This is a genomic window from Mesorhizobium tamadayense (genome assembly GCF_003863365.1).
Taxonomy (GTDB): domain Bacteria; phylum Pseudomonadota; class Alphaproteobacteria; order Rhizobiales; family Rhizobiaceae; genus Mesorhizobium; species Mesorhizobium tamadayense.
On the sequence record NZ_RQXT01000003.1, the window covers coordinates 1 to 57671 of the forward strand.

General features: G+C 64.4%; 52 protein-coding genes, 1 other RNA gene and 1 pseudogene. 42 read left to right on the top strand and 12 right to left on the bottom strand.

Annotation, left to right across the window (positions count from 1 at the left end; genetic code table 11):
- Positions 1–57: 57 nt before the first annotated feature.
- The 3 genes from EH240_RS03215 to EH240_RS03225 are packed head-to-tail and all read right to left on the bottom strand — an operon-like array spanning position 58 to position 1788.
- A complete protein-coding gene (locus EH240_RS03215) occupies positions 58–360 on the bottom strand; it encodes a Dabb family protein (RefSeq protein WP_124995979.1) in 303 nt (100 codons plus the stop codon).
- Between the two features lie 14 nt (positions 361–374).
- Positions 375–1316, bottom strand: a complete 942-nt coding sequence (gene nudC / locus EH240_RS03220) for an NAD(+) diphosphatase (protein ID WP_124995980.1) — start codon at positions 1314–1316, stop codon at positions 375–377.
- Positions 1317–1368: 52 nt separating this feature from the next.
- Positions 1369–1788: an HIT domain-containing protein gene (locus EH240_RS03225; protein WP_124995981.1), complete on the bottom strand. Its 420-nt coding sequence runs from the start codon at positions 1786–1788 to the stop codon at positions 1369–1371.
- A 181-nt stretch (positions 1789–1969) separates the two neighbouring features.
- Here EH240_RS03225 and ffs point away from each other — a divergent pair.
- The 11 genes from ffs to EH240_RS03280 all read left to right on the top strand — a co-directional run bounded on the left by ffs (position 1970) and on the right by EH240_RS03280 (position 13319).
- Positions 1970–2066: signal recognition particle sRNA small type (ffs, locus tag EH240_RS03230), an RNA gene on the top strand.
- 106 nt (positions 2067–2172) lie between these two features.
- Positions 2173–3984, top strand: coding sequence for a DNA polymerase III subunit gamma/tau (locus EH240_RS03235; protein ID WP_124995982.1), 1812 nt, complete (start codon positions 2173–2175; stop codon positions 3982–3984).
- Between the two features lie 22 nt (positions 3985–4006).
- Positions 4007–4330 (top strand): YbaB/EbfC family nucleoid-associated protein, encoded by a 324-nt coding sequence (locus tag EH240_RS03240; protein ID WP_124995983.1) that lies wholly within the window; start codon positions 4007–4009, stop codon positions 4328–4330.
- A gap of 216 nt (positions 4331–4546) precedes the next feature.
- Positions 4547–5533 (top strand): cell wall hydrolase, encoded by a 987-nt coding sequence (locus EH240_RS03245; protein WP_124995984.1) that lies wholly within the window; start codon positions 4547–4549, stop codon positions 5531–5533.
- A 195-nt stretch (positions 5534–5728) separates the two neighbouring features.
- The gene (gene recR / locus EH240_RS03250) at positions 5729–6334 is read left to right on the top strand and encodes a recombination mediator RecR (protein WP_124995985.1); all 606 of its coding nucleotides are present in this window, start codon (positions 5729–5731) and stop codon (positions 6332–6334) included.
- 193 nt (positions 6335–6527) lie between these two features.
- Positions 6528–7805 carry a lytic murein transglycosylase gene (locus EH240_RS03255; RefSeq protein ID WP_124996201.1) on the top strand — a complete coding sequence of 426 codons (1278 nt, stop codon included), beginning with the start codon at positions 6528–6530 and terminating at the stop codon, positions 7803–7805.
- A gap of 315 nt (positions 7806–8120) precedes the next feature.
- Positions 8121–9704 (top strand): ABC transporter substrate-binding protein, encoded by a 1584-nt coding sequence (locus EH240_RS03260; RefSeq protein ID WP_245435813.1) that lies wholly within the window; start codon positions 8121–8123, stop codon positions 9702–9704.
- Positions 9705–9722: 18 nt separating this feature from the next.
- Positions 9723–10790 (top strand): ABC transporter permease, encoded by a 1068-nt coding sequence (locus EH240_RS03265; protein ID WP_124995987.1) that lies wholly within the window; start codon positions 9723–9725, stop codon positions 10788–10790.
- On the top strand, positions 10787–11707 hold the full coding sequence (locus EH240_RS03270) for an ABC transporter permease (protein ID WP_124995988.1): 921 nt from the start codon (positions 10787–10789) through the stop codon (positions 11705–11707). Before EH240_RS03265 ends, EH240_RS03270 begins: the two co-directional genes overlap by 4 nt.
- A gap of 26 nt (positions 11708–11733) precedes the next feature.
- A complete protein-coding gene (locus EH240_RS03275; RefSeq protein ID WP_124995989.1) occupies positions 11734–12576 on the top strand; it encodes an ABC transporter ATP-binding protein in 843 nt (280 codons plus the stop codon).
- Complete coding sequence (locus tag EH240_RS03280) at positions 12573–13319, top strand: ABC transporter ATP-binding protein (RefSeq protein ID WP_124995990.1); 747 nt, start codon at positions 12573–12575, stop codon at positions 13317–13319. Before EH240_RS03275 ends, EH240_RS03280 begins: the two co-directional genes overlap by 4 nt.
- A gap of 87 nt (positions 13320–13406) precedes the next feature.
- Here the strand turns inward: EH240_RS03280 and EH240_RS03285 are convergent, their stop codons facing one another.
- From EH240_RS03285 to EH240_RS03295, 3 genes are read right to left on the bottom strand one after another with little or no spacing between them, the layout of a single operon-like run.
- Positions 13407–16502, bottom strand: coding sequence for an efflux RND transporter permease subunit (locus EH240_RS03285; protein WP_124995991.1), 3096 nt, complete (start codon positions 16500–16502; stop codon positions 13407–13409).
- The gene (locus EH240_RS03290; protein ID WP_124995992.1) at positions 16499–17590 is read right to left on the bottom strand and encodes an efflux RND transporter periplasmic adaptor subunit; all 1092 of its coding nucleotides are present in this window, start codon (positions 17588–17590) and stop codon (positions 16499–16501) included. Before EH240_RS03290 ends, EH240_RS03285 begins: the two co-directional genes overlap by 4 nt.
- On the bottom strand, positions 17587–18651 hold the full coding sequence (locus EH240_RS03295; RefSeq protein ID WP_245435814.1) for an efflux RND transporter periplasmic adaptor subunit: 1065 nt from the start codon (positions 18649–18651) through the stop codon (positions 17587–17589). The genes EH240_RS03290 and EH240_RS03295 overlap by 4 nt, the downstream gene beginning before the upstream one ends.
- 423 nt (positions 18652–19074) lie before the next feature.
- Here EH240_RS03295 and EH240_RS03300 point away from each other — a divergent pair, with 423 nt between their 5' ends.
- Entirely contained in the window at positions 19075–20352 is a 1278-nt protein-coding gene (locus EH240_RS03300) for a 4-aminobutyrate--2-oxoglutarate transaminase (RefSeq protein WP_124995994.1), read from the top strand.
- 117 nt (positions 20353–20469) lie between these two features.
- Here EH240_RS03300 and EH240_RS03305 read toward each other — a convergent pair whose 3' ends face one another.
- Positions 20470–21723 (bottom strand): NAD(P)/FAD-dependent oxidoreductase, encoded by a 1254-nt coding sequence (locus EH240_RS03305; protein WP_124995995.1) that lies wholly within the window; start codon positions 21721–21723, stop codon positions 20470–20472.
- A 427-nt stretch (positions 21724–22150) separates the two neighbouring features.
- Here EH240_RS03305 and EH240_RS03310 point away from each other — a divergent pair, with 427 nt between their 5' ends.
- From EH240_RS03310 to trmB, 18 genes and pseudogenes are all read left to right on the top strand, one after another.
- Positions 22151–23452, top strand: a complete 1302-nt coding sequence (locus EH240_RS03310) for an imelysin family protein (RefSeq protein WP_206075216.1) — start codon at positions 22151–22153, stop codon at positions 23450–23452.
- A gap of 59 nt (positions 23453–23511) precedes the next feature.
- Positions 23512–23823, top strand: a complete 312-nt coding sequence (locus tag EH240_RS03315; protein WP_124995996.1) for a (2Fe-2S)-binding protein — start codon at positions 23512–23514, stop codon at positions 23821–23823.
- Positions 23789–24274 (top strand): bacterioferritin, encoded by a 486-nt coding sequence (gene bfr, locus EH240_RS03320; RefSeq protein WP_124995997.1) that lies wholly within the window; start codon positions 23789–23791, stop codon positions 24272–24274. Before EH240_RS03315 ends, bfr begins: the two co-directional genes overlap by 35 nt.
- A 12-nt stretch (positions 24275–24286) precedes the next feature.
- Positions 24287–25894, top strand: coding sequence for a di-heme oxidoreductase family protein (locus EH240_RS03325; RefSeq protein ID WP_124995998.1), 1608 nt, complete (start codon positions 24287–24289; stop codon positions 25892–25894).
- A complete protein-coding gene (locus tag EH240_RS03330; RefSeq protein WP_124995999.1) occupies positions 25894–26973 on the top strand; it encodes an imelysin family protein in 1080 nt (359 codons plus the stop codon). Before EH240_RS03325 ends, EH240_RS03330 begins: the two co-directional genes overlap by 1 nt.
- A 4-nt stretch (positions 26974–26977) precedes the next feature.
- Positions 26978–28084, top strand: coding sequence for a DUF1513 domain-containing protein (locus EH240_RS03335; RefSeq protein ID WP_124996000.1), 1107 nt, complete (start codon positions 26978–26980; stop codon positions 28082–28084).
- A gap of 150 nt (positions 28085–28234) precedes the next feature.
- Positions 28235–28903, top strand: a pseudogene (gene tsaB, locus EH240_RS03340) (tRNA (adenosine(37)-N6)-threonylcarbamoyltransferase complex dimerization subunit type 1 TsaB); the annotation flags it as partial.
- 104 nt (positions 28904–29007) lie between these two features.
- On the top strand, positions 29008–29502 hold the full coding sequence (rimI, locus tag EH240_RS03345; RefSeq protein ID WP_124996002.1) for a ribosomal protein S18-alanine N-acetyltransferase: 495 nt from the start codon (positions 29008–29010) through the stop codon (positions 29500–29502).
- A 27-nt stretch (positions 29503–29529) separates the two neighbouring features.
- Entirely contained in the window at positions 29530–30330 is an 801-nt protein-coding gene (olsA, locus tag EH240_RS03350; protein WP_124996003.1) for a lyso-ornithine lipid O-acyltransferase, read from the top strand.
- Positions 30331–30535: 205 nt separating this feature from the next.
- Complete coding sequence (gene miaB / locus EH240_RS03355; protein ID WP_342634070.1) at positions 30536–31930, top strand: tRNA (N6-isopentenyl adenosine(37)-C2)-methylthiotransferase MiaB; 1395 nt, start codon at positions 30536–30538, stop codon at positions 31928–31930.
- Between the two features lie 83 nt (positions 31931–32013).
- The gene (locus tag EH240_RS03360) at positions 32014–33006 is read left to right on the top strand and encodes a PhoH family protein (RefSeq protein ID WP_245435825.1); all 993 of its coding nucleotides are present in this window, start codon (positions 32014–32016) and stop codon (positions 33004–33006) included.
- Between the two features lie 9 nt (positions 33007–33015).
- Entirely contained in the window at positions 33016–33513 is a 498-nt protein-coding gene (gene ybeY, locus EH240_RS03365; RefSeq protein WP_124996006.1) for an rRNA maturation RNase YbeY, read from the top strand.
- A 27-nt stretch (positions 33514–33540) separates the two neighbouring features.
- The gene (locus EH240_RS03370) at positions 33541–34617 is read left to right on the top strand and encodes a hemolysin family protein (protein ID WP_124996007.1); all 1077 of its coding nucleotides are present in this window, start codon (positions 33541–33543) and stop codon (positions 34615–34617) included.
- A 10-nt stretch (positions 34618–34627) separates the two neighbouring features.
- Entirely contained in the window at positions 34628–35098 is a 471-nt protein-coding gene (locus EH240_RS03375) for a VOC family protein (protein ID WP_124996008.1), read from the top strand.
- A 95-nt stretch (positions 35099–35193) separates the two neighbouring features.
- Positions 35194–36783, top strand: a complete 1590-nt coding sequence (gene lnt, locus EH240_RS03380; RefSeq protein ID WP_124996009.1) for an apolipoprotein N-acyltransferase — start codon at positions 35194–35196, stop codon at positions 36781–36783.
- Between the two features lie 139 nt (positions 36784–36922).
- Positions 36923–37345: a helix-turn-helix domain-containing protein gene (locus EH240_RS03385; RefSeq protein WP_124996010.1), complete on the top strand. Its 423-nt coding sequence runs from the start codon at positions 36923–36925 to the stop codon at positions 37343–37345.
- 166 nt (positions 37346–37511) lie between these two features.
- Positions 37512–38789 (top strand): methionine adenosyltransferase, encoded by a 1278-nt coding sequence (metK, locus tag EH240_RS03390; protein WP_124996011.1) that lies wholly within the window; start codon positions 37512–37514, stop codon positions 38787–38789.
- A gap of 20 nt (positions 38790–38809) precedes the next feature.
- Positions 38810–39511, top strand: a complete 702-nt coding sequence (gene trmB / locus EH240_RS03395; protein ID WP_124996012.1) for a tRNA (guanine(46)-N(7))-methyltransferase TrmB — start codon at positions 38810–38812, stop codon at positions 39509–39511.
- 48 nt (positions 39512–39559) lie between these two features.
- On the opposite strand, the gene EH240_RS37800 is transcribed toward trmB, so the two are convergent.
- Positions 39560–39721, bottom strand: coding sequence for a hypothetical protein (locus tag EH240_RS37800; RefSeq protein ID WP_167483904.1), 162 nt, complete (start codon positions 39719–39721; stop codon positions 39560–39562).
- A 208-nt stretch (positions 39722–39929) separates the two neighbouring features.
- On the opposite strand from EH240_RS37800, the gene EH240_RS03400 reads away from it, so the two are divergent.
- The 12 genes from EH240_RS03400 to EH240_RS03455 all read left to right on the top strand — a co-directional run bounded on the left by EH240_RS03400 (position 39930) and on the right by EH240_RS03455 (position 52977).
- On the top strand, positions 39930–40175 hold the full coding sequence (locus EH240_RS03400; RefSeq protein WP_124996013.1) for a CopG family ribbon-helix-helix protein: 246 nt from the start codon (positions 39930–39932) through the stop codon (positions 40173–40175).
- Complete coding sequence (locus tag EH240_RS03405) at positions 40172–40453, top strand: type II toxin-antitoxin system RelE/ParE family toxin (protein ID WP_124996014.1); 282 nt, start codon at positions 40172–40174, stop codon at positions 40451–40453. The genes EH240_RS03400 and EH240_RS03405 overlap by 4 nt, the downstream gene beginning before the upstream one ends.
- Before the next feature lie 187 nt (positions 40454–40640).
- A complete protein-coding gene (gene rimP, locus EH240_RS03410) occupies positions 40641–41273 on the top strand; it encodes a ribosome maturation factor RimP (RefSeq protein ID WP_124996015.1) in 633 nt (210 codons plus the stop codon).
- A gap of 46 nt (positions 41274–41319) precedes the next feature.
- The gene (gene nusA, locus EH240_RS03415; protein ID WP_124996016.1) at positions 41320–42918 is read left to right on the top strand and encodes a transcription termination factor NusA; all 1599 of its coding nucleotides are present in this window, start codon (positions 41320–41322) and stop codon (positions 42916–42918) included.
- A 32-nt stretch (positions 42919–42950) separates the two neighbouring features.
- Complete coding sequence (locus tag EH240_RS03420) at positions 42951–43601, top strand: RNA-binding protein (protein ID WP_124996017.1); 651 nt, start codon at positions 42951–42953, stop codon at positions 43599–43601.
- Positions 43598–46168: a translation initiation factor IF-2 gene (gene infB, locus EH240_RS03425; protein WP_124996018.1), complete on the top strand. Its 2571-nt coding sequence runs from the start codon at positions 43598–43600 to the stop codon at positions 46166–46168. Before EH240_RS03420 ends, infB begins: the two co-directional genes overlap by 4 nt.
- Positions 46169–46291: 123 nt before the next feature.
- Positions 46292–46735: a 30S ribosome-binding factor RbfA gene (gene rbfA, locus EH240_RS03430; protein WP_124996019.1), complete on the top strand. Its 444-nt coding sequence runs from the start codon at positions 46292–46294 to the stop codon at positions 46733–46735.
- Positions 46736–47695 (top strand): tRNA pseudouridine(55) synthase TruB, encoded by a 960-nt coding sequence (truB, locus tag EH240_RS03435; protein WP_124996020.1) that lies wholly within the window; start codon positions 46736–46738, stop codon positions 47693–47695.
- 111 nt (positions 47696–47806) lie between these two features.
- Positions 47807–48901, top strand: coding sequence for a magnesium/cobalt transporter CorA (gene corA, locus EH240_RS03440; RefSeq protein ID WP_124996021.1), 1095 nt, complete (start codon positions 47807–47809; stop codon positions 48899–48901).
- 189 nt (positions 48902–49090) lie between these two features.
- Positions 49091–49360 carry a 30S ribosomal protein S15 gene (gene rpsO, locus EH240_RS03445; protein WP_095765958.1) on the top strand — a complete coding sequence of 90 codons (270 nt, stop codon included), beginning with the start codon at positions 49091–49093 and terminating at the stop codon, positions 49358–49360.
- Positions 49361–49745: 385 nt separating this feature from the next.
- Entirely contained in the window at positions 49746–51893 is a 2148-nt protein-coding gene (gene pnp / locus EH240_RS03450; RefSeq protein ID WP_124996022.1) for a polyribonucleotide nucleotidyltransferase, read from the top strand.
- Between the two features lie 73 nt (positions 51894–51966).
- Positions 51967–52977, top strand: coding sequence for a class I SAM-dependent methyltransferase (locus tag EH240_RS03455; RefSeq protein ID WP_124996023.1), 1011 nt, complete (start codon positions 51967–51969; stop codon positions 52975–52977).
- A 174-nt stretch (positions 52978–53151) separates the two neighbouring features.
- Here the strand turns inward: EH240_RS03455 and EH240_RS03460 are convergent, their stop codons facing one another.
- The 4 genes from EH240_RS03460 to fabA form a co-directional block, all read right to left on the bottom strand.
- Positions 53152–54705 carry a putative bifunctional diguanylate cyclase/phosphodiesterase gene (locus EH240_RS03460; protein ID WP_124996024.1) on the bottom strand — a complete coding sequence of 518 codons (1554 nt, stop codon included), beginning with the start codon at positions 54703–54705 and terminating at the stop codon, positions 53152–53154.
- Between the two features lie 204 nt (positions 54706–54909).
- A complete protein-coding gene (fabI, locus tag EH240_RS03465; RefSeq protein WP_124996025.1) occupies positions 54910–55722 on the bottom strand; it encodes an enoyl-ACP reductase FabI in 813 nt (270 codons plus the stop codon).
- Positions 55723–55735: 13 nt separating this feature from the next.
- Positions 55736–56956 carry a beta-ketoacyl-ACP synthase I gene (gene fabB / locus EH240_RS03470; RefSeq protein ID WP_124996026.1) on the bottom strand — a complete coding sequence of 407 codons (1221 nt, stop codon included), beginning with the start codon at positions 56954–56956 and terminating at the stop codon, positions 55736–55738.
- Between the two features lie 127 nt (positions 56957–57083).
- On the bottom strand, positions 57084–57599 hold the full coding sequence (fabA, locus tag EH240_RS03475) for a 3-hydroxyacyl-[acyl-carrier-protein] dehydratase FabA (protein ID WP_124996027.1): 516 nt from the start codon (positions 57597–57599) through the stop codon (positions 57084–57086).
- Between the last annotated feature and the right edge of the window lie 72 nt (positions 57600–57671).

Sequence of the window (57671 nt, forward strand, 5' to 3'; positions counted from 1 at the left end):
AGCACGGAAGCCTGCGCCAACCTCGGACGTTGGCCAGTCGTCGTGATCCTCCTATTCTCAACCCCAGCCCAGCGGCACGTAGTCGATCTCCATAAATCCCTCGACCTCCGGCACCCAGCGGTCGCGCACGAAGGCGACGTGGTCGGGGTGCTCGTTGTACCTGGTGTAGGCGGCCTGGTCGGCGAACTCCATCGAGAAGCCGAATTGGTAGTCGTTCTTGGGGCTCACCTGCCGCAGTTGCTCGAAATGGGTGACGCCCTTGATCCCGGTGAGGATCTTCTTGGCATCGTGGAGGAACCGCTTCGCCTCCAGCGAATGCGGCGGATGCTTCAGCGTGAACACGACGGTATGGCGGATCATTTCGGCTCCTGCTCCTATTCGCTGTCGACCCAGGCGCGGATGAGGTGGTGGGCGATCGCCCCTTTCGGCGGCGTGATCAGATCCCCGGGGTGGGTTCTCTCCAGCATCGAGCGCACCTCGTCGCGGAAAAACCAGCGGCAGTCCTCAAGCTCGTTGAGGTCGGCCTGGATATCCTCGTTGAGCGGCTCGCCGAAGCAGCCGATCATCAGCGAATAGGGGAACGGCCAGGGCTGGCTGGCGTGGTAGACGACGCGGCCGAGCCGGATCCCGGCCTCCTCCAGCGTCTCGCGGCGCACGGCCGCCTCGATCGTCTCGCCGGGCTCGATGAAGCCGGCAAGCGCCGAATACATGCCCGGCCCGAAATGCCGGCCGCGTCCGAGCAGGCATTTCTCGCGCGTCGCCGTCAGCATGATCGCCACCGGGTCGGTGCGCGGGAAATGGTCGGTGCCGCAAGCCGGGCAATGGCGCCTGTAGCCGCCGGCGCGCATTTCCGAAGGGCTGCCGCATTTGCTGCAGAAGGCATGGCTGGCATGCCAGGCGAGCAGCGCCGCGCCTTGCGCCAGCGCGCCGGCCGCCGCCTCGTCGATCAGCCCCTGCATGTAGACCGAGCGATAATCGATCGCCTTGACCGTCTCGGGGAGCTTTTCCGGCTCGATACCGGCGGGCACGGCAAGCACCGGACCGTTCTCGGAAAAGCCGAGCAGCACGCCGCGGTCGAGCGAAACCTCGAAGGGTTGGCTTTCCGCCGCCTCGAACCATGGGTCGAACTTGCCGCCGTTGAGCTTCAGATAAAGCCTGCCGGCATGCATCAGCATCAGCCGCGCCGATCGCTCGGCAAATGCCTTCTCGACCGCGTCGTCGGCGCGGTTCTCCGATTGCCGGTCGATCTTGTTGCCGGCGAAGCCGACGAACTGGCTGGGCTCGCGCAAGGGCGCGTCAAACAGGCGGAAGCTCATGGGGACTCAGGGTTGGGGGACTCGGCAAACCGCGGAATGGACACTGGTCGGCTTATAGCGCTGCCTTGATCGTTTGGGCAAACCGGCGCATGTCGGAGCGCTCATACGGCTCGCGCATGCCGTGTCCCCAGACCGGCCCGGGCCAGCCGGGGTCGCCCTCGGAACGGGCGACGACATGGACATGCAGCTGGCGCACAATGTTGCCGAGCGCGCCGGTATTGATCTTTGTGCAGCCGGTCACCCTCTTCAGCGCCTGCGCCACCATGTTGGTCTCGAAGGTCAGCATCGCCTGGTCGAGTGGTGTCAGGTCGTGCAGTTCCTCGATCCCGGGCCGTTGCGGCACCAGGACCAGCCACGGCCAGCGGCGGTCGTTCATCAGCCTGAGCTCGCACAGGCCGAGCCACAAGAGCTGCTCACTGTCCGCCTCCAATCGGGCGTCCAGCGTGAAACCGGCCTTGAGGCCAGGCAGCATGGGCGTTTCCTTCGCTTTTGTATTTTTTTCCAAGCCGGAAACGCTAGTGCGGCGGCAAGATGGCTGCAAGGCGAATCATTGGCCGCTACTGCGGATTTGAAGGTGTTCTCTGCTGTATGCCGTGGCTGGTCATTCACCTGCGCCCTTGCATTTCGCCGCTGAATTGCCGATATGGAGCGCGGGAGGTTGGTGGTGGACGATCCACTCGCCAACCGGGTCAGGTCCGGAAGGAAGCAGCCCTAACGAGCCCGGAACGGGTCATTGTTCCAGCCTCCCACCTCTTCGCCTTTCTCCCGCGACATTGACGGCGCCAAGCCGTGCGGGTGAGACTATGCGCAGGAATCGGCCGCCTTCCGTCGCGGTCCTTGGAGCTTTTGACGGCGAATGAGCGAAGCCGAGAATTCGGGGTCTGAAAGTCTGGTGACAGGCAAAGCCGGCGCCTATCGCGTGCTGGCGCGCAAATATCGTCCCTCGAATTTCTCCGAGCTGATCGGCCAGGAGCCGATGGTCCGCACGCTGACCAACGCCTTCGCCACCGGCCGCATCGCCCAGGCCTGGATGCTGACCGGCGTGCGTGGTGTCGGCAAGACGACGACGGCGCGCATCCTGGCACGGGCACTCAACTACAAGACCGCGACCGTCGACCAGCCCTCGGTCGATCTGTCCATCCCCGGCGAGCATTGCCAGGCGATCATGGAAGGCCGTCATGTCGATGTCATCGAGATGGACGCCGCCTCCCACACCGGCATCGACGACATCAGGGACATCATCGACCGCGTCCGCTACGCGCCGGTCTCGGCCCGCTACAAGGTCTACATCATCGATGAAGTGCACATGCTTTCCACCCAGGCCTTCAACGGCCTGTTGAAGACGCTGGAAGAGCCGCCGCCGCACGTCAAATTCATCTTCGCCACTACCGAGATCCGCAAGGTGCCGATCACGGTTCTGTCGCGCTGCCAGCGCTTCGATCTGAGGCGCATCGACGCCGGCGCTCTGGTCGCGCATCTTTCCTCGATCGCCGCCAAGGAAGGCATTTCCGTCGATGACGAGGCGCTGGCGATGATCGCCCGCGCCGCTGAGGGCTCGGCGCGCGATTCGCTCTCCATCCTCGACCAGGCGATCGCCCATGGCAGCGGCATCGTCAGCGGCGAGGCTGTGCGCGCCATGCTCGGGCTCGCCGACCGCGCCCGCATCATCGACCTGTTCGAGCACATCATGAAGGGCGACGTGGCGGCGGCTTTGGCGGAATTCCGGGCGCAGTACGATACCGGCGCCGACCCCGCCGCAGTGCTCACGGATATTGCCGAATTCAACCACCTCGTCACCCGGCTGCGTTTCGTGCCGGCCGCGGCCGACGACGCTTCGCTATCCGAGGACGAGCGAAGGCGCGGCGCCGAATTCGCGAGCACGCTGTCGGTGCGTGTGCTGTCGCGGACTTGGCAGATGCTCTTGAAAGGCATTCCGGAGGTGCAGTCCTCCAACCGTCCGGTGAGTGCTGCCGAGATGGTGCTGATCCGCCTCGCCCACGCTGCCGACCTGCCGACGCTGGACGAAGCGCTGAAATCGCTGGAAGGCGCCGCGCCGGTGCCGAATGGCGCGCCGCGCGCCAACGGAGCGCCGGCTGGCAATGGCGGCGGCGCAACTGCTGTGGCGCAGGCGCGGGTGCCGGGCTCCACCGGCGGCGCGCAGACGATGCGGCTGGTCGAGGCTCAGCCCATGCCCGCCGCCTTCGTTCCGGCACCCGAGCCGGTCGTCGAAACGCCCGCCGTTCCGGTGAAGTCGCTGGCCGACATCGCCGCCCTTGCCGACGCCAATCGCGACATCGCCTTCAAGGTGCTCGTGAAGCGCTGCGTGCGGTTGGTGCGCATTGAGCCCGGCCGCATCGACGTCAGCCTGACCGACGATGCGCCGAAGATGCTGCTCAACGACCTGACCGCCAAGTTGCGCGCCTGGACCGGCCGCAACTGGCTGGTCTCGCTGTCGAAGGAGGAGGGCGGCCAGACGCTGGCCGAACTGGAGACGACGAAGCGCGAGAACGCCTTCTCCGACGCCAAGAGCGACCCGACGGTCGCCGCCATCCTCGCCCGCTTCCCCGGCGCCAAGATCATCGATGTTCGCATTCCGGACGCGCCGGAGGCGGACGAAGCCGAGGCCGACCTGCCGGTCGAGCCAGCCGCCGACGACGAAGAGATTTGAAGAAACAAAAAGGACGTTTGCTATGAAGGATCTTCTCGGTCTGATGGGCAAGGCGAAAGAAATGCAGGCCAAGTTCCAGGCCATGCAGGACGAGATCGCCATGCTGGAAGCCACCGGGCAGGCGGGTGGCGGCCTGGTCAGCGTGACGCTGACCGGCAAGTTCGAAATGAAGGCGCTGAAGATCGATCCCTCGCTGCTCAAGGACGACGAGGTCGAGATCCTCGAAGACCTGCTTTTGGCCGCTCACAATGACGCCAAAAATAAGGTCGAGCAGATCATGCAGGAAAAGACCAAGGCGTTGACGGCGGGTCTGCCTATCCCGCCCGGAATGAAATTGCCGTTCTGAGGCGGCTGCCGCCAGTTAATTGATTATGAACGAAAATTGAGCTTGGGCCGCAATATTAATCATTTGCCGGCGTTGTTCACGGGCTCATTTCGCGGCATTCATAAAGTTTTACCCAAGTCGAGAGTTTGCTAACCATCTAGCCATCTTTTTGCCTGAAAGAGTCTCATTCTTGCCACATCTCGGGGCGGGCTGGCATCTGGAAATGAGGCTTTTTTATTGATCGCGACGCGATGGAAGACGCCGCTGCTGCTCATCGGCATCGCCGCTTCCCCCTTGTTCCTGGCCGGCTGCAGCCAGACCGCTTCACACGGCATGTCGGTGGCGAGCCTGACCGACGCCATCACGCCGAGCTTTCTCAGTTCGCGTTCCTACACGATGAAGGACAAGGAGTGCCTGCAAAGGGCGATGTTCTTCGAGTCCAACCGGTCGAGCCGCGACGGCATGATCGCCGTCGGCACGGTGGTGATGAACCGGCTGCGCTCGGGCCAGCATGGCAGCACCATCTGCGAGGTCGTCGGCGAGAGGGGACAGTTCGCTCCCGGCGTGCTGACGCGGCCCATGAATTCGAAGGCGCTGCCCGATGTCGAGGAGGCCGCCGAGGCGGTGCTTAAGGGCGAGCGCAAGGCCAAGCTCAAGAACACGATGTATTTCCACACCGCCGGTCTGCGCTTCCCTTACAATAACATGCACTACACGATGGTGGCCGGCGGCAACGCCTTCTATGAGAAGCGCGGCCGCAACTGGCAGCCGCTGCCGGACGAGCCGACGGTCGCCGTGGCCTCGGCCGAGCCGCGGCAACAGCAGCGCGACTCCGCGCCTGTGCTTGTTGCCTCCGCAGAGCCGGTGGTGAAGACCATTGTGCATCCGGATCCGGCCAAGCAGGCCGCTATGACAGCGGCCGCGGCGTCGTCACTTCCGGCCAAGACCACGGCTGTCCCCGCCCAGCAGACCTACATGACGGCCTCCGCCGAGCCGGCGCAGAAATCCGGCCGCGTCACGGTGAAGCCGACGCTGGTGGCGATGCAGGAGCCGATGGAGGAGCCTGACGCCTCCCGCTTCGGCGGCACCTTGAAGGGCCGGTATGTCACCTCTGTTCCAAGCGCGCCGCAGGAAGCGACGATGGGCTTCCAGTCGACGCCTGAGAACACCGACGCCATCGGCGCGCTGATCGTCAGCCAGAACCGGCCACTCGAAGCCTACTGAGCGAACCTGCAATTCATGGTCCGCCGTGGCAGCATGGCGGATCATTCCCGGCCGCGGATGTTCCAAAGCGCTCTGAAAAATCCTGAATCATTTCACCGTTTCACGGAAGCGGCGAACTGATCCCTTTTCGTTTTGACGCAATTCCGGACGGAAAACCGTTTCGCACTTTTCCTGGAATTGCTCTAGATCAGAGCGATGTCGAAGCGAATCGCCGGTCCAGAGATCGAACGCCTGATCCAGCTCCTGGCCAAGGTGCCGGGGCTCGGGCCGCGCTCGGCACGGCGCGCCGCCCTCCACCTCATCAAGAAAAAGGAGCAGTTGCTCGAGCCGCTCGCCGCCGCCATGGGCGAGGCGCTCGACAAGGTGCGCATCTGCTCCACCTGCGGCAATGTCGACACCTCCGACCCTTGCATGATCTGCGCCGATCCGCGCCGCGATGCCGGCACGCTGATCGTCGTCGAGGACGTCTCCGACCTCTGGGCCCTGGAACGCGCCGCCGCCATGAACGTGCGCTATCACGTGCTCGGCGGCACGCTGTCGCCGCTCGACGGCATCGGCCCGGAGCAGCTCAACATCCGCTCGCTGGTCGATCGCGTCGCAGGCGGCGAGGTGAAGGAGGTGATCCTCGCCGTCAACGCCACCGTCGAGGGCCAGACCACGGCGCATTATCTGACCGACCAGCTCTCGGGCTTCGAGGTCAAGGTGACAAGGCTCGCGCATGGCGTCCCGGTCGGCGGCGAACTCGATTACCTCGACGAGGGGACGCTCGCCGCGGCGCTGCGTTCGAGGACGGTGTTTTGACCAAGGCGGTGGGGAGGGGGCTATGAGGCGCGATTTTCCTCGAACGATAGCACTCCGTCCCACCCCCCTTTGTCCTGCCGGACATCTCCCCCACAAGGGGGGAGATCGGGTGTCGCGTGGGCTTTCGCCAATCGCCAGCGTTGCAGGAAGAGCGCCGGCGACCGAACTGCCAATCTCCCTCCTTGCGGGGGAGATGTCCGGCAGGACAGAGGGGGGTGCGAAGGAACGCAAACTTCGAACGTTGGCTGTGCTTTCCCTCTTGGCAGCCTTCGTCATTTTCCTCCTCAGCCTTCCCGCCCGCGCCGCGCCCATCGACGACCAGTTCCAGGCCTGGCTGCAAACCGACCTTTGGCCTGAGGCCAAGGCGAAGGGCATCTCCAGGAAAACCTTCGACGCCGCCTTCATCGGCGTGAAGCCGAACCTGAAATTGCCGGACCTCGTCATGCCCGGCGAGAAACCGACGACACCTGAGAAGCAGCATCAGGCCGAGTTCGGCCCGCCGGCCAACTATTTCGCCGAGAAGATCATTCGCGCCGTCACCGCCGGCGGGCGGACGCGCGAGAGCGCCAACGCCAGGGTGCTCGGGCTGATCGAGAAGCGCTACGGCGTGCCTGGCGAGATCGTGCTAGCGATCTGGGGCCGCGAGACCGGCTTCGGCGCGGCCAAGATGCCTTACGACGCCTTCGAGGTGCTGGGCACCAAGGCGTTCATGTCGACGAAAAAGGATTTCTTCCGCACCGAGGTGCTGGCGGCACTCGAAATCGTCGAGCGTAGGCTGGCGCCGGTCAATGCGATGAAATCGTCCTGGGCCGGCGCGCTCGGACAGCCGCAATTCATGCCGACATCCTTCCTCAAGCATGCTGTGGATTTCGACGGCGACGGCAGGCCCGACATCTGGAATTCGACACCGGACGTGCTCGCCTCGATCGCCAACTATCTCGTCCATCATGGCTGGGTGAGGGGGCGCGGCTGGGGCTTCGAGGTGACAGTGCCGGCGAAGGTCTCCTGCTCGCTCGAAGGTCCCGACCAGGGCAAGAAAATCGCCGATTGGGCGGCGATGGGCATTGCGCGCGCCGGCGGCAAGCCGTTCCCGGCTGGCGAGCTGAAGGCCGAGGGTTTTCTGCTGATGCCCGCCGGGCGCAGCGGTCCGGCCTTCATCGTCACGCCGAACTTTTATGTGCTGAAGGAATACAACACCAGCGATCTCTATGCGCTGTTCATCGGCCATGCCGCCGACCGCATCGCCCGGGGCGACGCCGGCTTCGCCGGCGCCTGGGGCCCGGTCGGCGATTTCCACCGGTCCGATATCGCCGCCCTGCAGCGGGCGCTGGAGGCGACGGGCTATGATGTCGGCAGCGCCGACGGCCTGCCCGGTTTCAAGACGCGCCGCTCGATCGGCTCCTGGCAGGCGAAGAACGGCAAGCCCGCGACCTGTTTCCCTGACGCCTCGCTGGTTGCGCAGCTGAAGTAGCGGCTACTTCTAAGGGTCGAAAGTTTAGCAGATTTTTCCTGATTGGAGGCTTCGATTAGCCGGCGCACGGTCGACTCGTGGCAGCCCATTCTGGCCCAATAAGCTGTTTCGTAAAATGTCCGTTGCCGGCAGGGAAGCCGCCGAAAAGGGTGTTGACCAACTGGACAAAAACCACGACGTTAAGTGGTCCAAGCCGCCGTCGGCTTCGAGAAGAATAATGCGGCCCTGAGCCGGGAACTCAGGTCAACAAAACAGGGAACGATCAATATGATGCTGGAAAAGTTTGCTCTCCGTGGCTTGCTCGCGGGTGTGGCGATGTCTGCGCTGCTGACAGTGCCGGCCTTCGCCGTCACGCCCGCCGACACGCTGGTCGAAGGCTTTGCCATCGACGACATCATCTCGATGGATCCGGGCGAGGCGTTCGAGCTGTCGACAGCGGAAGTCACCGGCAACACCTATGACCTTCTCGTGCGCCTCGACCTCAGCGATACTTCCAAGGTCAAGGGTGACCTTGCCGAGAGCTGGAGCGTTTCCGACGATGGCCTGACCTACACCTTCAAGCTCAAGCCCGGCATCAAGTTCGCCTCCGGCAATCCGATCACCGCCGCCGACGTCGCCTATTCCTTCGAGCGCGCGATCAAGCTCGACAAGAGCCCGGCCTTCATCATCGGTCAGTTCGGCATCAGCGGCGACAACGTCACCGAAAAGGCGAAGGCCGTCGACGACACCACCTTCCAGTTCGTCGTCGACAAGCCCTATGCGCCGAGCTTCGTGCTCAACTGCCTGTCGGCAACGGTCGCTTCGGTGGTCGATGCCAAGCTGGTCAAGGAACACGTCGCGGCCGCTACCCCCAGCGCCGACTACAAATGGGACAACGATTTCGGCAACGCCTGGCTGAAGACCGGCTATGCCGGCTCCGGCCAGTACAAGCTGCGCGAATGGCGGGCCAACGAGGCCGTCGTTTTGGAGCGCAACGACAATTACAATGGCGAGAAGGCCAAGCTCGCCCGCGTCATCTACCGCAACATGAAGGAAAGCTCGGCGCAGCGCCTGGCGCTGGAGGCCGGCGACATCGACGTCGCCCGCAACCTCGAGCCGAACGACCTCGACGCCATCGCCAAGAATGCCGACCTCACCACCACCAGCGCGCCGAAGGGCACGGTCTACTACATCAGCCTCAACCAGAAGAACCCGAACCTCGCCAAGCCGGAAGTGCGCCAGGCCTTCAAATACCTGGTCGACTATGACGCGATGAGCTCGACCATCCTCAAGGGCATCGGCGAGATCCATCAGTCCTTCCTGCCCAAGGGCGACCTCGGCGCCATCGACGACAACCCGTTCAAGCTCGACGTCGCCAAGGCCAAGGAGCTGCTGACCAAGGCCGGCCTGCCGGACGGCTTCAGCGTCACCATGGACGTGCGCACCGGCCAGCCCACCACCGGCATGGCGGAATCGATCCAGCAGACGCTCGGCCAGGCCGGCATCAAGCTGGAGATCATCCCCGGCGACGGCAAGCAGACGCTGACCAAGTACCGTGCCCGCAACCACGACATCTATATCGGCAACTGGGGCCAGGATTATTTCGATCCCAACTCCAATGCCCAGACCTTTGCTTCAAACCCGGACAATTCCGATGCCGGCAAGTCGCACACGCTCGCCTGGCGCAATTCGTGGGACATTCCGGACCTGACCAAGGAAACCGAGGCGGCGCTGTTGGAGAAGGATTCGGCCAAGCGCGCCGACATGTACAAGGACCTGCAGAAGAAGATCCTCGACACCAGCCCCTTCGTCATCATCCATCAGCAGCTCGAAGTGGCCGGGCTGCGCAAGAACCTCAAGGGCTTTGCGCTTGGCCCGAGTTTCGACACCAACTTCGTCGGGTCGGTCTCAAAGGAATAGCGTTTTCGGACGCGCCGCGTGAGCGTAGCTGAAAACAAGGTGGCGGCCGGGCGCGGCAGCGCCCGCGCCGTCGCCATTCTATCGTCGCTTGGTCGCTTCCTGGTCATCGCGGTGACGACCTATCTCGGTCTTCTCGCGGTCACCTTCTTCATCGGCCGCGTCATTCCGATCGACCCGGTGCTGGCCGTGCTCGGCGACCGGGCCCCGATCGCCGTCGTCGAGCGCACGCGCCGCGAGATGGGCCTCGATCTGCCCTGGATCGAGCAGTTCTACATCTATGTGAAAAGCGCCCTCAGCGGCGATTTCGGCACCTCGGTGCTGACCACCAATCCGGTGATGTCCGACATCCGCCGCGTCTTCCCGGCGACCATCGAGCTGGCGACGCTGGGCACCATCATTGGCGCCGTCATCGGCGTGCCGCTCGGCGTGCTCGCCGCGGTCAGGCGCGGCAGCTTCATCGACCAGATCGCGCGCATCATCGGCCTGGTCGGCTATTCCGTGCCGATCTTCTGGCTTGGGCTTCTCGGGCTCGTGCTGTTTTATGCCAAGCTGCAATGGGTCGCTTTCCCGGCGCGGCTCGACGTCGTCTACGAATACACCTTTACGCCGATCACCGGCTTCTACCTGCTCGATGCGGCCATGCAGGGGCAATGGGACGTCTTCTACGACGCTTACCGCCACATCATCCTGCCGGCTTCGCTGCTCGGCTATTTCGCGCTTGCTTATATAGGCCGCATGACGCGCTCCTTCATGCTGAACGAGATGGCGCAGGAATACATCGTCGCCGCGCGCGCCAAGGGCCTGTCGGAAATGCGCATTATCTGGGGCCACGCTCTGCGCAACGCCGCGGTGCCGATGGTGACGGTGATAGCGCTTTCTTATGCCAGCCTGCTCGAAGGCTCGGTGCTGACCGAGACCGTCTTCTCCTGGCCGGGCATCGGGCTTTACATCACCAATTCGCTGCAGAATGCCGACATGAACGCGGTGCTCGGCGGCACCATCGTCATCGGCTCGGTCTTCATCGCCATCAACCTTCTGTCCGACCTGCTCTATCGGCTTCTCGATCCAAGGACCAAGGCCGGATGAGCGTGGAAACCATTCAATCCCGGCGTGAGTGGCTGCTCAGTGATCGGCCGGCCTCGCGCATGCAGGCAAGGCTCGGCCGCTCCTATGTCGCCTGGCGACGCTTCACAGCCAACCGGCTGGCCTTCGTCGGTTTGCTCATCATCCTCGCGCTGGTGGTGGTTGCCGCCCTTGCCGGCGTGCTGGCCCCCTATTCGGCGACCGTGGGCGACCTGAAGAATGCCCGCTTGCTGGCGCCGAGCGCCGCGCACTGGTTCGGCACCGACGACCTCGGCCGCGATATCTATTCGCGCATCGTCTACGGCTCGCGCTGGACGCTCTATGTCGTCATCCTGGTCGCCATCATCGCCGCTCCCATCGGCCTCCTGGTCGGCACCGTCGCCGGCTATGCCGGCGGCTGGACTGATGCGATCCTGATGCGCGTCACCGACATCTTCCTCGCCTTCCCCAAATTGGTGCTGGCGCTGGCCTTCGTCGCGGCGCTCGGCCCCGGCATCGAGAACGCGGTGCTGGCGATCGCCATCACCTCATGGCCGCCTTACGCGCGCATCTCCCGCGCCGAGACGCTGACGGTGCGCAATTCCGACTACATCAAGGCGGTGCAATTGATGGGCGCCTCGCCCTTCCGTATCGTGCTGCGCCACATCATGCCGCTCTGCATCTCCTCGCTGATCATCCGGGTGACGCTCGACATGGCCGGCATCATCCTCACCGCCGCCGGCCTCGGCTTCCTCGGCCTCGGCGCGCAGCCGCCGCTGCCCGAATGGGGCACGATGATCGCGTCGGGCCGCCGCTTCATCCTCGATCAATGGTGGGTGGCGGGCGCGCCGGGCTTCGCTATCCTGATCGTGAGCCTCGGCTTCAACCTGCTCGGCGACGGCCTGCGCGACGCGCTCGATCCCCGCAGCGGCGACCAATGAGCGGCGACCCCAATGAGCGGCGACCAATGAACGACGATAAAGCTCTTCTTGAAGTCGAAGATCTGCACGTCACCTTCGCGACCCGCACCGGCCTCGTGCAGGCGGTGCGCGGCGTTTCCTTCTCGCTCGGCCGCGAGCGCCTCGGCATCGTCGGCGAGAGCGGCTCCGGCAAGTCGCAGACCGGCCGCGCCATCATGGGGGTGACGCTGCCGCAGGCGAAGGTATCGGCCAAAAAGCTCGCCTTCGACGGCATCGACCTGCTTTCCGTATCGCCCAGCCAGCGCCGGGCGCTGCGGGGCAATCGCATCGCCATGATCCTGCAGGATCCGAAATATTCGCTCGACCCAGTGATGACCATCGGCCGCCAGATCGTCGAGACGCTGCGCACGCATGAGAAGGTCTCCAAGGCCGAAGCGCGCGAGCGGGCGCTGGATATGCTTCGGGCGGTGCAGATCCGCGACCCCGCGCGCGTCTTCGACCTCCATCCGCACGAGGTCTCGGGCGGCATGGGCCAGCGCGCCATGATCGCCATGATGCTGATCGCCGGGCCTGAACTGATGATCGCCGACGAGCCGACCTCGGCGCTCGATGTCACCGTGCAGCTCGACGTGCTCAACATCCTCGATAGGCTGGTGGCTGAGCGCGGCATGGGCCTGATCTTCATCTCGCACGATTTGCGCCTGGTCTCGTCCTTCTGCGACCGTGTCGTCGTCATGTATGCCGGCAAGGTTGTCGAGCAGCTCAAGGCATCCGAGCTGCGCGACGCCCGGCATCCCTATACGCGCGGCCTGCTCAACTGCATGCCGAAGATCGGTTTCGAGCGGCATCCGCTGCCGGTGCTCGACCGCAAGCCGGAGTGGGCGGCGTGACGGCGGCGCTTTCCGTCGAAGGGCTGGAGGTGGTCTTCGACCGCTTTCGCGCGCTGAAGGGCGTCAGCCTCGAAGTGAGGGAAGGCGAGTCTTACGGGCTGGTCGGCGAGAGCGGCTCGGGAAAGTCGACGCTGCTGAGGGCAATCACCGGTCTGGCGCCGGCCTCGTCCGGCACCATCACGGTCAACGGCAAGGTGCTCGGCAAAACCCGCGAAAAGGCGTTCTACCGTGAGGTGCAGATGGTGTTCCAAGACCCCTACGGGTCGCTGCATCCGCGCCAGACAGTCGACCGGCTGCTGCAGGAGCCTTTAGCCATCCACGGCATTGCCGACGGCGAGAAGCGCATCGAGCGTGCGCTGGACGAGGTCGGTCTCGGCAAGGGCTTCCGCTTCCGCTATGCGCACCAGCTTTCCGGCGGCCAGCGCCAGCGCGTGGCGATTGCCCGCGCGCTCATCCTCGAACCATCGATCCTTTTGCTCGACGAGCCGACCTCGGCGCTCGATGCTTCCGTGCAGGCGGAGGTACTGAACCTTCTGGAGGAGGTACGACGGCGGCGCAAACTCACCTTCCTCATGGTAAGCCACGACCTCGCCATCATCACCCATATGTGCGAGCGGCTGATGGTGATGCAGAACGGCGAGGTGGTCGAGACGCTGACCGCGAGCCAGCTGATCGGCCATCGGGTGAGCGAGGATTATACGCGAAATCTCCTCAGGGCCTCCGAGGGGTTTGTGCGGGTGTAGGATGGCGGGTCCGTAGAGCCAGCTTTCTATGCCGCGTTCTGTCGCGCCAGCATTTAAAGTTTTGCATTGGAGGAACGCACGGCCGCCTCAGGCCGCACCGCCCTCCGCCACCGCCTCGCTGTGCGCACCCTCCACCTCCTGCTTCGGCTCTTTGATCCGGAACCACGCTACATAAAGCGCCGGCAGGAAGAGCAGCGTGATCGCCGTGCCGGCGATGATGCCGCCCATCATGGCATAGGCCATCGGGCCCCAGAACACTTCGCGCGCGATCGGGATTAGCGCGAGACTTGCGGCCGCCGCAGTCAGCGCGATCGGCCGCATGCGGTGCTCGGTCGCCTCGATCACCGCCGCCCAGTGGTTCCTGCCTTCGGCGACCAGATCCTCGATCTGCACGATCAGGATGACCGAGTTGCGGATCAGGATGCCGATCAGCGCCAGCACTCCGAGGATGGCGACGAAGCCGAGTGGCGCGCCGCTCGGCACAAGTGCCGCCACCACGCCGATCAGCCCGAGCGGCGCCACCGCAACCACCAGGAACAGCCGCTGGAAGCTCTGCAACTGCACCATCAGGATGGTCGCCATGATGAACAGCATCAAGGGCACCACGGCCGCGATCGGTCCCTGGCTGTTTGCGCTTTCTTCGACCGAGCCCGCCGTTTCGACCGAGTAGCCCGGCGGCAGCTTGGCGATGAAGGCATCGACCGATGGCTTGAGCTCGTTGACCACGGTCGCCGGAAGCACGTCCCCGACCAGCCCGGCCCGCACGGTGATGGTCGGCGTGCGGTTGCGCCGCCACACCGCCGGCTGCTCCAGGTCGTAGCGGAAGTTGGCGACCGCCGCGAGCGGGATGGCCTCTCCGGTTCCGGTCGGCAATTGCATGTTCTGCAGCGTCTCGATCGAGCCGCGCTCGGCCTCGCGCGAGCGCGCCACGACATTGATCAGATAGGTGGCGTCGCGCACCTGGGTGATGGTCGAGCCGCCCACCGTGCTGTTCAGGGCGCTGGCGATGTCGGAGGAGGTGATGCCGAGCTGGCGCGCCTTGTCCTGCAGCACGTCGACCCTGAGCACCCGTTGCGGCTCGTTCCAGTCGAAAGTCGGCGCCGCAGCCTTCGGATTGGCCGAAACCAGACCGGCGAATTGCTGCGCCAGCTCGCGCACTGTCTGGATGTCCGGTCCGCCGACGCGGTACTGCACCGGCCGTCCGACCGGCGGCCCGAGTTCGAGCGGCTTGACGAAGGCATCGGTGCCGACGAACTCCGCACGCAGCAACTTTTCCAGCGCCGGCTTCACCCGGTTGCGCGCCTCGATGCTCCTGGTGACGATGACGGTCTGGCCGAAATACGGGTTGCCCGGCTGAACGTCATAGGCAAGCACGAAGCGCACCGCGCCCTGGCCGATATAGGACGAGAAATGGTCGATGTCTGGATTGCCGACCAGCGCCCGCTGCTCGAAGCGCTCCATCTGGTCGCGCGTCTCGGCGATCGACGAGTTCTGCGGCAGGTTCCAGTCGACGACCAGCTCCGGTCGGTCGGAGGGCGGGAAGAACTGCTGCTGCACCAGGCCGAAGCCGGCGATGGAGGCCGCGAACAGAAGCACGGTCGCTATGATGGTCAGCCAATGGCGGCGCACCGATAAGACGAGGATGCGCCTGAACAGCGAGGTGAAGCGGCCAGGCTGGTCGTGGTGCTTTGCCTTCATCGTCGCCGGTAGGATTGTCACGCCGAGCAGCGGCGCGAAGAGCACCGCCACGATCCATGACACCAAGAGCGACACGGCGATGACGACGAACAGCGTGAAGGTGTATTCGCCGGCGGCGCTCGAGTTGAGACCGATCGGGATGAAGCCGGCGACCGTCACCAGCGTGCCGGTCAGCATCGGGAAGGCGGTGGAGGTGTAGACATAGGTCGCCGCCTTGCGGAGATTGTCGCCAACCTCCAGCCGCGCCACCATCATCTCCACCGCGATCATCGCGTCGTCGACCAACAGGCCGAGCGCAATGATCAGCGCGCCGAGCGAAATACGCTGCAGCGAGATGCCGAGATAGGCCATGACCGTGAAGGTGATGGCTAAAACCAGCGGGATCGACAGCGCCACGACAAAGCCGGCGCGCAGGCCGAGGCTGATGAAGGATACCGCCAGCACGATCGCCACCGCCTCGAACAGCGCCTGCGTGAAGCCAGAGACGGCCTCTTCCACGATGACCGGCTGGTCCGCGACCAGATGGACGCCGACGCCGACCGGCAGGTCGGCCAACACCTTGTCCATCTCCCTGTGCAGCGCCTCGCCGAATTCGAGCAGGTTCGCGTTGGGCTTCATGCCGATGGCGAGCCCGATAGCATCCTGGCCGTTGAAGCGGAACAGCGCCGTCGGCGGGTCGACATAGCCGCGCTTGATCGTCGCCACGTCGCTCAGCCGGAAGAAGCGGTCGTTGACGCGCAGGTTGATGGCGCGCAGGCTTTCCTCGGAGGTGAACTGGCCGCCGACGCGCACGCTGATCCGCTCCGGCCCGGACTGGATGACGCCCGACGGCGTGATCGCGTTCTGCGCCTGCAGGCTGGCGACGATTTGCTGCTGGTTGAGGCCGAGCGCCGCGGTCTGGCGGGTCGAGAATTCGAGATAGATAGCCTCGTCCTGGGCGCCGACAAGGTCCACCTTGCCGGCATTCGGCACGGTCAGGATCTTGGTCCGCACATCCTCGACATAGTCGCGCAGCTGGCGCGGCGTCAGCCCGTCGGCGGTGAAGGCGTAGATGTTGCCATAGACGTCGCCGAAGCGGTCGTTGAAGAACGGCCCGAGAACGCCCTGCGGGAACTGCGACCAGATGTCGTCGACCATGTTGCGCACCTGCAGCCAGGTCGGGACGACGTCGCGCGCCTTGGTGGTCGGCTTCAGGTTGACGAAGATGACCGTCTTGCCGGCGGTGGTGACGGATTTGGTGTAGTCGAGGCTGTCGAGCTCTTCGAGCTTCTTCTCGATGCGGTCGGTAACCTGGCGCACAGTCTCGTTGACCGAGGCACCCGGCCAACTGGCCTGGATGACCATCGTCTTGATGGTGAAGGCGGGATCTTCCTCGCGGCCCAGGTTGAGGTAGGAGAAGACGCCGGCCACCACGAAGACCAGCATGAAATACCAGACCAACGAACGGTGGCCGAGCGCCCAGTCGGAAAGGTTGAAGCCCTTCATGAGGCCCCTCCCTCGGGCACCTTGACCTTCTGGCCTTCGCTCAGGCTGTGGACTCCGGCGGTGACCACCCGCATGCCCGCCTCGAGGCCCGACGCTACCGTGAAGCTGCCGCCGCTCCTGGAAGCGATCTTGACCTCGCGCTCGCTCACGCTCGAGGTCTGCGGATCGACGATCCATACCTTTTCGGCACCGTTTTTCTCCAACAGCGCCGACAAAGGCAGTTCGATCGTCGGCGCCACTTTCGTCATGCGCGTCGCCGTGATCGTCGAGCCCAGCCGGAACGCCGACGGTGGATCGACGAGCGTCAGCCGCACGCGGCGGGTGCGGGTCGAGCCCTCGGCCTGCGGCGCGATCTCGCGCAGCTTGGCCTCGGTCGTGACGGTGGGCAGCGACTGCAGGATGATCTGGAACGGCGTGCCGACGGCAAGATCGCCGGTCAGCCGGTCGGGGATGTCGACCACCGCCTCGCGCGGATCCGTGCGCGCCACGGTGACGACGGTCTGCCCGGGCGAAACGGTCTGGCCGACCTCGGCGCCGACGGCCGTGACGACGCCGTCGAAGTCGGAAAACAATCTGGCATAGCCGAGCTGCTCTTGCGATTTGGCAAGTGCGGCGGCGGCCCGTTCGACACCGGCCGCCGCTGCTTGCCTGGCCTGCTGCGCCGCATCGAGGACGGCCTGCGAGGTGTTGGCGGCGGCGAGCAGCTGGCGCTGGCGTTCCTCGCTCGCGGAGGCATTGGCAAATTGCGCCTGGGCATTGGAGAGTTCCGCCTTCGCCGCCTGCACGGCAAGCTCAAGCGCCGTCGGGTCGAGCGCGGCGATCGTTATTCCCCTGCTGACGACGTCGCCGACCTCGACGTCGCGGGAGACAACCCGGCCAAGCAGGCGGAAGGCGAGCTCGGCGCTGAATTGCGGCTCGACCGAGCCGGCGAAGCCGAAGGTGTCATTGGTGCGCGGCTCGACTACTACCGACAGCACCGGCCGGATGATCTCGGGCGCCTTCTCTTCCGATTGCGAGCAGGCGGCGAGCGACGAAAGCACAAGCAGGACAATGATAAGCAGGACAGGGGTGCGCGGCAGCCGGCTCACTCTCCCGCCCCCGCTATCTCGACGGTCTGTCCGGGGCTCAGCGATTGCACGCCGGCTGTAACGACGCTTTGCCCTTCCGCCAGCCCCTTCTCGATGACGACCACGCCAGAACCGAAGGCCAGCACCTCAACCGGCGTCATCGCCACCACCTTGGTCCCTTGATCGACAACCCAGACCGCCGGCTTGCCGTCGCTCGAGGTCAACGCCTGCCAGGGCAGCAGGACGGCCTTTACCGGCCTGGCGCTGGCCGAGCCGATCACGGCCGCACCCAGCGGCATGCCGGAGGGGGTGTCGGGAATGGCGACCTTGACCCGGATCGATCCCGAGGCCGGGTCAACCGCCGGCGAGATTTCGCGCACCTTGCCGATCGCCTTGACCTGTGGGTCGGACTGCAGCGTGATCGTGACCGGCGGCGGCGCCGGCATCTGGGCAACCAGCGTTTCGTGGACGTTGAAGACCGCATCGCGATCGCCGTCCTCAGCGACGGTGAAGACGGTCTGCGCCGCCTGCACGACCTGGCCGGCCTCGACCTGGCGCGCGGTGATCACGCCGGCGGCGCCCGCCTTGAGCTCGGTATGAGAAAGGTTCTCCTTGGCGTTGGCGAGCGCGCTTTGCGCGGCGTCAACGCTGCCCTGCGCCACTTTCAGCGTCTGATCGGCGCTGTCGAAATCGCGGCGCGTCGTATAGCCTTGCGAGAGCAGCGTCTTCTGCCGCTCGAAAGCTGCCTTGGCCTGGGTGAGCTGCGCCTGCGCCGCGTCGAGATCGGCCTGCGCCGAGCGCAGGTCGGATTCCTGCTCCTGCGGATCGATGCGGGCAAGCACGGCGCCCCGGTCGACATGCTGGCCGACCTCGACGAGCCTCTCCGCGACGCGACCGCCGACACGGAACGACAGATTGTTGAGCGTATGAGCCGCTATCACGCCGGTCAGCGAGGTTCGCGGCGCGTAGTCCGCCAGGGCCACGGTCTGCGTCGTCACCATGATGGGCAGCCTCTTTTCCGCTGCCTGCTGCTTCTGGCAGCCGGCAGCCGAAAGCGCGGTGGCGGCGCAGATGAGCAGCAAAAAAATGGATGGACGAGACGAAAGGCGGGGCGGTGATGGCGGCAAGGCGGACAGTGTCGCGTTCCTGCTCATAGTTCCCTCGGTTCCGCGCAAACCATTCCTGACGGCGGCACGTCGCGGATAAAACGAGGATAATCGATCGCCGGGAAAAGGAAACCATTTCCGCAGCTTCATCGCCGGTCCGGCTGAGATCGGCCGGCGAGTCTGGCAGGCCCAATCGACCGCCTGCGGTGCCGACTTGAGGAAATCCTGAAATAAGGCCAGAAGAGGTTTCTAAAGCGCGTCGCGCTGAAACGGATTCAGGCGACGCGCTTTAGGTCTTTGTTTTTATGCATGTCGTTTTCGCAAAACCGCTGCGCACTTTTGCGCGACATGCATTAGCGGCACCAAGAAAGGACGGGCGCCTGCCCGATGAGGGACGAGATGAAGAATTCAGCCATTTCCGAACGCAAGAACCAGTCGATATCGCGCGGCGTCGGCATGACCACGCAGATCTATGCCGATCGCGCCGAAAATTCGGAAATCTGGGACGTCGAGGGCCGCCGTTATATCGACTTCTCGTCGGGCATCGCCGTGGTCAACACCGGCCACCGCCATCCGAAGGTGATCGAGGCGGTCAAGGCGCAGCTCGACCGCTTCACCCACACCTGCCACCAGGTCGTGCCCTATGAGAGCTATGTGCGGCTGGCCGAGCGGCTGAACGGCATGCTGCCAGGCAAGTTCGACAAGAAGACGGTCTTCGTCACCACCGGCGCGGAGGCGGTGGAGAATGCGATAAAAATCGCCCGCAACGCCACCGGCCGCCAGGCGGTCATCGCCTTTTCCGGCGGCTTCCACGGGCGCACGTTCATGGGCATGACGCTGACCGGCAAGGTCGTGCCTTACAAGGTCGGCTTCGGCGCCATGCCGGCCGACGTCTTCCATGCGCCGTTCCCGGTCGCGCTGCACGGCGTCTCGGTTGCGGATTCGCTTGCCGCGCTCGACAAGCTGTTCAAGGCCGATGTCGATCCGGGCCGCGTGGCCGCCATCATCGTCGAGCCGGTGCAGGGCGAGGGAGGCTTCTACGAGGCGCCGCGCGATTTCATGACCGCCCTGCGCAAGATCTGCGACCAGCACGGCATCTTGCTCATCGCCGACGAGGTGCAGACCGGCTTTGCCCGCACCGGCAAGATGTTTGCCATGGACCATTATGACGTGGCGCCTGATCTCACCACCATGGCCAAGAGCCTGGCCGGTGGCTTCCCATTGTCGGCCGTCACTGGCCGCGCCGAGATCATGGACGCGCCCGGCCCCGGCGGGCTCGGCGGTACTTATGGCGGCAGCCCGATCGGCGTCGCTGCAGCGCACGCCGTGCTCGACGTCATCGAGGAGGAAAAGCTCTGCGACCGTGCCAACGCGCTCGGCGCTAGGCTCAAGCAGCGGCTGCAATCGATCCGCGAGGACGTGCCGGAGATCGTCGACATTCGCGGCCCCGGCTTCATGAACGCCGTCGAGTTCAACGACATGAAGAAAAGCCTGCCGTCGGCCGAATTCGCCAATGCGGTGAGGCTCAAGGCGCTCGACAAGGGCCTTATCCTGCTCACCTGCGGCGTCTACGGCAACGTCATCCGCTTCCTGTCGCCGATCACCATCCAGGACGGCGTCATGAACGAGGCGTTGGACATTCTGGAGAGTTCCATCCGCGAGGTCCGGGCGGCGTGAGCCAACCCTACCTCCCCCTTGTGGGGAGGTCGGACCGAGGGTCCGGATGGGGGTCGGCGCCGTCCCCGCCCCGCTGCTTCGCAGCGACCCTCCCCACAAGGGGGAGGGTAGGCGCGTCTAACCCGTCGCCCTCGCGGGCTCGTCCTGGCTGAAGGCAGCAAGCGCCGCCTTCAGCGCATCCGGCCCCGCCGCAACGGTTTGCGGCGACGGCGAAAAACCTGCGCCGAGCATCTTGCGGCCAAGCATGTGGTCGCCGGGACGGTTGACGGATTCGATGCCGAGCAGCCGGTGCCCGGCATAGTGGTAGATCGAGAATTTGTTCTCGGCCGGCTCGCCCAGCACGACATGGCTGTCGCCGCCCTGTGTGAGACCGACCATCTGCAGTTTCATATCGCCGATATCCGACCAGAACCATGGGACGGCGGAGAAGGGTTCGGCATGGCCGAGGACGGTGCGCGCGGCGAGCCGCGCCTGGTCGGTGGCGTTCTGCACCGATTCCAGTCGCACCTCGCCGCCGGTGAGCCAGTGCCGGTAGGACGCGGCATCGCCGATGGCGAGGATTTCGGGGATCGAGCTCTGCATATGCTGGTCGATGCGGATGCCGTTGGCAATCGCGATGCCGGCGGCTTCCGCCAGTTCGACATTGGGCACCACGCCGATGCCGATGATCACCATCTGCGCCGGAAGACGCTCGCCGCTGGAGGTGATCGCGGCCGAGACGCCGCCGTTTTCGCCTTCCAGATGGGCAACGGTGGTGCCGGTCAGGATGCGCACGCCCATCTCTTCCAGGCGCTGGCGCACATGGGCGGCGATCGCCGGTGCCACGGCGCGGCCGAGCAGCCGGTTGAGCGCCTCGATGACGGTGACCTTGCGGCCTGCGGCCTTGAGCGTCGCCGCGATCTCCAGGCCGATGAAGCCGCCGCCGAGGATGACGACATCCTTGCTCCGCGCGCTCAACTCGCGGATCAGCCGCGCGTCGGCCAGCGAGCGCAGCGACACCACGCCGGCGAGTTCCGCGCCCTCGAGCTTGAGAAGGCGCGGCCGCGAGCCGGTCGCGAGCACCAGCCGGTCGAAGGGAATTGTGCCGCCGCCAGCGACTTGCAACCTGCGAGCGCCGGCATCGATCCTGTCGATGCGCATGCCCGGCCGATAGTCGATGGCGCTGCCCGAATAGAAGGCTTCGCCGCGCAGGGGCTGCGGCTTCGCCTCGGCATCCTTGATGAAGGTCTTGGACAGCGGCGGCTTGTGATAGGGCAGCTCGTTCTCGTCGCCGATCAGGATGACCGGTCCGTCATAGCCTTCCTCGCGCAGGCTTGCTGCCGCCTGCACGCCGGCATGACCCGCACCGACAATGACCACCCCGTTCTTCATCGCAGCCCTTTTTCCCTTCAAACCTAGGATCTTCCGCCAGGTGGCGATTGTCTGCCGCCGCCGCAAGAGCCCTGGTCCGGGTCGCACCCAGAATGGCCGCCTGTCAATCCGGATGTTCGGCGGGATCACCGGCTTAAAGTTGATAATTGCAGTTTAGAATAATTCTAAACTGTTGTTTCAATTGAATTTTCTCTACCTCACCAGTTGACTTCCGGCCTCTCCGCCGCTTTATGGAGGCCTGCGCCCTTGGCGCATTCCTTTGATGTCTGGGCCTTGAACCCTTTCGATTGGAGGCATTTCGGTGTCTTTTGCTGATTGGCCGCGCCATCGCGCGGCAACCTTGCCTTTCCGGCCATTCGTGCTTGTGCTGGTGCCGTGCGCCTGCGGCCGCATGCCTATGTCATTGAATTTCTGAGGAGATGGATTGATGAGAGCGACAATCACGCCGCGCTTTGGCAGCAGGCTTGCCGCCATCGGCGCCACCGCGGCGCTGACGGCCGCCGTGTTCGTGCTGCCGGCGAAAGCCGAAACCGACCCGAAAGCGGTGATCAAGACCTATGCCGACATCGCGCTGGCCAAATACGAGGACTCGCTGACCACCGCGCAGGCGCTCGACAAGGCCGTCGACGCGCTCATCGCCAAGCCCTCGGCCGAGACGCTCGACGCAGCCCGCGACGCGTGGAAGGCGGCGCGCATTCCTTACCAGCAGACCGAAGCCTATCGCTTCGGCAACAAGATCGTCGACGACTGGGAAGGCAAGGTGAATTCCTGGCCGCTGGATGAAGGCTTGATCGACTATGTCGCCAAGAGCTACGGCACGGAGTCGGACGAGAATTCGCTCTATACGGCCAATGTCATCGCCAACAAGGAAATCGAGATCAACGGCAAGAAGGTCGACGCCTCGAAGCTGACGCCCGAATTTCTCTCCGGCACGTTGCAGGAAGCCGGCGGCGTCGAAGCCAATGTGGCGACTGGCTATCACGCCATCGAATTCCTGCTCTGGGGCCAGGATCTGCACGGCACCGGGCCTGGCGCCGGCGAGCGGCCTTACACCGACTACGATCTCAAGAATTGCACCGGCGGCAATTGCGACCGCCGCGCGGAATATCTGAAGTCGGCGAGCGACCTGCTGGTGTCCGACCTGCAGGAGATGGTCGACAACTGGAAGGAAGACGGTGCGGCGCGCAAGAACCTTGCCGACGGCGAGCCGAATGCCGGCATCTCCACCATCTTCACCGGCATGGGCTCGCTCTCTTACGGCGAACTGGCCGGCGAGCGCATGAAGCTTGGCCTGTTGCTGCACGATCCGGAGGAGGAGCACGACTGCTTCTCCGACAACACCTATATCTCGCATCTGTATGACGCGATCGGCATCCGCGGCGCCTACCATGCCAGCTATAAGCGGCTCGACGGCACCGTGGTTTCCGGCCCGTCGGTCTCAGACATGGTGAAGGCCGCCGATCCGGCGCTCGACAAGGAACTGTCGGACAAGCTCGATCTCACCGTCGCCAAGATGGAAGCGATCCAGACGCGCGCGCTGGCCGGCGAAGCCTATGACCAGCAGATCGCCGAGGGCAACGCGGAAGGCAACGCCGCCGTGCAGGCGGCGATCGACGCGCTGGTCGACCAGACCAAGTCGATCGAGCGCGCCGTCGGCTCTTTGAAGCTCAACGCGATCGCCTTCGAGGGCTCCGACAGCCTCGACGCGCCCGATAAGGTCTTCAAGTAACGTCGGGCCAGTACCAGCCAAACGGCGCCGGCGCGGCGCCGTCAGCCAGAGCCAAGTGAATGCTGATCTGCCATTGCAACATCATCACCGAAAAGGAGATCGAGCAGACGATCATCGGTCTGCTGGATGAAGATCCCTGGCAGCTTATCGTGCCTGCGAAGGTCTATCATGCCATGCGCAAGCGCGGCCGCTGTTGCGGCTGCTTTCCAAATGTGGTGGAAACGATCATTCGGGTCACCGAGAACTACCATGCCCGTTCAGAGGTGGGCGGCGTGGACATCGTTTCACACCTGGACCGCGTAAGAGGCTTGCGCGTCCAATACGGGAGCAGAACCCATGAAAGGCGAACCGCAGATCATCGAGCGGCTTAACGAAGCCCTGTTTCTGGAGCTTGGGGCCGTCAATCAGTACTGGGTCCACTATCGTCTGCTCGAGGACTGGGGCTACACCAAGCTGGCAACGAAGGAGCGGGCGGAATCGATCGAGGAAATGCATCATGCCGACCGGCTGGTGGCCCGCATCATCTTCCTCGAAGGACATCCGAACCTGCAGTCTGTTGCGCCGCTGCGCATCGGCCAGAACGTGAAGGAAGTCCTCGAATCCGACCTCGCCGGCGAATATGACGCGCGCACGTCCTACAAGCGCTCGCGCGAGATCTGCCAGGAGGCGGGGGACTACGTATCGATGAAGCTTTTCGAGGACCTGCTGGCCGACGAGGAAGGTCACATCGACTTTTTGGAGACGCAGCTCGACCTGCTCGCCTCGATCGGCGAGGAGAAGTACGGCCAGCTCAACGCCGACTCGGCCAACGAGGCGGAGTAAGGACATGCGGGAATGCGGCGCCCCGTAGCTCTCTTGCGCCGCTTGCGGCGGGCCCGAAATGGTGGCCTGCCGCTTGAGAAGAGCCCGCGATATCGGACTTATCGCCCGGTTTTGTTTCTGCTTGCAATCCCGCTTTCCGCTGTCGCCACGGCCAGCGAGCCGGTGCCTGCGGGCCTCGCCTCCGGCCGCACCGATCTGACGCCGAAGGATCAGGCGCGGGTGCTGGCCGTCACCCGGCCGACCGCGGATTTCTCGAAGCCCGAGCCGTTCGAGCGGATGCAGGGCGGCGCCGGCACGTCGGAGAAGGACGTCAACCGCGACGCGTTCTCGCAGTCTTCCGCCAACATCACTTTCGAGGAGGAGGGGACCTTCAAGCTCGGCAACGCGCTTTTCCGCAAGAACTGGGTGTCGTCGCCGTCCTCGACCCAGGCCTCCGACGGGCTCGGTCCACTGTTCAACGAACGCGCCTGCCAGAATTGCCATCTGAAGGACGGTCGCGGCCGTCCGCCGGAAGGCGGCATCGGCTCCACGTCCATGTTCTTGCGCCTGGCGCGCGATGCAAGCAACGCCGAGGAGAGAGCCGAGCTCGCCGACCGCAAGCTGCTGAACTTCCCCGATCCGGTCTACGGCTCGCAATTGCAGGATCTGGCGGTTCCCGGCCTCAAGGGCGAAGGCCGGATGCGCATCGTCTATACCGAGGAAAAGGTGAAGCTCGCCGACGGCGCCGCCGTTTCGCTGCGCAAGCCCAGCTACTCGATCGAAGACCTGGCCTATGGCCCCCTCGGTCCACGCACAACGTTGTCGCCGCGCCTGACGCCGCCGATGATCGGCCTCGGCCTGATCGAGCAGATTGCGCCTGCCGACATCCTCGCCCATGCCGATCCGGATGACCGCGACGGCGACGGCATCTCCGGCAGGCCGAACATCGTTCGCGACGAGTTGAGCGGCGAGATCACGTTGGGCCGCTTCGGCTGGAAGGCGCACACCGCGTCGATCCGCCAGCAGGCCGCCGACGCCTTTGCCCGCGACGTCGGTATCTCGACGCCGGAAGTGCCGCGGCATTGGGGCGACTGCACCGAAGCGCAAAAGGATTGCCTCGCCATGCCGAACGGCGTGCAGCAGCGCCTGGGCACGGCGGAGGCGCCGCCGCCGGTGATGGATCTTGTCACCTTCTACTCGCAGAACCTTGCCGTGCCGGCGCGGCGCGATCTCGGCGAGCCGGAGGTCCTTGCCGGCAAGAAGCAGTTCTATGAGAAGGGCTGCGTCTTCTGCCACACGCCGAAATTCGTCACCATGCGCGGCACGGCCAACACGGCGCAGGCCTTCCAACTGATCTGGCCTTATTCGGATTTCCTGCTGCACGACATGGGCGAGGGCCTAGCCGACGGGCAACGTGTGGGGCAAGCGAGCGGCAACGAATGGCGCACGCCGCCGCTCTGGGGCATCGGCCTGACCGCGACCGTCAACGGCAACAGCTTCTATTTGCATGACGGCCGCGCGCGTACGCTCGAAGAGGCGATCCTCTGGCATGGCGGCGAAGGCCAAAAGGCGCGCGACCGTTTTGCCGCCGCCGATGCCGCGGACCGCGCTGCGCTGATCAAATTCCTGGAGTCGTTGTGATGTCGAAACGTCTGGCCGCCGCCCTTGCTCTTCCCCTATTTTTGGCCGCTGCCTTGCCGGCAACGGCGGCGGTGAAAGCCTCCGATGTCATCTTGCGCGCGATCGGCGGCTTCGTGCGCCCCGCCTATGCCAGCCTCGACGATCATGCCGTGAGCCTGACCAAGGCGATGGATCAACTCTGCAATGTGCCATCCCGGCAAAATCTGGATGCGGCACGTGCGAATTTTTCCGCCACGGTCGAGGCCTGGTCGGTGGCCGAGATCATCGCCTTCGGGCCGGTCAAGGAAAACAACCGGCTGGAGCGCATGCTCTATTGGCCGGACCGCAAGAGCATCGGCTTGAGGCAGGTGCAGGCGACGCTCGCCGCCAAGGATGCCTCCGCCACTGATCCGGCGCAACTGGCGAGGAAGAGCGTCGCCATGCAAGGGCTCGGCGCGCTCGAATATGTGCTGTTCGGCGATGGCGCCGAGGCGCTTGCCGGCAAGGACGAACCCTACCGCTGCGCCTATGGCGCGGCGGTCGCCGGCAACATCGAGGCGATCGCCGGCGAGGTCCGCGACGCCTGGGAAAAGCCCGATGGTTTTGCTTCGCTCTGGGCCAATCCGGGGCCGAAGAACCCCCTCTACCGCGACGGCACCGAAGCGGTGACGGAACTGGTCGGCGTTTTCATCAACGAGCTGGACATGATCCGCGACGCGCGCCTCAAGGGTTTTCTTGGCGCGAAGCCGGACGCCGACAAGCCGAAGCAGGCGATCTACTGGCGCTCGCAGAACACGACGAATTCGTTGGCCGGGAACCTGTCCGGCATCGACCGGTTGTTTCAGGCCTCGAAGCTAGGCGATGCGCTGCCTGCCGATGCACGGTGGATGGCGCAATCCATCCACATCCAGCTCACCAACGGCGTGGCGACGGCGCGGTCCGTCCCCGGGCCGATCGACAAGGCGCTCGCCGATCCGGCGCTGCGCGACAAGCTCGACCATTTCGCGCGGATCACCTCCAGCCTCTCGACGCTGATCGGCACCAGGATGACCGCCGAGTTCGGCTTGACCGCCGGCTTTTCGTCCCTGGATGGGGATTGATGCAGTGAGGACCTCGCTCATCGATCGCCGCGATTTCCTGCGCGCTGCCGGTGCAAGCTTCGCCGCCGTAATGGCGCCGCGCGCCTGGGCGGATGCGCTGGCAGTGGACGCCGTCTTCGCCACGGCCTTCGTCAAGCGCGACGGCAGCTTCGGCGCCGCCGTGCTTTCCGAAGCCGGCAAGATCCTGCATACGGTCGATCTGCCCGACCGCGGCCACGACGTCACCTTCGACCCGGTCTCAAACCGTTCGGTCGTCTTCGCTCGCCAGCCCGGCACCTTCGCGGTCGTTTTCGACCATGCCGGCCGCGAGCCGCCATTGACCATCGCCAGCATCGCCGGCCGGCATTTCTTCGGCCATGGCGTGTTCTCGCCCGATGGCGCGCTGCTCTATGCCACCGAGAATGATTTCGACAATGCCGCCGGAGTCGTCGGCATCTATGACGCGCGGGCGAAGTTCAGCCGCATCGGCGAGTTCCCGACCTATGGCATGGGCCCGCATGAACTGCTGCTGATCGGCGACGGCAGGACGCTCGCCATTGCCAATGGCGGCATCGAGACGCATCCCGACTTCGGCCGCGCCGAGCTCAACGTCGCCACGATGAAGCCCTCCTACACGCTGGTCGACCGCATCGCCGGCGGCCTGATCGAAAAGCACGAGCTGCCGCCGGCGATGCACCAGCTGTCGATCCGCCATATGGATCGCGACCAGGCAGGCACCGTCTGGTTCGGCTGCCAGTATCGCGGGCCGGCGACCGACCGCCCGGCGCTGGTCGGCCGCGCGGTGCCTGGCAAAGATCTAGAGCTGCTGGAGATGCCGCAGGACGTTTTGTCGGGCTTCCGCAACTACATCGGCTCGGTTGCCGCCAATCCCGCCGCCGGCACGGTCGCCGTCACCTCGCCGCAGGGCAATTCGCTCGCCGTCCTCGACGCGGCGAGCGGGCGGATTGTCGCGACCAAATCGCTTGTCGAGGTTTGTGGCCTCGCCCCGGACGGCGCCGGCTTTATGGCGACAACCGGCGGCGGCGCGATCGTCGGCGGCGCCGGCGCTTCGCGTTCCGAGCCCGACTATGTCTGGGACAACCACATGCTGCGCATCGCGGCGGCGGCTTAACGGCCATTGGAGCATGCGCCTCGGTGCTGCGCAGAAGCAAAGCCGCTTAACATTTATGCCACATGGCACTTGCGGCGGCGGGCCATGCCGGGCACAGGGAATGTGTTTTTTTAACCGGCCCCAAGAAGCTGTCCGTATGAAGCTGCCCGCATGAAATTGCTTGCCATCGACTGCGCTGCCAATCTCTGCGCCGCCTGCGTCTACGACGCGGGCGCGGGCATCGAGCTTGGCCGCCAGGTGCTCGACCTCGGCAAAGGGCATGCCGAGCATCTGATGGCCGTCATCGAGACTGCCCTTAAGGCCAGCGGGATTGGCTACCAGGGCTTGGATGCCGTCGCCGTCTCGACCGGGCCTGGTTCCTTCACAGGCCTGCGCGTCGGCGTCTCGACTGCGCGGGGGCTGGCTTTGGCGCTGAAAGTCCCGGCCATCGGCGTGACGACGCTGGAAGCGTTGGCAGCGGAATCGGCGGCCGCCTTTCCCGGCCGCGCCGTGCTGGCCGCGCTCGACGCCGGCCGCGAAGAGCTCCATGCGGCTCTTTTCGACAAAGCGTTAGTTTTGACTTACGGTCCTGCGGTGACCACGCTTTCCGAAGCAACCGGAATGGCAGTCGACGCGAAAGCGGTTCTCGCGGGCACCGCCGCGCCGATGGTTGCCGCGGCGGCCGGAGACGGTTCCGACATCGGGCCGGTTGTTGCCACAGCCGACATAGCCACCTATGCCCGGCTGGCCGCCGCCAAAGGAGCGGGCGAAAGGCCGAAACCGCTCTATCTGCGCGGCGCCGATGCCAAGCCGCAGGCAGGTTTCATTTTGCCGAGACAAAACCATGATCCCAAAAAGTGGGAACCGGTTTTTGGAAAAGATCATGGTCCAAAAAAGCAAGACCACGTTTCCCAAAGGCGGGGTCCCGGAGAAAAAGAGTCCTGATGCGCATACCTTTCTTTCAGCCGCGCCGCAGGGACTATGCGCTGGAGCCGCTGACGGTTGCCGACAGCGCCGCCGTTGCGGAACTGCATCGCGAGGATTTCGTTCGCCCCTGGACCGACGGTGAGTTCTCGGCGCTCCTCGAACAGGACACTGTGTTCGGCTATGCCGCGCGCGAGACCGGGCAGGGAGCGAAGCCTCCGGTTGGCTTCGTGCTGGCGCGGCTCGCGGCAGGCGAGGGCGAGATCTTGACGGTCGCGGTTGCTCGCGCCCATCGCCGCCAGGGGCTCGGCTGGCAATTGATGGACGCGGTGCTGCGCGAATTGCATGCGCAGCGCGCCGAGGCGCTCTTCCTGGAGGTCGACGAGACCAATCAGCCGGCCATCGCGCTCTACCGCCGGCTCGGCTTCCGCCAGGTCGGCCAGCGCCCGAACTACTACCGGTCGACCAAGCACGGTCCGACCGGCGCGCTTGTCATGCGCCGCGATCTTCGCTAGCCAGACGGCGGGCCGAGGCGGGAGCGAATGATCAAGAAGTTGCGGATTTTCCTGGCGCTCGGTCTTGTCGTCGTCGGCTCGCTGGTGCTGGTGCCGCTGCAGATACTGTCGATGAAGACCAGGCTCTGGCCCGAAACGGTCATCCTCAAGATCTGGCACAAGATGATCCTGAAGGCGATTGGGCTTCGCGTCCATGTCAAGGGCGCGCTGGCCAGGGAACGCCCGCTGCTGATCGCGGCCAACCACATCTCCTGGACCGACATCATGGTGCTCGGTTCCTTTGTCGACGTGAAGTTCATCGCCAAGGCCGATATGGAAGGCTGGCCGCTGATCGGCATGCTGTCCAGGCTGCAGCGTACCGTCTTCATCGAACGCGAGCGCAAGCGCACCTCCGGCGACCAGGCGAGCGAGATCGCCAAACGCATGGCCAAGGGCGATGTGATGGTGCTGTTCGCCGAGGGCTCGACCGGCGACGGCAATCTGGTGCTGCCCTTCAAGAGCACCTTGTTCGGCGCGGCCTCGATGGCTATTGCCGAAGGGGCCGCGGACCAGGTGTTCATCCAGCCGGTGGCGATCGTCTATACACGGGTGCATGGCGTGCCGATGGGCCGCCGCCACCGGCCGATGGCCGCCTGGATCGGCGACGAGGATCTGATGCCGCATTTGAAGGTCCTGCTTGCCGAGGGCGCGGTCGACGCCGAGGTGCATTTCGGCGATCCGGTGCCGTTCTCCAAGGGCTCGAGCCGCAAGGAAACGGCACGGCTGATGGAGGCCAAGGTGCGCGAGATGACGCAGGCCGCGCTCGCGGATCCGCGCCCCAGCCGCTAAAGCATGTCTCCCGAAAGTGTGCAGCGGTTTCGAGACAAAGACATGCTTAAAATCAAAGACCTAAAGCAGGTCGCGTGAATCCATTTTCACGCTACCTGCTTTAGCGCACGATCCGAAAACCGAACGCGCGGCGCCATAGACGGCCAGAATCGTCTGTTTTTTGTCACGGAAAGGCGTTAGAAGCCGCCCGATGGAATTGAGCACGATCGAAAGTCACGACATCGGCACGGCGCCGGAACATCAGCCGGTGCCCGCCGGGGCCGCAAAAAAGGTCTTCGTCAAGACCTATGGCTGCCAGATGAATGTCTACGATTCCCAGCGCATGACCGATGCGCTGGCCGCCGAAGGCTACGTCGCGACCGACGCCGTCGAGGACGCCGATCTGGTTCTGCTCAACACCTGCCATATCCGCGAGAAGGCGGCTGAAAAGGTCTATTCCGAGCTTGGCCGCATCCGCGACATGAAGGCCGAGCGCGCCGAAACGGGTCGCGAGCTGTTGATCGGCGTCGCCGGTTGCGTGGCGCAGGCCGAAGGCGCCGAGATCATCCGCCGCGCGCCCGCGGTCGATCTGGTCATCGGTCCGCAGACCTATCACCGTCTGCCCGATGTGCTGGCGAGGGTCCGCGGCGGCCAGAAGATCGTCGAGACCGACTACGCCATAGAGGACAAGTTCGAGCATCTGCCGCAGCCGAAGCGGGCCGAGGTGGCAAAGCGCGGCGTCACCGCCTTCCTCACCGTGCAGGAAGGCTGCGATAAGTTCTGCACCTTTTGCGTCGTGCCTTATACGCGCGGCTCGGAAGTCTCGCGCCCGGTGGCGCAGATCGTCGCCGAGGCCGAGCGCCTGGCCGAGGCCGGCGTGCGCGAGGTGACGCTGCTCGGCCAGAACGTCAACGCCTGGCATGGCGAGGGCGAGAACGGCGGGGAATGGGGGCTTGGCCGCCTGCTCTTGCGCCTGGCGAAAATCCCCGGCCTGGCGCGGCTGCGCTACACGACCAGTCATCCGCGCGACATGGATGACGAATTGATCGCCGCGCACCGTGACCTGCCGGCCTTGATGCCCTATCTGCATCTACCTGTGCAGTCTGGCTCCGACCGGATATTGAAGGCGATGAACCGCAGGCACACGGCACGCGACTATCTGACCCTCATCGACCGCATCCGCGCCGCGCGCGGCGACATCGCCATGTCCGGCGACTTCATTGTCGGCTTTCCCGGCGAGACGGACGCGGATTTCGAGGCGACGCTCAAGCTGGTGCGTAACGTGAGCTACGCTTCGGCCTTCACGTTCAAATATTCGCCCCGCCCCGGCACGCCGGGCGCCGAGATGGACGGCCATGTGTCGGAAGCCGTGAAGGACGAGCGGCTGCAACGCCTGCAGGCGCTGGTCAACGAGCAGCAGCAGGGGTTCATCGCCGGCATGGTCGGCCGCACCATCAGCACGCTGATCGAGAAGCCCGGCCGCCGCCCCGGCCAGAAGGTCGGCCGATCGCCTTGGCTGCAGCCGGTTATTGTTGACGACAAGGCCGGCGGAATCGGTGACATTATTGACGTGCGAATCACGAAGACAGGTCCCAACAGCCTGTTCGCCGAATTGGCCTGATGGCCTCGGCAGATGAGGAGAGACGGTTGAGCGCTGCTGAACTGAAGAATCCGCCCCAGAACCAGGCTTCCGGGGCTTCCGACATGGCGCACATCGTACTGACCTTCGACAACAACAAGCTTGCCAGCGCCCTTTACGGCCAGTTCGACGAGAACCTGGCCCGGCTCGAGCAGAAGCTCGGCGTCGACATCCGCTCGCGCGGCAACCAGCTTGCGATCAAAGGCACGGCCTCCGCCGCCGAGCAGGCGCGCCGCGCGCTGGACACCCTCTACGGCATTCTCCAGAAGGGCGTCGACATCGGCCAGTCCGACGTCGATGGCGCCGTGCGCATGGCGATGGCCGCCGATGACCAGCTGACGCTGCCGACCATGGAGCGCAAGGGCAAGGTCTCGGCCGCCCAGATCGCCACGCGCAAGCGCACGATCTATGCCCGCTCGCTCAACCAGGACGCCTATATGCGCGCGCTGGAGCGCTCCGAGATGGTCTTCGGCATCGGCCCGGCCGGCACCGGCAAGACCTATCTGGCGGTGGCTCATGCAGCGATGCTCCTGGAGCGCGGCATGGTCGAGCGCATCGTGCTTTCGCGACCGGCGGTTGAAGCCGGCGAGCGGCTGGGCTTCCTGCCCGGCGACATGAAGGAGAAGGTCGATCCGTATCTGCGGCCGCTCTACGACGCGCTCTACGACATGATGCCGGCCGACAAGGTCGAGCGGGCGATCGCCGCAGAGGTCATCGAGATCGCGCCTTTGGCTTTCATGCGCGGCCGCACGCTTGCCCACGCGGCGGTGATCCTCGACGAGGCGCAGAACACCACGCCGATGCAGATGAAGATGTTCCTCACCCGTCTCGGCGAGAACTCGCGCATGATCGTCACCGGCGATCCGACCCAGATCGACCTGCCGCCCAACACCAAGTCGGGTCTGGTCGAGGCGCTGCGCATCCTCGACGGCGTGTCCGGCATCGTCACCGTCCGCTTCAACGAAGGCGACGTGGTGCGGCATCCGCTGGTGGCCGAGATCGTCAAGGCCTATGACCGTGACGGCAAGCTGGCCAGGGGCCTCGGCACCGAGGGCTGATCAAGCCTCATGGCTGAAAATCCGGGATCCAGCGGCGAGACGCCGGTCGACATCGATATTTTCGTCGAGGCCGGCGACTGGCCCGCTGAGGCAGAGCTGGCGCGCCTGGTCGATCGCGCCGTCGCTGCCGCCTTTGCCGAAACCGGCGCGAGCGGCACTTCCGAGCTCAGCATCGTTTTTTCCGACGATGCCAATATCCAGGCCCTCAACGCCGCATGGCGCGGCAAGGACAAGCCGACCAACGTCTTGTCTTTCCCGGCTTTTCCGTTCCCGAAAGGCGGCAAGCTGCCGCCGATGCTGGGCGACATCGTGCTTGCCTCCGAGACGGTCGCGCGCGAGGCCGCACTGGAAGGAAAGCCAATCGCGAACCATATCACACATCTCGTCATCCATGGCCTGCTGCATCTTCTGGGCCATGATCACGAGACCGACGCCGAGGCCGAGGAGATGGAAGCGATCGAGCGCGCGGCGCTTGCGAGGCTTGCCATTCCCGATCCCTACGCGTAACAAAAAAGATCAATTGACCTGATGGCGATGAACGACAAACCAGAAACTGCCGCCCGTCCGGACGCCGGCAGTGCGGCCAAGCCTTCCGAAAAGTCGGAAGAGGGCTCCAGTCCGAGTATTCCGACCGGCAGCGCGGCCGCTGAGCCTTCGCATGCCGGTCCTTCGCTCTTCGATCGCGTGCTCGGCCTGTTTAGGCACCGCAACGGCACCAATCTGCGCGAGGAGATCGCCGACGCGCTGGCCGAGACGACGAGCGATGTCGAATCCTTCTCGCCCGGCGAGCGGGCCATGCTCAACAACATCCTGCGGCTGCGCGAGGTGCGCGTCGAGGACGTCATGGTGCCGCGCGCCGACATCGAGGCGGTCGAGATCACCACCTCGCTTGGCGATCTGCTTGGCCTCTTCGAGCAATCCGGCCATTCCCGCATGCCGGTCTATTCCGAAACGCTCGACGACCCGCGCGGCATGGTCCACATCCGCGACGTTCTCGCCCACATCACCAAGCTCGCCCGCGTCAGGAAAGGCCGCGCGAGCCGGAAGGCGCCGGTGAAGACCGCTCTCGATCTCGCCCAGGTCGATCTGGCGCGCACCATCGGCGATCTCGACCTGATCCGCCCGGTTCTGTTCGTGCCGCCTTCGATGCTTGCTTCCGACCTGATGGGGCGCATGCAGACGACGCGCACCCAGATGGCGCTGGTCATCGACGAATACGGCGGCACCGACGGCCTCGCCTCGCTGGAGGACATCGTCGAGATGGTGGTCGGCGACATCGAGGACGAGCACGACGACGAAGAGCCGATGATCACCCAGACCGGCGAAGGCGTGTTCGTCGTCGACGGCAAGGCCGAGATCGACGAGGTCGCCAAGATGATCGGCGGGGAATTCGCCGCAGGCGAGCATGGCGAATATGTCGACACCATCGGCGGCATGATCTTCAACACCCTTGGCCGCGTCCCGGCCAGGGGCGAGGTGGTGCAGGCCATACCCGGCTTCGAGTTCCATGTGCTCGACGCCGACCCGCGCCGCGTCAAGCGGGTGCGCATCGTGCAGAGCCCGAAGGGCGAACGGCAGCGGCGTCGCGCGGCGCGCACCGAGCAGGCCTGATGTCGTTGTCATGCCGGTCGAAGACCCGTTCAAGCATGCAGTCCTCGGTTCCGGCGTCTTCTATCGAAATCCACGCGCGGCTTTAGCCTGGCTTCAGTCCGCGTTCGGCTTCGAGCCGAGCATGCTGGTGAGCGATGGCGATGGGCGGCTTGTCCATGCCGAAATGCGGTTCGGCGACGGCTACATCGTCGTCGATTCCGAATGGGCCGGGCACATTGCCAGCCCGGCCTCTGTCGGCGGCAAGAACACGCAGTCTGTTTACATCCGTTTGAGGGAAGACCTCGACACCCATTGCGAGAAAGCGCGCACCGCGGGAGCCGAAATCGTCGGGGAGCCGGTCGATCATTTCTACGGCGAACGGCAATACCGGGCCCGCGATCCCGAAGGCCATGTCTGGACCTTCACGCAGACCGTGCGCGTTGTGCCCAAAGAGGAGGCCGAGCGGCTGAGCGGCCTCAGCATCGAAGGGTGGCACCGATAGCGCGGCCGTGAATCGGGTCGCGCCCATACGTGTTTGGAGCATCCGGCTCGGCCTGTTAAATCTCTGGCCCTGATTCGCGCGACGTGGGACGCTATATGCAGCGCTTTGCCGGCCGGATAATTCTGCTGTGGGGGTGGCGGCGGTCGCTGATTGCGTTTCTCGCGGGCGCGCTCGCGGTTCTCGCCCAGGCGCCCTACGATTTCTTCGCCGTCTGCTTCGTCTCGTTTCCGGTGCTTGTCTGGTTGCTCGACGGCGCCACCGGTGAAGCTTCCGATGGCTGGCTCAAGCGCCTGCGGCCGGCCTTCGCCACCGGATGGTGGTTCGGCTTCGGCTATTTCCTCGCCGGCCTCTGGTGGATCGGCCAGGCGCTTCTGGTCGAGGCCGACAGCTTCGCCTGGGCCTTGCCCTTCGCCGTGGTCGGAATCCCTTTCGCGCTCGCCTTTTTCTACGGCTTTGCGACGGTCGTGGCGCGGCTTTGCTGGAGCAGCGACATCGGCCGCATCGCCGCGCTCGCCTTCGGCTTCGGCCTTGCCGAATGGCTGCGCGATTTTCTCTTCACCGGCTTTCCCTGGAATGCCGTCGGCTATGCCGCGATGCCGGTGCCGCTCTTGATGCAGAGCGTGTCGGTGACCGGCATGATCGGCATGAACGCGCTCGCCGTCTTCGTCTTTTCGCTTCCCGCGCTTGTCGTCGCGCGCCGGCATCTCAGGCTGGGCTCGGCCTTGTTCGTCATCCTCGTCGCCGCTCACGTCGGCTTCGGCTATTTCAGGCTTGCCGTCCCGGCCGAGCCGGCCACCCGCTCGATCGACGTTCGCATCGTCCAGCCCGCCGTCGATCTCAGCGAGAAATGGGATGCCTCGGTGCGCGACCGCATCTTCGCCACGCTGATGGGGATATCGGCGAAGGCGCCGGAACAGGGCCATGCCAAGCCGCAGCTGATCCTGTGGCCGGAAACGTCGGTGCCGTTCCTATTCACCGAGCGTCCGGATGCGCTGACCGCGCTGGGCGACATGCTGGGCAACGGCCAGATGCTGATTGCCGGCGTGGTGCGCGAGGAGGGCGGTTCGGGGAATGCCGGCAGCCGTTATTACAATTCCGTGGTGGCGATCAACGACAAGGGCGAGATCGCCGACGCCGTCGACAAGGTGCATCTGGTGCCCTTCGGCGAATATCTGCCTTTTGCCGATCTGTTCGAGCGTTTCGGCGTAGGCCAGCTCGTTGCCGGGCCGATGAATTTCGCCGCCGGCAACGAGCGTCATTCGATCGCGGTGCCGAACGGCCTGCGGGCGGTTCCCTTCATCTGTTACGAGGTCATCTTTCCTGACCTTGTAGCGGTTGACGCCGCGTCATCTGAACTTATTGTGAACGTCACCAACGACGCCTGGTTTGGCGACACGCCAGGGCCCTACCAGCACTTCAGGCAGGCGCAGATTCGCGCAGTGGAGAATGGATTACCTTTGTTGCGTGCAGCTAACAACGGCATCTCCGCCGTTGTCGATTCGCGCGGGCTTATCGTCGATGCCCTGGCGGTCGACGCGCGCGGCGCCATCGACGCGCATGTGCCGGTTTCCGGGCACGCCCTGCTGTCCGCCGACCAGCGGCGCATTAACGGATTGCTGATCATGTTGCTGTTTGCCATTGCGGCCTTCACAGTGAATGTAAGGCAGCGGCTACGGGTGAATTGACAGTCGGCACATTAGAAACTCATACTGTAACGCCTAAAATTTTCTCGAAGTCGGTCAGAGGGGTCTGTTGGGGCAGGTGGCCTCGGCTTCGTTTGGGCGGAAAAAATAGAAAAAGCCGGAAAAATTCGGCGAGGAAAAAATGACAGAAGAGAACAAGAAGAAGCCGAATCCGATCGACATTCATGTCGGGAGTCGTATTCGGTTGCGTCGCAATATGCTTGGAATGAGCCAGGAAAAACTGGGTGAAAATCTCGGCATCACGTTTCAGCAGATACAGAAGTACGAAAAGGGGACGAACAGGGTCGGCGCCAGCCGCCTGCAGGCAATTGCCTCAATCCTGAGCGTCCCTGTCGCTTTCTTCTTCGAGGACGCCCCGGGTCAGGAGACCGGGGCCGGCAACCGCGGATTCGCCGAGGATCCCTCGATGGCCTTCGCCATCGAATTCTGCGGCAGCCCGGAGGGGCTTCAGCTCAATCGTGCCTTCGTCAAGATTCCCGACGTCAAGGTGCGGCGCCGGATCATCGATCTTGTGAAGTCCCTTTCGCCGGACGAAGCCGAGTGATTCCAGGCTCATGTCGCCGGCGGTGCCCTGCCGCCGGTGGCACAAGCTGATTGTGCCGATAGTCATGCCAGATCCGTCGCGCCGCTTGACGAGCGGCGCCCGGCACCGCTAACACGTGGCGCGCCAAAATCGGCAGCCTGCCGATCTTTTTCAAGAGGGGACACCCGTGACGCGGCAGAACTATCTCTTCACCTCGGAATCCGTCTCCGAGGGCCATCCCGACAAAGTCTGTGACCGTATCTCTGACGAAATCGTCGATCTCGTCTATCGCGAAGCCAAAAAGACGGGCATGGACCCGTGGAAGGTGCGCGTTGCCTGCGAGACGCTGGCCACCACCAACCGCGTGGTCATCGCCGGCGAGGTCAGGGTTCCCGAGACGTTGCTGAAGAAGGACAAGGCCGGCAACATCCTCATGGATGCGGCGGGCCACCCGATCGTCAATCCGGCCAAGTTCAAGTCGGTCGCCCGCAAGGCTATCCGCGAGATCGGCTACGAGCAGGCTGGCTTCCACTGGAAGACGGCCAAGATCGAAGTGCTGCTGCACGGCCAGTCGCCCGACATCGGCCAGGGCGTCGACAGTGCCGCCGACCGCCAGGGCGAGGAAGGTGCCGGCGACCAGGGCATCATGTTCGGTTACGCTTGCCGCGAGACGCCGGATTTGATGCCGGCGCCGATCTATTACAGCCACAAGATCCTCGAATTGCTCGCCGCCGCGCGCCATGAAGGCAATGGCGAGGCCGGCAAGCTCGGCCCGGATGCCAAGAGCCAGGTCACAGTGCGCTATGTCGACGGCAAGGCGGCGGAAGCGACGCAGATCGTGCTTTCCACCCAGCATCTCGATTCGAGCTGGGATTCCAAGAAGGTTCGCAAGGTCGTCGAGCCTTACATCATCGAGGCGCTTGGCGATCTCAAGATCGCCCACGACTGCAACTGGTACATCAACCCGACCGGCAAGTTCGTCATCGGCGGACCCGACGGCGATGCCGGCCTCACCGGCCGCAAGATTATCGTCGACACCTATGGCGGCGCAGCGCCCCATGGCGGCGGCGCCTTCTCCGGCAAGGACACCACCAAGGTCGACCGTTCGGCGGCTTACGCGGCACGCTATCTTGCCAAGAACGTGGTCGCGGCCAAGCTCGCCGACCGCTGCACCATCCAGCTCTCCTACGCCATCGGCGTGGCCCAGCCGCTGTCGGTCTATGTCGACCTCCACGGCACTGGCAAGGTCGATGAGGCCAGGCTCGAGGAGGCGCTGCGCAAGGTGATGGACCTGTCGCCTTCCGGCATTCGCCGTCATCTCGACCTCAACAAGCCGATTTATGCGAAAACCTCGTCCTATGGCCATTTCGGCCGCAAGGCCGGCCGCGACGGTTCCTTCTCCTGGGAGAAGACTGACCTCGCCAAGGCCCTCAAGGACGCGGTTGCCGATGCGATTGCCGCCTGACGGCGTCGCCAAGCCTATCCATGGAGCCAAACGACAGGCCGAGCCGCGCGACCGAAGGATTTTTCGGCCGCCGGCACGGCAAGACCATTCGCCCACAGCAGGCAGCGGCGCTTGAACGCGGCCTGCGCGCCTACCGGCTCGACCTGACGGCGGAGGCGCCCGCGGACCTTGGAACGCTGTTCAAGGCGCAGGTTTCAGCCTTTCAGCTCGAGATCGGCTTCGGCGGCGGCGAACATCTCTTGCATCGCGCGACGGAGGCTCCGGCGACCGGTTTCATCGGCGTCGAGCCATTCGTCAACGGCATGGCCAAGATGATGACGGCGCTCGACAAGCGCCCGCTTGCTAATCTCAGGGTCTATGACGACGACGCCACGCGCCTGCTCGACTGGCTGCCGCCGGCCTCGCTCGACGGCATCGACCTGCTTTATCCCGATCCGTGGCCAAAGAAGAAGCACTGGAAGCGGCGCTTCGTCAGCCCTGCCAATCTCGACCGGTTCGCCCGGGCGCTGAAGGCCGGCGGCAGATTCCGCTTCGCGTCCGATATCGACAGCTATGTGAATTGGACGCTGCTTGCCTGCCGCGCCCACGGCGCCTTCGCCTGGCAGGCGAGCGAGGCTGCCGACTGGCGCCAGCCCTACGAGGGCTGGCCCGGCACCCGCTACGAGGCCAAAGCCATCCGTGAGGGAAGGCGGCCTGCCTATCTCTCCTTCATCCGGAAGTAGGTCGGAAAAATCTCCGAAGGGCCGCGAGGCGCCCTAATGATCCGCAGCTCAGAAGCGGCCAATTCTGTCGAAGGCGGCCGGGTCGATGCCGAGCTTCTTCAGATCGCTCCGGCGCGGTTTGCGGCCGGCTTCGACGGCCCGCGATGCCGCCGCGGCGCTGCCGAATGTTGCGAAGAAATCGCCGATCACGAAAAACAATCCACGGTCCATGATGAATACCTTCCGCGCGCCACCGCGCCAATCTGTTTGTGCAATGCAACATAGATAGGTATTGCAGCGACCAATCCCAAGAATGCACGGCCGCTATGCATCCCGCGCAATCTGCCCTCCCATCCGATAGATCAAACGACGGCGCCGAGAGTTGTCGAACCATATTGGTTCCATCACAATCAAAGTGAACCAAAGATGGAGACATAACATGGCCGCCTTCACTGTACGTCTTTCCGACGAGACGGTGTCCAAGCTCGATCATTTGGCCGAGAAAGTTGACCGCTCTCGCTCCTATGTCGCAGCTCAGGCGATTGAGGATTATGTCGCCAGGGAAGAATGGCAGCTTGCCGAGATCGAGGCCGGGCTGAACGAAGCAGATCGAGGAGAGTTTGCAAGCGAGACTGACTTAGCCGATATCGTAGCGAAATATGTCAAGCCAGCTCTTGGACGATGAGTCGAACCCGCTGGACTCTCCGCGCGTCGCGGCGACTCGACCAGATTGGTGCCTTTATCGGAAAGGACAATCCTAGAGCGGCTGCGCGGGTCATCGCCCGCATTGCCGCGAATAATCTCGCCGAACAGCCAGCTATGGGACGAGTCGGGCGAATAAAGGGCACGCGGGAGCTGGTCCTGACTGACATACCCTACATAATTCCGTATCGGGTCGTCAGCGGCGAGATTGAAATCCTCACGGTGATACATGCGGCCCAGCAATGGCCGCGGCAGCTGTAGAGCGGACCGCCACGGCAAGCCTGCCAGCAGGCTGTCGGCAGCAGGCTGTCGGTAGCAGGCTTGAAACACCCGTCAGGATCGTCTATATCAAGCGCAAATTCTTGGTCGGTATGACGAAGAGTGGGTCCACCCGGTCCCGCTCTTTTTTGTTACCTGCCGGCCGAAGCGATAAAGCGACAGGAAACTTATGACCGCAGCGGCAAGCGAAGCCGACGACCGTATCGTCCGCGAAAGCGGCATCGATGCGCGCATTGCGCTGATCGTGCAGCCGGTGCTCAGGGCCATCGGCTTCCGCCTCGTGCGGGTGCAACTGACCGGCCAGAACGGCCTGACGCTGCAGATCATGGCCGAGCGCGAGGACGGCACCATGACCGTCGAGGACTGCGAAGAGGTTAGCCGCGCCGTGTCGCCGGCGCTCGATGTCGAAGATCCGATCGAAAAGGCGTATCATCTCGAAGTGTCGTCGCCGGGCATCGACCGGCCGCTGGTGCGCAAGTCGGATTTCACCGCCTGGACCGGCCACCTGGTCAAGATGGAGACATCGGTCCTTATCGGCGACCGCAAGCGCTTCAAAGGCAAGATCGCCGAGGCCGACGCCGACGGCATCCTGCTGGAGCGCGACAAGGCGGCCTATGGCGAAGAGCCGACGGTGCGCGTGCCCTATGATGCGATAGCCGAGGCGCGGCTGGTGCTGACGGACGACCTTATCCGCGAGGCCCTGTCGAAGGACAATAGGGCCCGCAAGGAAGCAAAAAAACGCCGCGGCGAGGCGGAAGATGCCGCAGCCGGCGAAGAAAACGAAACCGAACAGGAAAGTTGATCGAGCTTCAGGGCCGCGAGCCCGGAGCGAAGTCGGGAGAAAGACAATGGTTGTAAGCGCCAACAGGCTCGAACTGCTGCAGATCGCCGACGCGGTCGCGCGTGAAAAGTCGATCGACAAGTCGATCGTCATCGCCGCGATGGCCGATGCGATCCAGAAGGCGGCGCGTTCGCGTTACGGACAGGAAACCAACATCCGCGCCGACATCAATCCCAACACGGGCGAGATGAAGCTGCAGCGGCTGATGGAAGTGGTCGAGAAGGTCGATGACTATGCCACCCAGATCGCCCTTTCCTCGGCGCGCGAGCGCAACCCCGACGCCCAGCTCGGCGACTTCATCGCCGAGCAGCTGCCGCCGATGGATTTCGGCCGCATCGCCGCCCAGTCGGCCAAGCAGGTCATCGTCCAGAAGGTGCGCGAGGCCGAGCGCGACCGTCAGTATGACGAATACAAGGACCGCATCGGCGAGATCGTCAACGGCACCGTCAAGCGCGTCGAATACGGTAACGTCATCGTCGACCTCGGCCGCGGCGAGGCGATCATCCGCCGCGACGAGTTGATCCCGCGTGAGAACTACAAATACGGCGATCGCGTGCGGGCCTATGTCTATGACGTGCGCCGCGAGCAGCGCGGCCCGCAGATCTTCCTGTCGCGCACGCATCCGCAATTCATGGCCAAGCTCTTCACCATGGAAGTGCCGGAGATCTACGACGGCATCATCGAGATCAAGTCGGTCGCCCGCGACCCGGGCTCGCGCGCCAAGATCGCCGTCATCTCGCGCGATTCCTCGATCGATCCGGTCGGCGCCTGCGTCGGCATGCGCGGCAGCCGCGTCCAGGCGGTGGTCGGCGAGCTGCAGGGCGAGAAGATCGACATCATTCCGTGGTCGCCTTCGGCCGCCTCCTTCATCGTCAACGCGCTGCAGCCGGCGGAAGTCGCCAAGGTGGTGCTCGACGAGGATGCCGAGCGCATCGAGGTGGTGGTGCCGGACGATCAGCTGTCGCTGGCCATCGGCCGCCGCGGCCAGAACGTGCGCCTTGCCTCGCAGCTCACCGGCTGGGACATCGACATCCTGACCGAGCAGGAGGAAAGCGAGCGTCGCCAGAAGGAATTCGTCGAACGTTCGGCGCTGTTCATGGAAGCCCTCGACGTCGACGAGATGGTCGGCCAGGTGCTTGCCTCGGAAGGTTTCACCAGCGTCGAGGAAGTCGCCTATGTCGACTCCGGCGAGATCGCCTCGATCGATGGCTTCGACGAGGACACCGCGTCGGAAATCCAGACCCGCGCCCGCGAATATCTCGAGAAGATCGAGGCCGAGCACGACGAGAAGCGCAAGGCGCTCGGCGTCGAGGACGAGCTGCGCGAGATTCCCGGCATCACCACCGCCATGATGGTGAGGCTTGGCGAGGACGGCGTGAAGACGATCGAGGACTTCGCCGGCTATGCCGCCGACGACCTGGTCGGCTGGAAGGAACGCAAGGACGGCGAGACCAAGGTGTTTCCGGGCGTGCTCGCCGATCACGGCGTCTCGCGCGCCGAAGCCGAAGAGATGGTGCTGGCCGCTCGCAAGAAGGCCGGCTGGATCTCCGAGGAAGAATTGGCCGCTGAGGAAGAAGCGGCTGGTGAAGAAACCGTCGGTGCGTGAGGTGAACGCGCATCGCAAAGCCCGTGGAAGAGATGAACGATCGCACCTGCATCGTCACGCGCAGGCAGGCCGACGCGGATAAGCTGATCCGCTTCGTCGTCGGCCCGGATTCGGCCGTCGTTCCGGACATCAAGAGAAATCTGCCCGGCCGCGGTTGCTGGGTCACCGCTGATCGCCTACATATCGACAAGGCAGCGGCGAAGAACCTGTTTGCCCGCGCCTTCAAGGCGCAGGTCGACGTTCCCGTCGATCTCGGCGACATGGTCGACGGGCTGCTTTCCAGATCCGCTCTGGGTATGTTGGGCCTTGCTCGCAAGGCCGGAGCGGTCGTTCTCGGCGCTGCCAAGGTTGAGGCTGCGGTGCGCGACGGGCAGGCGCTCTTCGTGCTGCACGCGAACGAGGCCTCGGACGACGGCGTCCGCAAGATCAGTCAGGCGCGGCGGGCAACCGTCCATCTTGGCGGCCCCGCCATCCTTGCCTACAAACTTTTCCCCGAGGCCGAGTTGAGCTTGGCATTGGGGGGTACAAATGTGATACATGCTGCCGTTCTCGCGCAGGACGCGGGCAAGGCGGTTGAGAAGCGCATGGTTGCGCTCGACCGGTATCGGGGCGGAACCCCTGACGATTTGGCAATGCTTGCGGCCGTTGCTGACGAAGATGATGCCGCAGAGGATATGGAATGAGCGATACGAAATCGGGCGACGACAAGACTTTGAGCGTTACACCGAAGAAGACCTTGACGCTGAAGCGTCCCGGCCTGGAGCAGGGCACCGTGCGCCAGAATTTCTCGCACGGACGCACCAAGTCGGTCGTGGTCGAGACCAAGAAGCGCAAGTTCTCGCTGCCCGGCGACAAGCCGGAGCCGGTGGCGCCGTCCATCTTCACGCCGAAGCCCGCAGCCGCAGCACCCGCGCCCGCCGTGCAGGAAGCGCCGAAGGCGCCGCCCCCGGCGCCGGAACGCTCCGGCATGGTGCTGAACGAATTGTCGCGCGGCGAGATGGAAGCGCGCCGCAGAGCGCTCGAAGGCTCCAAGGCCCGCGAGGTCGAGGACCGCCAGCGCGCCCAGGAAGAAGCCAAGCGCCGCACTGAGGAAGAAGACCGCCGCAAGCGCGAGCGCGAGGAATCCGCACGCCGTCAGGCCGAGGAAGAGGCGCGCCTCCAGGCCGAGGCCGAGTCCCGCCGCCGTGCCGAGGAAGAAGCCCGCCGCCGCGCGCCGCAGGCCGCCGATCTCGTCACCGTCGACGACGAGGAGGCCAAGCCGCGGCGTGCTGGAGCTGGTGGCGGTGCCGGTGCGCCGGCCCGCCGTCCCGTGACGCCCGAAGTGGCGCGTCCGGCAAAACCCACCAAGGGTGAGGAAGACCGCCGCCGCGGCAAGCTGACGCTGAATTCGGCGCTGTCGGACGAGGACGCCCGCGCCCGTTCGCTGTCGTCGATGCGCCGCCGCCAGGAGAAATTCAAGCGCGCGATGCACAATGAGCCGCGCGAGAAAGTCATGCGCGAAGTGATCCTGCCCGAAACCATCACCATCCAGGAGTTGGCGCAGCGCATGTCCGAGCGCGCCGTGGACGTGGTCAAGTTCTTCATGAAGCAGGGCCAGATCCTGAAGCCGGGCGACGTCATCGACGCCGACACGGCCGAGCTGGTCGCTTCCGAGTTCGGCCATACGGTTCGCCGCGTCGCCGAGTCCGACATCGAGGAAGGCCTGTTCAACATCGCCGACCGTCCGGAAGACCTTGTGTCGCGTCCGCCCGTTGTGACCATCATGGGCCATGTCGACCATGGCAAGACCTCGCTGCTCGACGCCATCCGCAACGCCAATGTCGTCTCCGGCGAGGCCGGCGGCATTACCCAGCATATCGGCGCTTACCAGGTCGAGAAGAACGGTCAGAAGATCACCTTCATCGACACGCCCGGCCACGCGGCCTTCACCGCCATGCGCGCCCGCGGCGCCCAGGTGACCGACATCGCCGTGCTGGTGGTGGCGGCCGACGACAGCGTGATGCCGCAGACCATCGAATCGATCAGCCACGCCAAGGCGGCCGGCGTGCCGATCATCGTGGCGATCAACAAGATCGACAAGCACGACGCCGACCCGCAGAAGGTGCGCGCGGAGCTCCTGCGCCACGAGGTGTTCGTCGAATCGATGGGCGGCGAGGTGCTGGACGTCGAAGTGTCGGCCACCAAGGGCACCAACATCGACAAGCTGCTCGAGGCGATCCTCCTGCAGGCCGAGCTCCTCGACCTCAAGGCCAATCCGGACCGCACCGCCGAGGGCGCTGTCATCGAGGCCAAGCTCGACAAGGGCCGGGGTCCGGTCGCCACCGTTCTGGTGCAGACCGGCACGCTGATGCCCGGCGACATCCTGGTCGCCGGCAACGAATGGGGCCGTGTCCGCGCGCTCGTCGACGATCGCGGCGGGCATGTGCCGGAAGCACCGCCGGCAATGCCGGTCGAGGTGCTCGGCCTCCAGGGCACGCCGCAGGCGGGCGACCGCTTCGCCGTCGTTAACAACGAGGCGCGTGCGCGTGAGATCACCGAATACCGCCAGCGCCTGGCGCGCGAGAAGGCGGTGGCCAAGCATGCCGGCCAGCGCGGCTCGCTCGAGCAGATGATCTCGCAGTTGCAGACGAGCGGGCTGAAGGAATTCCCGCTGGTCATCAAGGGCGACGTGCAGGGCTCGATCGAGGCTATCAACGCAGCGCTCGACAAGCTCGGCAACGACGAGGTGCGCGCCCGCATCGTCCATTCGGGCGCAGGCGGCATCACCGAAAGCGATGTCTCGCTCGCCGAGACTTCGGGAGCGGCGATCATCGGCTTCAACGTCCGCGCCAATGCGCAGGCGCGTGCGGCCGCAGCCGCTGCCGGCATCGAGATCCGCTACTACTCGATCATCTACAACCTCGTCGACGACGTGAAGGCGGCGCTTTCCGGCATGCTTTCGCCGGAGCGGCGCGAGACCTTCATCGGCAATGCCGAGATCCTCGAGATCTTCGACATCAGCAAGGTCGGCAAGATCGCCGGCTGCCGCGTCACCGAAGGCAAGGTCGAGCGTGGCGCCGGCGTGCGCCTGATCCGCGACAATGTCGTCATCCATGAAGGCACGCTGAAGACGCTGAAGCGCTTCAAGGACGAGGTTTCGGAGGTGCCGGGCGGCCAGGAATGCGGCATGGCCTTCCAGAACTACGAGGACATGCGCGTCGGCGACGTCATCGAGTGCTTCCGCATCGAGATGGTGACCCGGACGCTCTAAATTCGGATATACTTGGCGAACGACCCGGGTGGCGGCCGAAAGGCTGCCGCCCAGACCCCTCATGCATATTGAGACATGCGGCGCGGTCCCATCCCGCGCTTCACGATTTCAGGACCGAAGAAAATGCCCCGTTCGACAACATCAGGCCCCTCCCAGCGCATGCTGCGCGTCGGCGAGCAGGTGCGCCACGCGCTGTCAGAAACCTTGCAGCGCGGCGAGATCATCGATCCGGTGATCGAGAACGCGGTCGTCTCGGTCTCCGAGGTGCGCATGTCGCCCGACCTCAAGATTGCCACTGCTTTCGTCTCGCCGCTCGGCGCCGGTGACGCCGGTTTCGTGGTCGAGGCGCTCAACAAGCACGCGAAATTCATCCGCGGCCGCGTCTCCGGCGCGCTCAGGCAAATGAAGTACATGCCGGAGTTCCGTTTCCGGCTCGACACTTCCTTCGACAATTTCGCCAGGATCAACGAATTGCTGAAATCGCCCGAAGTCGCGCGCGATCTCGGCCCCGATGACCAGAATAAAGACGGCGACCAGAACAAAAACAACGACAAGGACGAGGAATAAGTGGCGCGCCGCGGCAAGAAGAAGGGGCGGCCGGTTTCCGGCTGGGTAGTGCTGGACAAACCGGTCGGCATGGGCTCGACCGAGGCCGTCTCCAAGATCAAATGGCTGTTCCAGGCGGAGAAGGCAGGCCACGCCGGCACGCTCGATCCGCTGGCCTCCGGCATGCTGCCGATCGCGCTCGGCGAGGCGACCAAGACCGTCCCTTACGTGCAGGATGGCGCCAAGGTCTACCGCTTCACCGTTGCCTGGGGCGAGGAACGCTCGACCGACGACCTCGAAGGCCCGGTGACGAACAGTTCCGACAAGCGCCCGGCCGAGGCCGAGGTGCAGGCGCTGCTGCCGAAATACACCGGCGTCATCATGCAGACGCCGCCGCAATTCTCGGCCATCAAGATCGCCGGCGAACGCGCCTACGACCTCGCCCGCGACGGCGAGACGGTCGATATCCCCGCCCGCGAGATCGAGATCGGGCGCCTTGATCTCGTCGAGCACAATGGCGACTGCAGCGTCTTCGAGGTCGAATGCGGCAAGGGCACCTACGTGCGCTCGCTGGCGCGCGACATGGGCCGCGATTTGGGCTGTTTCGGTCATATCGCCGAGTTACGACGCGTCGAGGTCGAGCCGTTCACGGCGGACGATTTCGTCACCGTTGCCGAGCTCGAAGTGGCGCGCTTCGGCGGCAAGACTGATGAAGGCGCGGACGAGGCCGAGGCGCCGGTCGATTTCAGCGCCATCGATGCGCTGCTGGTCGATACCGCCGTTGCGCTCGACTGCCTGCCGCAGGTCGCGGTGAGCGACGACGCGGCGACGAAGATCCGCCTCGGCAACCCGGTCATCATTCGCGGCCGCGATGCACCGGTCGAGGCCGAGGAGGCCTGCGCCACCGCGCGCGGCAAGCTCGTAGCCATCGGCGCCATCGAACAGGGCATGTTCAAGCCCAAGCGGGTCTTTGCCGGTTGACGACACTCGGCTAGTTTCGGTTCGAGCAGGAAAAATGTGTAACGGTTTTCAGCCCGGAATTGCATGAGCCCTAGAGCTGATGGCCCAGAGGAATCATGGCCCACAAAAATCATGGCAAAGGCTGATACCGTCAGGAAACGGGCGCCGCTGAAAATCCGCCGGCCGCCGGTCGGCGCTTCGCCCGGCACCTTGATCGCCGATCCGGCGGCGCGGCGCAGCGAGCTCAGGCTGACGCTGATCTCGCCCGAAAAATTCAAGACCATCGACAATGCCAGCATCGACGAGCTCAATGCCCATTGCGAAAAATGGCCGGTCGTCTGGCTGGATTGCACCGGTCTTGCCAACATCCCGCTAATCGAAGAGATCGGGCGGATTTTCAATCTGCATCCGCTGGCGCTGGAGGATGTCGTCAACACCGGCCAGCGGCCGAAGGTGGATTTCTTCGAGGACCATGCCTTCGTCGTCATGCGCATGATCGACGATGTCACCGCGCATCGCTACGAGCAGATCGCGGTGTTCTTCGGCAAAAATTTCGTCGTCACCTTCCAGGAGCGCGAGGGCGACCCGTTCGATCCCGTGCGCAAGCGCATCGCCGCTTCCATGCCCAACCGGCTGCGCTCGCGCGGCGCCGACTATCTAGCCTACGCGCTGATCGACGCCATCGTCGACAGCTACTTCCCGCCGATCGAGGCCGCGGGCGAAGTGGTCGACGGTATCGAGGACCAGATGCTCAACACGCCGCACAAGCATCAGATGCGGCAGCTGCACGAATTGCGGCGCGACGCCAATGTCCTGAAGGGCGTGCTGTGGCCGATGCGCGATGCGCTGGCGACACTGATCCGCAACGATGTGCCCTTCGTGAAGGCCGCGACCAAGATCTTCTTCAACGACACGCTCGACCATTCGCTGCGGCTGATCGAGCTGGTCGAGAACCAGCGCGACATGCTGACCGGCCTGATCGAGATGCATCTGTCGCTGACCCAGGCGCGAACCAACGACGTCATCTCCTATCTGACGATCGTCTCGGTGATCTTCATGCCGCTCACCTTCCTTGTCGGTGTCTGGGGCATGAACTTCGAGCCGGAAAGCTCGCCCTGGAACATGCCGGAGCTGAAGGCTTACTACGGCTACCCGGCGGCACTTTTGTTGATGCTGGTCGTCGCTGTCGGGCTCGTCGCCTTCTTCAGATGGAAGAAATGGCTGTAACGGCAGAACCCTCTGTTTTTCCGGCAAGACCTGCGACAAGCCGGCTTGACGATTAGGCTGGCCTTTTGCCGGAAATTGCACTATATGCGCCGCAGCTTCGCGCCCTGACGCGTTGCTTGCACCGGCCCCTGCTGGACGACATCCCGGCTGAGGGCGTCCCGTTTCCTCGAACAGATAAGGAAAAGCACGATGTCGATTACTGCCGATCGCAAAAAGGAACTGATGACTGAATTCGCGACCGCCAAGGGCGATACCGGATCCCCGGAAGTCCAGGTTGCCATCCTTTCCGAGCGGATCAAGAACCTGACGGAGCATTTCAAGGACCACAAGAAGGATAACCATTCCCGCCGTGGTTTGCTTGCTCTCGTCTCCCAGCGCCGCAGCCTGCTTGATTACCTCAAGCGCAAGGATGACGGGCGCTATCAGACGCTGATCGACAAGCTCGGTCTTCGTCGCTGACGAATTGACCGGCGGGCTCTCTCCGGAGGGCCCGCCGGTCGCGCATTGGTGCATCGGTCGTTCCGGTGTCCGATGCTGGGAATGGAGCGCGACGCGCTCTCGAAATTTGCATTCGCGCACGGCGCGTTCCGAAAACAGGGGTTTTCGGCGTCATGCGCAAGGCCGGCCGACTGGTCGGCCAGACCCGGTTCCGAAAGCGCAGAGGGCCATTCGGAACCGCCCGTGGACGGTCATGGGGCAGGATTGCAGGATGCTCGCTCGGCTTGTGAGCCGGATCCATCGAGCTTCCCGTTGTCTTGCCCGTGGCTGCCCGAAGGAAGCCAGGGAAGGGATGCCCCGCGACCGTTGAGACGGCGCGACCCTTTCCGCATATGAAGGACAAGATATGTTCAATCAGCACAAAGTGGAAATCGAATGGGGCGGCCGTCCGCTCATCCTGGAAACCGGCAAGATCGCCCGCCAGGCTGACGGCGCGGTGCTGGCCACCTACGGCGAGACCGTGGTTCTCGCCACCGTCGTTTCGATGAAGGAGCCGAAGCCCGGCCTCGACTTCTTCCCGCTCACCGTCAACTACCAGGAAAAGACCTATGCCGCCGGCAAGATCCCGGGTGGCTATTTCAAGCGCGAGGGCCGTCCGAGCGAGAAGGAAACGCTGGTTTCCCGCCTGATCGACCGCCCGATCCGTCCGCTCTTCGCGGATGGCTACAAGAACGACACCCAGATCGTCGTCACCGTCGTCCAGCACGATCTTGAAAACGATCCGGACATCCTGTCGATCGTCGCCACCTCGGCCGCGCTCACGCTCTCCGGCGTGCCCTTCATGGGTCCGATCGGCGGCGCTCGCGTCGGCTATATCAACGGCGAATATGTGCTCAATCCGCATATCGACGAGATGCAGGAATCGAAGCTCGACCTCGTCGTTGCCGGCACCACTGATGCCGTGCTGATGGTCGAATCCGAAGCCAAGGAGCTCAGCGAGGAGCTGATGCTCGGCGCCGTCATGTTCGGCCACAAGGGCTTCCAGCCGGTGATCGAAGCGATCATCAAGCTGGCCGAGGTCGCCGCCAAGGAGCCGCGCGACTTCACCGCGCCGGACTATTCCGAGCTCGAAGGCGAGATGCTGAAGGTGGTCGGCGACGAGTTGCGCGAAGCCTACAAGATCACCGAAAAGCAGTCGCGTTATGCCGCCGTCGACGCGGTCAAGGCGAAGGTCAAGGCAGCGTTCGCTCCGGCCGAGGGCGAGGAGTCCAGATATTCCTCCGAGCAGATCGCCACCGTCTTCAAGGAGCTCCAGGCCAAGGTCGTGCGCTGGAACATCCTCGACACCGGCTCGCGCATCGATGGCCGCGACCTGAAGACCGTCCGCAAGATCGTCTCCGAGGTCGGCGTCCTGCCGCGCACCCATGGGTCGGCCCTGTTCACCCGCGGCGAGACCCAGGCGCTGGTGGTCGCGACACTCGGCACCGGCGAGGACGAGCAGTATGTCGATTCGCTGACCGGCATGTACAAGGAGAAGTTCCTCCTCCACTACAACTTCCCGCCCTATTCGGTCGGTGAAACCGGCCGTATGGGCTCGCCGGGCCGTCGCGAGATCGGCCACGGCAAGCTCGCCTGGCGCGCGATCCGGCCGATGCTGCCCTCGGCCGACCAGTTCCCCTACACGCTGCGCGTCGTCTCGGAGATCACCGAGTCCAACGGCTCGTCCTCGATGGCGACCGTCTGCGGCACCTCGCTGGCGCTGATGGATGCCGGCGTGCCGATCGCCAAGCCCGTTGCCGGCATCGCCATGGGCCTGATCAAGGAAGGCGAGCGCTTCGCGGTGCTCTCCGACATCCTGGGCGACGAGGATCATCTCGGCGACATGGACTTCAAGGTCGCCGGTACCGCCAACGGCGTCACCTCGCTGCAGATGGACATCAAGATCGAAGGCATCACCGAGGAGATCATGGGGATCGCGCTCGGCCAGGCCAAGGAAGGCCGCCTGCACATCCTGGGTGAGATGGGGCATGCGCTCTCCGGCGCCCGCGCCGAGCTCGGCGAGTTCGCGCCGCGCATCGAGGTCATGCACATCCCGACCGACAAGATCCGCGACGTCATCGGCTCCGGCGGCAAGGTGATCCGCGAGATCGTCGAGAAGACCGGCGCCAAGATCAACATCGAGGACGACGGCACGGTCAAGATCGCTTCGTCGAACGCCAAGGAGATCGAGGCGGCCAAGAAGTGGATCCACACCATCGTCGCCGAGCCGGAAGTCGGCGAGATCTACGAAGGCACGGTCGTCAAGACCGCGGACTTCGGCGCTTTCGTCAACTTCTTCGGCCCGCGCGACGGTCTCGTCCACATCTCGCAGCTCGCCAATGAGCGCGTCGCCAAGACCTCCGACGTCGTCAAGGAAGGCGACAAGGTCTGGGTCAAGCTGATGGGCTTCGACGAGCGTGGCAAGGTGCGCCTGTCGATGAAGGTCGTCGACCAGGCGACCGGCAAGGAGATCGTGCGCGAGAAGAAGGCCGAAGGCGAGGAAGACGCCGCCTGATCGGCCCGAACGGCTAATCGAGACGGGCGCGCCGCGAGGTCGCGCCCGTTTTTTTGTTTGAAGAGTGGAGTGAATGGCCGCAGAGCCGCTGAAGACGCTGTTTCATCCCTTTGAGGCCGAGGCGCTGCCTCTGCCGCGAAAGCAGGCCCGCGTCCTGTTCCTGGGCGCGGAGCCGGGCTTCCGGCTGCCCGACGGCTTCGATGCGGCATTGCACCTCGTGCAAGGCTTCCGGCCGCATTTTCGCAGCCTGCAGGCAGCCGGCTACACGGTCACGCCGCGGGCGGAGGGTTCCGGTTTCGATGCAGCGCTTGTGCTGGCCGGCCGGCATCGCGGCCAGAACGAGCTGCGTATCGCCGAAGCCATCGAGCGCATCATGCCGGGGGGAGTGATCGTCGTCGCCGGCGGCAAGGAGGACGGCATCGACAGCCTGCGCAAACGCATCGATGTGCTGGCGCCGCTCGAGGCGCACCTGCCGAAACATCACGGCGTCGCCTTCTGGTTCCGCCAGGCAGGCGCGGAGGCGGCTGAGGCGCTTCGCGCCGCCAACCCCGATCTGATCGTCGAAGGCCGCTTCCGCACCGCGCCGGGCATGTTCTCCTTCGATCGCGTCGACGCAGGGTCGAAGCTCCTGCTGGATAGCCTGCCGGCAGGCCTTGCGGGCCACGTCGCCGATTTCTGCGCCGGCTGGGGCTATCTTGCGGCGGAAATGGTGGAACGCCCGACAGGGCTCGCCGGTCTCGACCTCTACGAGGCGGATTTCGAGGCCCTCGAGGCGGCGAAGGTCAACGTCCGCTCTGCCGCTGTCGAGCCCCGCTTCTTCTGGACCGATCTGCTGACTGATGCGGTCGAGCGACGCTACGACGCGATCGTCATGAACCCGCCCTTCCACAGCGGCCGGGCCGCCGAGCCGGGCATCGGTTCAGGCATGATCCGCGCGGCGTCGAAGGCACTGAAACCAGGCGGGCGCCTGTTCATGGTCGCCAATCGCCAGTTGCCCTACGAGCAGGTGCTGGCGGCTGCCTTCTCCAGCCACGCCGAGGTCGCGCGCGACGGCATGTTCAAGGTGTTTTCGGCGCGCCGCTAATGCATGTCGCCCCAAAGTGTGCAGCGGTTTTGGGAGAGCGACATGCATCAAAACAAAGACTTAAAGCGTATCGCCTGAACCCGTTTCAGCGCGACACGCTTAAAAAAGCAATTCCAGGAAAGGTGTAGAGCGGTTTTCCATCCGGAATTGCGCCAGGAAAAAGGGCGCAGCGCCCTACTGCAGGCTGACGAGGCGTGCCGGCTCGCGCCTGGCATGAGCGGAGCGCATCTGGCCGAGCTCGATCTTGAGCGGCGCCGGACGGCCGTACAGGTAGCCCTGCACCACCTCGCAGCCGGCGGCCCTCAGCAGTGTCGCCTGGCTCTCGGTCTCGACGCCTTCGGCGATGATGCCGACGCCGAGCGCCCGCGACAGCCCGACGATGGTCGAGACGACAGCGCCGGAGCTGGAGTCGGTGTCGATACGGCTGACGAAAGAGCGGTCGATCTTCAGCTTGCCGAACGAGAAGTCTATCAGGTAGCTCAAGTTCGAGTAGCCGGTGCCGAAATCGTCAACGGCGACAGAGATGCCCATGTCGGCGAGCTGCCGCAGGATGACGGCCGCGCGGTCGCGGTCCTGCATCATCGCTGTTTCGGTGATTTCGAGTTCCAGCCGCGACGGCTTGATGCCGGTCGACGCCATGGTCTCGCGCACGAGGCCGACGAAGTCCCTGGTCATGAACTGGACCGGCGAGATGTTGACGGCCACGAAGCAATCCTCCGGCAGGTATTGGGCGTCGCTGCAGGCCTTGCGCAGCACCCACTCGCCGATCGGGTTGATCATGCCGGTTTCCTCGGCGATCGGAATGAATTCCATCGGCGGGATCATGCCGCGCTCCGGGTGCTTCCACCGGATCAGCGCCTCATAGCCGACGACGCGGCCGCTCGGCAGGTCGAGCTGCGGCTGGTAATGCAGACTGAAGTCGCCCCGGTCGAAGGCGGTTTTCAACTCGGACTCGATCCATTGCCGGTAGTCCGCCACCCGCCCCATATCGGCGTGGAAGACCGACCAGTTGCCGATGCCGCTTGCACGCGCATTCTGCAGCGCCAGGTTGGAGCGGCGAAGGACGAGCACCGGATCGACCCCGTCCTTCGGCATCGCCACGATACCGACGGACATGCTGACGGACTGCAGATGTGTCTGGAGCTGATAGGGCTCCATCATCTGGTTGATGAGCTTTTCGAGGAACCCTTCGAGCGATCCCCTTAGATCGCGGTCCGGCAGCAGCACGGCGAATTCGCCGGCGCCGATACGCCCGATCACCGCGTCCTCCGGCATGTTCTCCTTCAGCCTTTCGGTGAAGACACGGATCAGCTCGTCGCCGTGGCTGTAGCCGATGGAATCGTTGATCTGCTTGAAGCGGTCGATGTCGATATCGATCAGGTAGACCGGTTCGCCGGTCCTGATCGTTTCCGACGCCGCCGCGGCGGTCTTGCCGACCATGGCCGGGCGAGACAGCAGGCCGGTCAGCTTGTCGAAATGCGTTTCCTTGAAGACGTATTCGGCCGATTCATCGACGCCCGCGAAGAAGGAGAGCGCGGCGCCGCCGGCGGAAAGGGCGCAGAGCGCGGCGATGATGCCCGCGATCGTCCCCGCCGGCATTCCGGCCAGGCCGTCGCCGAAGCCGAACCGCAGTCCCCAGAGTCCGAGGATAAAACTGCCCATGGCCGAGCTGGCGATGGTGATCAGCCGGAACAGCGGTGTTCGCTTCGGGTTGCTGACTGCAGGCATGCAAGGTTCCTGAACTACAGGACCTCTTAGCGGATACCTCCTTAAAATGAGTTTCCGCCAATGCCTCCAATTTTACTGGAAGGTCCTTTTTGCGTTAGAGCAATTCCAGGAAAAGTGTGAAGCGGTTTTCCGCCAGGAATTGCGTAAAAACAAAGAGATAGAGCGGTTCGGCGTTTCCGTGAAACGGTGAACCGCTCTATCGAATTATTCGCGGGCGCCGTCGTTCTGCTTCAGTTCCTCGAGCGCCGGCATGGAGACGATGTGGTAGCCGGAATCGACATAGTGGATCTCGCCTGTGACCCCCGAAGACAGATCCGACAGCAGGTAGAGCGCCGAGCCGCCGACCTCGTCGATGGTCACCGTGCGCCGCAGCGGCGAATTGCGCTGCTGATAGGAGAACATGTGGCGCGCGTCGGAAACGCCGGAGCCGGCGAGCGTCCGCACCGGTCCCGCCGAGATGCCGTTCACCCGGATGCCGCGCGGACCGTAGTCATTGGCGAGATAGCGCACGCTCGCCTCCAGCCCTGCCTTGGCGACGCCCATGACATTGTAGTTCGGCATGACCCGCACCGACCCGGCATAGGTCAGCGTGATCATCGAGCCGCCGTTCGTCATCAGCGCCGCGGCATTGCGGGCGACCTCGGTGAAGGAATAGCAAGAGATCACCATGGTGCGGACGAAGTTGTCGCGGCTGGTGTCGGCGTAGAGGCCCTTGAGCTCGTTCTTGTCGGAGAAGCCGATGGCGTGGACGATGAAATCCAGTCCGCCCCAGGCCTTGCCGAGCGTCTCGAAGGTCGCGGTGACGGACGCGCTGTCCTCGACGTCGCAAGGCACGATCAGCGAGGCGCCGACCTTCTCGGCCAGCGGCTTGACCCGTCGCCCGAAAGCGTCGCCCTGATAGGTGAAGGCAAGTTCCGCCCCGTGTTCGGATAGTTTTTTGGCGATGCCCCAGGCGATCGAATGATCGTTGGCGACCCCCATGACAAGCCCGCGCTTGCCCTTCATCAACCCGTCCATAAAAGGCAAATCCTTATGCGGAATAGCGCTGGAAAATCAGCGTTGCGTTGGTGCCGCCGAAACCGAAGGAATTGGACAAAACGGTGTCGATCTTGGCGTTGTCGATGCGCTTGCGCACGATCGGCATGTCCTCGAATTCCGGATCGAGCTCCTCGATATGGGCGCTCTCGCCGATGAAGCCGCCCTGCATCATCAGGATCGAGTAGATCGATTCCTGGACACCGGCGGCACCCAGCGAGTGGCCGGTGAGGGACTTGGTCGAGGTGATGAACGGCATCTTGTCGCCGAACACTTCGCGGATGGCGCCCATTTCCTTGGAATCGCCGACCGGCGTCGAGGTGCCGTGCGTGTTGATGTAGTCGACCGGCGAAGACACCGTGGCAAGCGCCTGCCGCATGCAGCGAATAGCGCCTTCGCCGGACGGCGCTACCATGTCGTAGCCGTCGGAAGTCGCGCCGTAGCCGACGATCTCGGCATAGATCTTGGCGCCGCGCGCCTTGGCGTGCTCGAGCTCTTCCAGCACCAGCACGCCCGCGCCGCCGGCGATGACGAAGCCGTCGCGATTGACGTCATACGCGCGGGAAGCAGTCGACGCCCGATCGTTGAATTTCGACGACATTGCGCCCATGGCATCGAACAGGTCCGACATCGTCCAGTCGAGATCCTCGTGGCCGCCGGCGAAGACCATGTCCTGCTTGCCCCACTGGATCAGCTCATAGGCATTGCCGATGCAATGCGCCGAGGTCGAGCAGGCGGACGAGATCGAGTAGTTGACGCCGTGGATCTTGAACCAGGTGGCCAAAGTGGCCGAAGCGGTCGACGACATCGCCTTCGGCACCGCGAACGGGCCGATGCGTTTCGGGCTGCCATTCTTGAGCGTCGTTTCGGCGGCTTCCACGATGGTCCTGGTCGACGGTCCGCCGGAGCCCATGACGATGCCGGTCCGCTCATTGGTGATGTCGCTCTCGCCTAAACCGGCGTCCGCGATCGCCTGATCCATCGCGACATGGTTCCAGGCGGCACCTTGGCTCAGGAAACGCATGGCGCGGCGGTCGATCATCGCCGACGGGTCGAGCGTCGGCGCGCCCCACACCTGGCAGCGGAAGCCGTGCTCTGCGAAGGAATTGGAATAGCTGATGCCCGACTTGGCATCGTAAAGCGAGGCCTGCACCTCATTGGCGTTGTTGCCGATCGACGACACAACGCCGAGGCCTGTCACTACGACACGTCTCATTCGCAACTCCTTCCGGCGTACTTTGGCGAAAAACCTAGCCGGTTTTCGCCTTTGATCATACGCAAAATAAACTGCCGCAGCGTCCTTGCGCATCGGTCGGACGCGCGAGGGCAGTGGCGAAAAGCGATCAGGCGGCCGACTGCTTGGACAGGCCGACCTTCAGATCCGTTGCCGCGTATATGGGGTCGCCATCCGCCTTGAGCCAGCCATCGGCGATGCCGAGCACGAGGCGGCCGCGCATCACGCGCTTGAAGTCGACGCCATATTCGACCTTCTTGACCGACGGCGTCACCATGCCCTTGAACTTCACCTCGCCGGTCGACAGCGCCATGCCCTTGCCCGGTTCGCCGAGCCAGCCGAGATAGAAGCCGGTCAGCTGCCACATGGCGTCGAGGCCGAGGCAGCCCGGCATGATCGGATTGCCGATGAAATGGCAGGCGAAGAACCAAAGATCCGGCTTGATGTCGAATTCGGCGCGGATGAAACCCTTGTCGAAAGCGCCGCCGGTCTCGCTGATCTCGGTGATGCGGTCGAACATCAGCATCGGCGGGTAGGGCAGCTGGGCGTTTCCCGGTCCGAACAGCTCGCCGCGGGCGCAGGCAAGCAGTTCCTCGTAATCGTAGCTGGACTTTTGACCCGCCATTTAACTCCGTCCCCGTTTTCCGTCCGGGCGGCAGGGCGCCCATGTTCTTTGGTTTCCTAACACACTCTGTTT

What these genes read in the sequence shown, in the direction of transcription:
- EH240_RS03385 (WP_124996010.1), top strand. Translation starts at nt 36,923, where the DNA reads ATGACAGAAGAGAACAAGAAGAAGCCGAATCCGATCGACATTCATGTC.
- fabB (WP_124996026.1), bottom strand. Translation starts at nt 56,956, where the DNA reads ATGAGACGTGTCGTAGTGACAGGCCTCGGCGTTGTGTCGTCGATCGGC.
- trmB (WP_124996012.1), top strand. Translation starts at nt 38,810, where the DNA reads ATGGAGCCAAACGACAGGCCGAGCCGCGCGACCGAAGGATTTTTCGGC.
- EH240_RS03325 (WP_124995998.1), top strand. Translation starts at nt 24,287, where the DNA reads ATGCGGCGCCCCGTAGCTCTCTTGCGCCGCTTGCGGCGGGCCCGAAAT.
- pnp (WP_124996022.1), top strand. Translation starts at nt 49,746, where the DNA reads ATGTTCAATCAGCACAAAGTGGAAATCGAATGGGGCGGCCGTCCGCTC.
- EH240_RS03240 (WP_124995983.1), top strand. Translation starts at nt 4,007, where the DNA reads ATGAAGGATCTTCTCGGTCTGATGGGCAAGGCGAAAGAAATGCAGGCC.
- EH240_RS03305 (WP_124995995.1), bottom strand. Translation starts at nt 21,723, where the DNA reads ATGAAGAACGGGGTGGTCATTGTCGGTGCGGGTCATGCCGGCGTGCAG.
- recR (WP_124995985.1), top strand. Translation starts at nt 5,729, where the DNA reads ATGTCGAAGCGAATCGCCGGTCCAGAGATCGAACGCCTGATCCAGCTC.
- EH240_RS03225 (WP_124995981.1), bottom strand. Translation starts at nt 1,788, where the DNA reads ATGCTGCCTGGCCTCAAGGCCGGTTTCACGCTGGACGCCCGATTGGAG.
- bfr (WP_124995997.1), top strand. Translation starts at nt 23,789, where the DNA reads ATGAAAGGCGAACCGCAGATCATCGAGCGGCTTAACGAAGCCCTGTTT.
- rimI (WP_124996002.1), top strand. Translation starts at nt 29,008, where the DNA reads ATGCGCATACCTTTCTTTCAGCCGCGCCGCAGGGACTATGCGCTGGAG.
- nudC (WP_124995980.1), bottom strand. Translation starts at nt 1,316, where the DNA reads ATGAGCTTCCGCCTGTTTGACGCGCCCTTGCGCGAGCCCAGCCAGTTC.
- EH240_RS03460 (WP_124996024.1), bottom strand. Translation starts at nt 54,705, where the DNA reads ATGCCTGCAGTCAGCAACCCGAAGCGAACACCGCTGTTCCGGCTGATC.
- nusA (WP_124996016.1), top strand. Translation starts at nt 41,320, where the DNA reads ATGGTTGTAAGCGCCAACAGGCTCGAACTGCTGCAGATCGCCGACGCG.
- EH240_RS03310 (WP_206075216.1), top strand. Translation starts at nt 22,151, where the DNA reads ATGAGAGCGACAATCACGCCGCGCTTTGGCAGCAGGCTTGCCGCCATC.
- fabA (WP_124996027.1), bottom strand. Translation starts at nt 57,599, where the DNA reads ATGGCGGGTCAAAAGTCCAGCTACGATTACGAGGAACTGCTTGCCTGC.
- EH240_RS37800 (WP_167483904.1), bottom strand. Translation starts at nt 39,721, where the DNA reads ATGGACCGTGGATTGTTTTTCGTGATCGGCGATTTCTTCGCAACATTC.
- rpsO (WP_095765958.1), top strand. Translation starts at nt 49,091, where the DNA reads ATGTCGATTACTGCCGATCGCAAAAAGGAACTGATGACTGAATTCGCG.
- lnt (WP_124996009.1), top strand. Translation starts at nt 35,194, where the DNA reads ATGCAGCGCTTTGCCGGCCGGATAATTCTGCTGTGGGGGTGGCGGCGG.
- EH240_RS03285 (WP_124995991.1), bottom strand. Translation starts at nt 16,502, where the DNA reads ATGAAGGGCTTCAACCTTTCCGACTGGGCGCTCGGCCACCGTTCGTTG.
- fabI (WP_124996025.1), bottom strand. Translation starts at nt 55,722, where the DNA reads ATGGACGGGTTGATGAAGGGCAAGCGCGGGCTTGTCATGGGGGTCGCC.
- EH240_RS03255 (WP_124996201.1), top strand. Translation starts at nt 6,528, where the DNA reads ATGTCCGGCAGGACAGAGGGGGGTGCGAAGGAACGCAAACTTCGAACG.
- EH240_RS03260 (WP_245435813.1), top strand. Translation starts at nt 8,121, where the DNA reads ATGTCTGCGCTGCTGACAGTGCCGGCCTTCGCCGTCACGCCCGCCGAC.
- EH240_RS03270 (WP_124995988.1), top strand. Translation starts at nt 10,787, where the DNA reads ATGAGCGTGGAAACCATTCAATCCCGGCGTGAGTGGCTGCTCAGTGAT.
- EH240_RS03375 (WP_124996008.1), top strand. Translation starts at nt 34,628, where the DNA reads ATGCCGGTCGAAGACCCGTTCAAGCATGCAGTCCTCGGTTCCGGCGTC.
- EH240_RS03455 (WP_124996023.1), top strand. Translation starts at nt 51,967, where the DNA reads ATGGCCGCAGAGCCGCTGAAGACGCTGTTTCATCCCTTTGAGGCCGAG.
- EH240_RS03330 (WP_124995999.1), top strand. Translation starts at nt 25,894, where the DNA reads ATGTCGAAACGTCTGGCCGCCGCCCTTGCTCTTCCCCTATTTTTGGCC.
- EH240_RS03215 (WP_124995979.1), bottom strand. Translation starts at nt 360, where the DNA reads ATGATCCGCCATACCGTCGTGTTCACGCTGAAGCATCCGCCGCATTCG.
- EH240_RS03370 (WP_124996007.1), top strand. Translation starts at nt 33,541, where the DNA reads ATGAACGACAAACCAGAAACTGCCGCCCGTCCGGACGCCGGCAGTGCG.
- rimP (WP_124996015.1), top strand. Translation starts at nt 40,641, where the DNA reads ATGACCGCAGCGGCAAGCGAAGCCGACGACCGTATCGTCCGCGAAAGC.
- rbfA (WP_124996019.1), top strand. Translation starts at nt 46,292, where the DNA reads ATGCCCCGTTCGACAACATCAGGCCCCTCCCAGCGCATGCTGCGCGTC.
- EH240_RS03235 (WP_124995982.1), top strand. Translation starts at nt 2,173, where the DNA reads ATGAGCGAAGCCGAGAATTCGGGGTCTGAAAGTCTGGTGACAGGCAAA.
- infB (WP_124996018.1), top strand. Translation starts at nt 43,598, where the DNA reads ATGAGCGATACGAAATCGGGCGACGACAAGACTTTGAGCGTTACACCG.
- olsA (WP_124996003.1), top strand. Translation starts at nt 29,530, where the DNA reads ATGATCAAGAAGTTGCGGATTTTCCTGGCGCTCGGTCTTGTCGTCGTC.
- EH240_RS03360 (WP_245435825.1), top strand. Translation starts at nt 32,014, where the DNA reads ATGGCGCACATCGTACTGACCTTCGACAACAACAAGCTTGCCAGCGCC.
- ybeY (WP_124996006.1), top strand. Translation starts at nt 33,016, where the DNA reads ATGGCTGAAAATCCGGGATCCAGCGGCGAGACGCCGGTCGACATCGAT.
- EH240_RS03315 (WP_124995996.1), top strand. Translation starts at nt 23,512, where the DNA reads ATGCTGATCTGCCATTGCAACATCATCACCGAAAAGGAGATCGAGCAG.
- EH240_RS03275 (WP_124995989.1), top strand. Translation starts at nt 11,734, where the DNA reads ATGAACGACGATAAAGCTCTTCTTGAAGTCGAAGATCTGCACGTCACC.
- EH240_RS03405 (WP_124996014.1), top strand. Translation starts at nt 40,172, where the DNA reads ATGAGTCGAACCCGCTGGACTCTCCGCGCGTCGCGGCGACTCGACCAG.
- EH240_RS03400 (WP_124996013.1), top strand. Translation starts at nt 39,930, where the DNA reads ATGGCCGCCTTCACTGTACGTCTTTCCGACGAGACGGTGTCCAAGCTC.
- corA (WP_124996021.1), top strand. Translation starts at nt 47,807, where the DNA reads ATGGCAAAGGCTGATACCGTCAGGAAACGGGCGCCGCTGAAAATCCGC.
- EH240_RS03300 (WP_124995994.1), top strand. Translation starts at nt 19,075, where the DNA reads ATGAAGAATTCAGCCATTTCCGAACGCAAGAACCAGTCGATATCGCGC.
- EH240_RS03420 (WP_124996017.1), top strand. Translation starts at nt 42,951, where the DNA reads ATGAACGATCGCACCTGCATCGTCACGCGCAGGCAGGCCGACGCGGAT.